Annotated in this window: 52 protein-coding genes and 1 pseudogene (1 of these 53 running past the window's edge); 33 read left to right on the plus strand and 20 right to left on the minus strand. The window is 39.9% G+C overall.

Features of this window, described 5'->3' with window-relative positions; translation table 11 throughout:
- Positions 1-139 precede the first annotated feature (139 nt).
- Together yihI and HMPREF9096_RS02160 are read left to right on the plus strand one after the other, a co-directional pair.
- Positions 140-700 carry a Der GTPase-activating protein YihI gene (gene yihI / locus HMPREF9096_RS02165; RefSeq protein ID WP_032803549.1) on the plus strand — a complete coding sequence of 187 codons (561 nt, stop codon included), beginning with the start codon at positions 140-142 and terminating at the stop codon, positions 698-700.
- A gap of 3 nt (positions 701-703) precedes the next feature.
- Positions 704-1,144 carry a DUF2489 domain-containing protein gene (locus tag HMPREF9096_RS02160; RefSeq protein WP_009500676.1) on the plus strand — a complete coding sequence of 147 codons (441 nt, stop codon included), beginning with the start codon at positions 704-706 and terminating at the stop codon, positions 1,142-1,144.
- A 65-nt stretch (positions 1,145-1,209) separates the two neighbouring features.
- Here the strand turns inward: HMPREF9096_RS02160 and HMPREF9096_RS02155 are convergent, their stop codons facing one another.
- The 3 genes from HMPREF9096_RS02155 to HMPREF9096_RS09190 form a co-directional block, all read right to left on the minus strand.
- Positions 1,210-1,836 carry a response regulator gene (locus HMPREF9096_RS02155; RefSeq protein WP_005635583.1) on the minus strand — a complete coding sequence of 209 codons (627 nt, stop codon included), beginning with the start codon at positions 1,834-1,836 and terminating at the stop codon, positions 1,210-1,212.
- 192 nt (positions 1,837-2,028) lie between these two features.
- The gene (gene lysA, locus HMPREF9096_RS02150; RefSeq protein ID WP_009500677.1) at positions 2,029-3,276 is read right to left on the minus strand and encodes a diaminopimelate decarboxylase; all 1,248 of its coding nucleotides are present in this window, start codon (positions 3,274-3,276) and stop codon (positions 2,029-2,031) included.
- A gap of 42 nt (positions 3,277-3,318) precedes the next feature.
- The gene (locus HMPREF9096_RS09190; protein WP_005626022.1) at positions 3,319-3,435 is read right to left on the minus strand and encodes a lipoprotein; all 117 of its coding nucleotides are present in this window, start codon (positions 3,433-3,435) and stop codon (positions 3,319-3,321) included.
- Positions 3,436-3,532: 97 nt separating this feature from the next.
- On the opposite strand from HMPREF9096_RS09190, the gene cyaY reads away from it, so the two are divergent.
- From cyaY to HMPREF9096_RS09420, 6 genes and pseudogenes are all read left to right on the plus strand, one after another.
- The gene (gene cyaY, locus HMPREF9096_RS02145) at positions 3,533-3,838 is read left to right on the plus strand and encodes an iron donor protein CyaY (RefSeq protein ID WP_009500678.1); all 306 of its coding nucleotides are present in this window, start codon (positions 3,533-3,535) and stop codon (positions 3,836-3,838) included.
- Between the two features lies 1 nt (position 3,839).
- The gene (recQ, locus tag HMPREF9096_RS02140; protein WP_009500679.1) at positions 3,840-5,699 is read left to right on the plus strand and encodes a DNA helicase RecQ; all 1,860 of its coding nucleotides are present in this window, start codon (positions 3,840-3,842) and stop codon (positions 5,697-5,699) included.
- Positions 5,700-5,783: 84 nt separating this feature from the next.
- A complete protein-coding gene (gene proS / locus HMPREF9096_RS02135; RefSeq protein ID WP_009500680.1) occupies positions 5,784-7,499 on the plus strand; it encodes a proline--tRNA ligase in 1,716 nt (571 codons plus the stop codon).
- A gap of 57 nt (positions 7,500-7,556) precedes the next feature.
- Positions 7,557-8,189: a hypothetical protein gene (locus HMPREF9096_RS02130; RefSeq protein WP_009500681.1), complete on the plus strand. Its 633-nt coding sequence runs from the start codon at positions 7,557-7,559 to the stop codon at positions 8,187-8,189.
- Positions 8,190-8,191: 2 nt separating this feature from the next.
- Complete coding sequence (locus tag HMPREF9096_RS02125; protein ID WP_253269214.1) at positions 8,192-8,872, plus strand: hypothetical protein; 681 nt, start codon at positions 8,192-8,194, stop codon at positions 8,870-8,872.
- 158 nt (positions 8,873-9,030) lie between these two features.
- Positions 9,031-9,202, plus strand: a pseudogene (locus tag HMPREF9096_RS09420) (IS5/IS1182 family transposase); the annotation flags it as partial.
- Positions 9,203-9,261: 59 nt separating this feature from the next.
- Here the strand turns inward: HMPREF9096_RS09420 and lptD are convergent.
- The gene (gene lptD / locus HMPREF9096_RS02120) at positions 9,262-11,607 is read right to left on the minus strand and encodes an LPS assembly protein LptD (RefSeq protein ID WP_009500683.1); all 2,346 of its coding nucleotides are present in this window, start codon (positions 11,605-11,607) and stop codon (positions 9,262-9,264) included.
- A gap of 206 nt (positions 11,608-11,813) precedes the next feature.
- The gene (locus HMPREF9096_RS02115; protein WP_009500684.1) at positions 11,814-17,204 is read right to left on the minus strand and encodes a YadA-like family protein; all 5,391 of its coding nucleotides are present in this window, start codon (positions 17,202-17,204) and stop codon (positions 11,814-11,816) included.
- Positions 17,205-17,493: 289 nt separating this feature from the next.
- Between HMPREF9096_RS02115 and HMPREF9096_RS02110 the strand changes: the two genes are divergently transcribed.
- Complete coding sequence (locus HMPREF9096_RS02110; protein ID WP_009500685.1) at positions 17,494-17,811, plus strand: DUF4298 domain-containing protein; 318 nt, start codon at positions 17,494-17,496, stop codon at positions 17,809-17,811.
- A gap of 93 nt (positions 17,812-17,904) precedes the next feature.
- Here the strand turns inward: HMPREF9096_RS02110 and tpiA are convergent, their stop codons facing one another.
- On the minus strand, positions 17,905-18,696 hold the full coding sequence (gene tpiA / locus HMPREF9096_RS02105; protein WP_032803550.1) for a triose-phosphate isomerase: 792 nt from the start codon (positions 18,694-18,696) through the stop codon (positions 17,905-17,907).
- A gap of 165 nt (positions 18,697-18,861) precedes the next feature.
- Between tpiA and HMPREF9096_RS02100 the strand changes: the two genes are divergently transcribed.
- Both HMPREF9096_RS02100 and xerC read left to right on the plus strand, forming a co-directional pair.
- Positions 18,862-19,296, plus strand: a complete 435-nt coding sequence (locus tag HMPREF9096_RS02100; protein WP_005629228.1) for a GNAT family N-acetyltransferase — start codon at positions 18,862-18,864, stop codon at positions 19,294-19,296.
- Positions 19,296-20,183: a tyrosine recombinase XerC gene (gene xerC, locus HMPREF9096_RS02095; RefSeq protein ID WP_005644230.1), complete on the plus strand. Its 888-nt coding sequence runs from the start codon at positions 19,296-19,298 to the stop codon at positions 20,181-20,183. The genes HMPREF9096_RS02100 and xerC overlap by 1 nt, the downstream gene beginning before the upstream one ends.
- A 36-nt stretch (positions 20,184-20,219) precedes the next feature.
- Here xerC and mutS read toward each other — a convergent pair whose 3' ends face one another.
- The 6 genes from mutS to truD form a co-directional block, all read right to left on the minus strand.
- Positions 20,220-22,805 (minus strand): DNA mismatch repair protein MutS, encoded by a 2,586-nt coding sequence (mutS, locus tag HMPREF9096_RS02090; protein WP_009500687.1) that lies wholly within the window; start codon positions 22,803-22,805, stop codon positions 20,220-20,222.
- A gap of 134 nt (positions 22,806-22,939) precedes the next feature.
- Positions 22,940-24,271 (minus strand): murein hydrolase activator NlpD, encoded by a 1,332-nt coding sequence (gene nlpD, locus HMPREF9096_RS02085; protein ID WP_032803551.1) that lies wholly within the window; start codon positions 24,269-24,271, stop codon positions 22,940-22,942.
- A 23-nt stretch (positions 24,272-24,294) separates the two neighbouring features.
- Entirely contained in the window at positions 24,295-24,480 is a 186-nt protein-coding gene (locus tag HMPREF9096_RS02080; RefSeq protein ID WP_009500690.1) for a hypothetical protein, read from the minus strand.
- An 8-nt stretch (positions 24,481-24,488) separates the two neighbouring features.
- Positions 24,489-25,067, minus strand: a complete 579-nt coding sequence (locus HMPREF9096_RS02075; RefSeq protein ID WP_009500691.1) for a YqaA family protein — start codon at positions 25,065-25,067, stop codon at positions 24,489-24,491.
- A 29-nt stretch (positions 25,068-25,096) separates the two neighbouring features.
- Positions 25,097-25,837, minus strand: a complete 741-nt coding sequence (gene surE, locus HMPREF9096_RS02070; RefSeq protein ID WP_009500692.1) for a 5'/3'-nucleotidase SurE — start codon at positions 25,835-25,837, stop codon at positions 25,097-25,099.
- 9 nt (positions 25,838-25,846) lie between these two features.
- Positions 25,847-26,866, minus strand: a complete 1,020-nt coding sequence (truD, locus tag HMPREF9096_RS02065) for a tRNA pseudouridine(13) synthase TruD (protein ID WP_009500693.1) — start codon at positions 26,864-26,866, stop codon at positions 25,847-25,849.
- A gap of 108 nt (positions 26,867-26,974) precedes the next feature.
- On the opposite strand from truD, the gene rraB reads away from it, so the two are divergent.
- From rraB to ppx, 6 genes are all read left to right on the plus strand, one after another.
- The gene (gene rraB / locus HMPREF9096_RS02060) at positions 26,975-27,397 is read left to right on the plus strand and encodes a ribonuclease E inhibitor RraB (protein ID WP_009500694.1); all 423 of its coding nucleotides are present in this window, start codon (positions 26,975-26,977) and stop codon (positions 27,395-27,397) included.
- A gap of 54 nt (positions 27,398-27,451) precedes the next feature.
- Positions 27,452-28,174 carry an SIMPL domain-containing protein gene (locus tag HMPREF9096_RS02055; protein ID WP_009500695.1) on the plus strand — a complete coding sequence of 241 codons (723 nt, stop codon included), beginning with the start codon at positions 27,452-27,454 and terminating at the stop codon, positions 28,172-28,174.
- 55 nt (positions 28,175-28,229) lie between these two features.
- Positions 28,230-28,856, plus strand: coding sequence for a peptidylprolyl isomerase (gene slyD, locus HMPREF9096_RS02050; protein WP_009500696.1), 627 nt, complete (start codon positions 28,230-28,232; stop codon positions 28,854-28,856).
- A gap of 146 nt (positions 28,857-29,002) precedes the next feature.
- Positions 29,003-30,739, plus strand: a complete 1,737-nt coding sequence (locus HMPREF9096_RS02045; RefSeq protein ID WP_009500698.1) for an autotransporter assembly complex family protein — start codon at positions 29,003-29,005, stop codon at positions 30,737-30,739.
- A gap of 9 nt (positions 30,740-30,748) precedes the next feature.
- A complete protein-coding gene (locus HMPREF9096_RS02040; RefSeq protein ID WP_009500699.1) occupies positions 30,749-34,654 on the plus strand; it encodes a translocation/assembly module TamB domain-containing protein in 3,906 nt (1,301 codons plus the stop codon).
- Between the two features lie 7 nt (positions 34,655-34,661).
- Positions 34,662-36,191, plus strand: a complete 1,530-nt coding sequence (gene ppx / locus HMPREF9096_RS02035; protein WP_009500700.1) for an exopolyphosphatase — start codon at positions 34,662-34,664, stop codon at positions 36,189-36,191.
- A 63-nt stretch (positions 36,192-36,254) separates the two neighbouring features.
- On the opposite strand, the gene HMPREF9096_RS02030 is transcribed toward ppx, so the two are convergent.
- On the minus strand, positions 36,255-36,938 hold the full coding sequence (locus tag HMPREF9096_RS02030) for an rRNA large subunit pseudouridine synthase E (protein ID WP_009500701.1): 684 nt from the start codon (positions 36,936-36,938) through the stop codon (positions 36,255-36,257).
- A gap of 176 nt (positions 36,939-37,114) precedes the next feature.
- Positions 37,115-37,939, minus strand: a complete 825-nt coding sequence (gene hel / locus HMPREF9096_RS02025) for a lipoprotein e(P4) (protein WP_009500702.1) — start codon at positions 37,937-37,939, stop codon at positions 37,115-37,117.
- Positions 37,940-38,165: 226 nt separating this feature from the next.
- On the opposite strand from hel, the gene ftsB reads away from it, so the two are divergent.
- From ftsB to ispF, 3 genes are read left to right on the plus strand one after another with little or no spacing between them, the layout of a single operon-like run.
- Entirely contained in the window at positions 38,166-38,444 is a 279-nt protein-coding gene (gene ftsB, locus HMPREF9096_RS0108815) for a cell division protein FtsB (protein ID WP_005627159.1), read from the plus strand.
- On the plus strand, positions 38,444-39,121 hold the full coding sequence (gene ispD / locus HMPREF9096_RS02020; protein WP_009500704.1) for a 2-C-methyl-D-erythritol 4-phosphate cytidylyltransferase: 678 nt from the start codon (positions 38,444-38,446) through the stop codon (positions 39,119-39,121). Before ftsB ends, ispD begins: the two co-directional genes overlap by 1 nt.
- Complete coding sequence (ispF, locus tag HMPREF9096_RS02015; protein ID WP_009500705.1) at positions 39,118-39,594, plus strand: 2-C-methyl-D-erythritol 2,4-cyclodiphosphate synthase; 477 nt, start codon at positions 39,118-39,120, stop codon at positions 39,592-39,594. Before ispD ends, ispF begins: the two co-directional genes overlap by 4 nt.
- Before the next feature lie 525 nt (positions 39,595-40,119).
- Here ispF and dtd read toward each other — a convergent pair.
- The 3 genes from dtd to HMPREF9096_RS02000 form a co-directional block, all read right to left on the minus strand.
- Positions 40,120-40,554, minus strand: a complete 435-nt coding sequence (gene dtd / locus HMPREF9096_RS02010; protein WP_009500706.1) for a D-aminoacyl-tRNA deacylase — start codon at positions 40,552-40,554, stop codon at positions 40,120-40,122.
- Entirely contained in the window at positions 40,551-40,991 is a 441-nt protein-coding gene (mioC, locus tag HMPREF9096_RS02005; protein ID WP_009500707.1) for an FMN-binding protein MioC, read from the minus strand. The genes dtd and mioC overlap by 4 nt, the downstream gene beginning before the upstream one ends.
- Before the next feature lie 110 nt (positions 40,992-41,101).
- Positions 41,102-41,320 (minus strand): cell division protein ZapB, encoded by a 219-nt coding sequence (locus HMPREF9096_RS02000; RefSeq protein ID WP_005629924.1) that lies wholly within the window; start codon positions 41,318-41,320, stop codon positions 41,102-41,104.
- Between the two features lie 160 nt (positions 41,321-41,480).
- Between HMPREF9096_RS02000 and glpX the strand changes: the two genes are divergently transcribed.
- Entirely contained in the window at positions 41,481-42,494 is a 1,014-nt protein-coding gene (gene glpX / locus HMPREF9096_RS01995; protein WP_032803552.1) for a class II fructose-bisphosphatase, read from the plus strand.
- A gap of 107 nt (positions 42,495-42,601) precedes the next feature.
- On the opposite strand, the gene ilvC is transcribed toward glpX, so the two are convergent.
- The gene (gene ilvC / locus HMPREF9096_RS01990) at positions 42,602-44,080 is read right to left on the minus strand and encodes a ketol-acid reductoisomerase (RefSeq protein WP_032803553.1); all 1,479 of its coding nucleotides are present in this window, start codon (positions 44,078-44,080) and stop codon (positions 42,602-42,604) included.
- 397 nt (positions 44,081-44,477) lie between these two features.
- On the opposite strand from ilvC, the gene ilvY reads away from it, so the two are divergent.
- From ilvY to glpE, 3 genes are read left to right on the plus strand one after another with little or no spacing between them, the layout of a single operon-like run.
- Positions 44,478-45,356: an HTH-type transcriptional activator IlvY gene (ilvY, locus tag HMPREF9096_RS01985; protein WP_009500710.1), complete on the plus strand. Its 879-nt coding sequence runs from the start codon at positions 44,478-44,480 to the stop codon at positions 45,354-45,356.
- 31 nt (positions 45,357-45,387) lie between these two features.
- Positions 45,388-46,266 (plus strand): EamA family transporter RarD, encoded by an 879-nt coding sequence (rarD, locus tag HMPREF9096_RS01980; protein ID WP_009500711.1) that lies wholly within the window; start codon positions 45,388-45,390, stop codon positions 46,264-46,266.
- Complete coding sequence (gene glpE, locus HMPREF9096_RS01975; protein WP_005638475.1) at positions 46,267-46,584, plus strand: thiosulfate sulfurtransferase GlpE; 318 nt, start codon at positions 46,267-46,269, stop codon at positions 46,582-46,584.
- A 71-nt stretch (positions 46,585-46,655) separates the two neighbouring features.
- Here the strand turns inward: glpE and HMPREF9096_RS01970 are convergent, their stop codons facing one another.
- Complete coding sequence (locus HMPREF9096_RS01970; RefSeq protein WP_009500712.1) at positions 46,656-49,562, minus strand: YadA-like family protein; 2,907 nt, start codon at positions 49,560-49,562, stop codon at positions 46,656-46,658.
- Between the two features lie 151 nt (positions 49,563-49,713).
- Here HMPREF9096_RS01970 and HMPREF9096_RS01965 point away from each other — a divergent pair, with 151 nt between their 5' ends.
- From HMPREF9096_RS01965 to HMPREF9096_RS01945, 5 genes are read left to right on the plus strand one after another with little or no spacing between them, the layout of a single operon-like run.
- Positions 49,714-51,630: an ABC transporter ATP-binding protein gene (locus tag HMPREF9096_RS01965; protein ID WP_009500713.1), complete on the plus strand. Its 1,917-nt coding sequence runs from the start codon at positions 49,714-49,716 to the stop codon at positions 51,628-51,630.
- Positions 51,631-51,639: 9 nt separating this feature from the next.
- Positions 51,640-52,176 (plus strand): topoisomerase DNA-binding C4 zinc finger domain-containing protein, encoded by a 537-nt coding sequence (locus HMPREF9096_RS01960; protein WP_009500714.1) that lies wholly within the window; start codon positions 51,640-51,642, stop codon positions 52,174-52,176.
- Between the two features lie 15 nt (positions 52,177-52,191).
- Entirely contained in the window at positions 52,192-52,743 is a 552-nt protein-coding gene (locus HMPREF9096_RS01955) for a Sua5/YciO/YrdC/YwlC family protein (protein ID WP_009500715.1), read from the plus strand.
- Between the two features lie 3 nt (positions 52,744-52,746).
- Positions 52,747-53,565: a shikimate dehydrogenase gene (gene aroE / locus HMPREF9096_RS01950; RefSeq protein ID WP_009500716.1), complete on the plus strand. Its 819-nt coding sequence runs from the start codon at positions 52,747-52,749 to the stop codon at positions 53,563-53,565.
- Complete coding sequence (locus HMPREF9096_RS01945) at positions 53,562-54,119, plus strand: DNA-3-methyladenine glycosylase I (RefSeq protein WP_009500717.1); 558 nt, start codon at positions 53,562-53,564, stop codon at positions 54,117-54,119. Before aroE ends, HMPREF9096_RS01945 begins: the two co-directional genes overlap by 4 nt.
- Here HMPREF9096_RS01945 and HMPREF9096_RS01940 read toward each other — a convergent pair.
- Positions 54,116-54,880 carry a glycosyltransferase family 2 protein gene (locus HMPREF9096_RS01940; RefSeq protein ID WP_009500718.1) on the minus strand — a complete coding sequence of 255 codons (765 nt, stop codon included), beginning with the start codon at positions 54,878-54,880 and terminating at the stop codon, positions 54,116-54,118. The genes HMPREF9096_RS01945 and HMPREF9096_RS01940 overlap by 4 nt on opposite strands.
- A gap of 62 nt (positions 54,881-54,942) precedes the next feature.
- On the opposite strand from HMPREF9096_RS01940, the gene waaA reads away from it, so the two are divergent.
- The 4 genes in view from waaA to rep are tightly spaced (at most 5 nt apart) and all read left to right on the plus strand, a layout consistent with a single transcriptional unit that may run on beyond the window.
- A complete protein-coding gene (gene waaA, locus HMPREF9096_RS01935; RefSeq protein ID WP_032803554.1) occupies positions 54,943-56,226 on the plus strand; it encodes a lipid IV(A) 3-deoxy-D-manno-octulosonic acid transferase in 1,284 nt (427 codons plus the stop codon).
- On the plus strand, positions 56,223-56,693 hold the full coding sequence (gene coaD, locus HMPREF9096_RS01930) for a pantetheine-phosphate adenylyltransferase (RefSeq protein ID WP_009500720.1): 471 nt from the start codon (positions 56,223-56,225) through the stop codon (positions 56,691-56,693). Before waaA ends, coaD begins: the two co-directional genes overlap by 4 nt.
- On the plus strand, positions 56,690-56,902 hold the full coding sequence (locus HMPREF9096_RS01925) for a YceK/YidQ family lipoprotein (protein ID WP_009500721.1): 213 nt from the start codon (positions 56,690-56,692) through the stop codon (positions 56,900-56,902). The genes coaD and HMPREF9096_RS01925 overlap by 4 nt, the downstream gene beginning before the upstream one ends.
- A 5-nt stretch (positions 56,903-56,907) precedes the next feature.
- On the plus strand, positions 56,908-57,671 hold the 5' end (the start) of the coding sequence (gene rep, locus HMPREF9096_RS01920) for a DNA helicase Rep (protein WP_009500722.1). 1,249 nt of this gene lie beyond the right edge of the window; only the first 764 of its 2,013 coding nucleotides appear in the window; the start codon lies at positions 56,908-56,910; its stop codon lies off the right edge, out of view.

The following is a 57,671-nucleotide window of genomic DNA, read 5'->3' on the forward strand; positions in this document are numbered from 1 at the left end:
ACCCCGTGTCGAAAGATATGGGGTTTTTGTTTTTAGAAGTTAATACTTTAACAAAATAAGTTTAGATAAAGTTTATGTTTGTTAGTGAGAAAAATACGCACTAGTGATACAATCCGCAAAATTTTTAGAAGGAGACCTTATGGCTCGTAAGAAAAAAACACGTCGAATTACCGATATTATGCCAATTCGAAAAGCAGATAAAAAAATAGATATAACAAAAGCACGTCCAGGTAAAAAGCTTACACGCTATGAATTGGATGCTAAAGCTCGTGAAGATAAGAAAAAACGTAAGCATAAAGGTTTAGCTTCAGGATCTCGTCATAGTGTGGTTGAAGAAAAAGTGAATAAACTTCAAAATGAAATTAGAGATCCAAAAATCGGTAGTAAGAAAAAGGTTCCGTTGGTTGTTGAATTTATTAATAAACCTGAAAAAGGTCAATTGATTCCTGTAATAAAACAGGTGAAAAAACAAGATCCAATGAAAGAGCTTGAAAATCTGGAAAATAATGAAATTCTTAATGAATTATTGGATGCGTTAGATGCAGGTAAAGCTATTAGTAAAGCAGATCAACAATTTGTAGATGAATGCTTAGATAGAATTTCTGAATTAATGGAAGAACTTGGCATTGAAGACGAAGATGAAAGTGAAGATGATTTATACCGCACTTTCGAGCGTATCGATATTAACCAATTTAGATAAGTTATGATTTGGCTATTTATTGTAGTTGCATTTTTCTTGGTGATTGGATTGTTTTTATATGCAATATATTTATTAAAACAGTTAAAAATCCAAAAGGAATTTATTACTAAAGCCAAGCATGCGCGCACTATACGATTAAAAGAAAGCATTGATGTTATTGCTCGAGCAATGCAATCTGGGGAATGTAATACTTCAGAAGGAGTAATCCGTCTTACAATGCTATTAAGGCCTTTTGGTAAGAATTTATCTACTTATCCTGCGATGGCTAACTTATATGAAGTTGTGCGTGATATGCCTACACATGATGCTCGTAAATCGCTTGATAAAAGAGAAAGAATGCGTCTCGATTTAGATCGAAAAAGTGCAGAAGTACAATTTGAACAAGATATTAAAAAAGAATTGTATATATTATTAGAAGATATTAAATCTATTGAATTAATGTAAATAGTGTGACTGTAAAGAAAAATGCGCTAAGTTTATCCTAGCGCATTTTTTTATGATTATTTTTGTTAACGATTTTGTTCAAAAAATAATACCGTTGCGGCAACGCGAGAATGTACATTTAATTTGCGCAATAAATTACGGATATGTACTTTCACGGTTTCTTCTGAAATAAACAGTTGTGCTGCGATTTGTTTATTTGATAGACCTGTCGCAATTTGACGAAGTACGCCCATTTCACGATCCGTTAGGCTGTCTAATGGATTTTCTTCATGAGTGCGTTCTAACAGTAAATTTTTAATAGAATCACTCAGAATGACTTCACCTTGTGCAATGCGCTTTATTTGATCTAGCAAAGTATCTGGTTCCGTATCTTTTAGCAAGTAACCATCTGCACCTGCATCAATCAGAGTATAAATATCATTTTTTGCATCAGACACTGTTAAAATTAAGATTCGTGCGTCGACGCCTTCTGCTCGTAATCCTTTGAGTGTATCTAACCCAGAAAGTCCTTTCATGTTGAGATCTAAAATGATCACATCAGGTGATGTTTGTAATGCCACAGAAATCCCTTCTGTGCCGCTGCCTACGTCAGCCACCACTTCAAAGTTATCGTCTAATTCTACAAGTTGTTTAATGCCACGACGCATTAATGGATGGTCGTCAATCAATAAAACTTTTAGTTTTTCTTGCATAATTTCCCCTTTAGTGGCAAAAGTCCACTTTAAAAAACATGATATTCTATAAAGAATTCAATTCTATGCCAATCTAGAATAGAAAAAAATTTGATTTATCTCACAAAGTTACTATTTGAGGTTGATTGATGGATAGAAAAAGAGCGGTAGAAAAATAGATCATTTTTTACCGCTCTTTTAAGATAAGAAAGATTAAATGGTCGACTCTAATGCCCAAAGTTCTTGTAAGGTTTCTCGACGACGAATTAAATAGGATTTATCTCCATCTACTAGAACTTCTGCAGTACGAGGTCTTGAGTTATAGTTTGATGACATGCTTGCTCCATAGGCGCCTGCTGAGCATTGAGCTATATAATCACCTTCAGCAATAGAAAGTTCTCGTTGTTTGCCTAAGAAATCAGACGTTTCGCAAACTGGCCCCACAACATCATAAATGACTTTTTCTCTTGCTAAAGTGCGGTCAATTTCTACGATATTCATATAAGCCTCATATAATGCAGGGCGGATCATATCGTTCATTCCTGTGTCGGTAATAGCGAAATTACGACTTTCATTATTTTTTAGGTATTGCACTTTGGCTACTAAAATTCCCGCGTTTGCAGAAATTGCTCTGCCTGGTTCAAGAATAATTTCAAGTTCAGGATAATTTTGTAGTTTTTCTAACAATGCATTCGCGTAATCACTTGGATGCGGTGGTGTTTCATCCGTATAAGTCACGCCTAAACCACCGCCCAGATCGAGATGTTTTAATTTTATTCCATCTTCTTTTAATTGTTCCATTAGGACAATTAAGCGATCTGTTGCATCTAAAAATGGTTGTAATTCAGTGAGCTGTGAGCCTATGTGGCAATCCATCCCTGTTATTTTTATGTTTGGTAGCGTTGAGGCTAATTTATATACCTCTCGAGCTTCATTTACGCTTACACCAAATTTATTCTCTTTTAATCCTGTTGAGATATAAGGGTGCGTATGCGCATCAACATCTGGATTCACTCGTAAAGAAATTGGTGCAATTTTTCTCATCTCGCCTGCAATCTGGTTAATGTGTTTGAGTTCAGAAACTGATTCCACATTAAAGCAACGGATTCCAACTTCTAGTGCACGAATAATTTCTTCTCGGGATTTAGCAACGCCCGAAAAGACTACTTTTGATGCATCGCCACCCGCTGCAAGTACACGCTCAAGTTCGCCTTGCGAGACAATATCGAAACCTGAACCTAGTTTTGCCATGATATTTAATACGCCGATATTCGAGCAAGATTTCACAGCAAAGCAAATTAAGTGAGGATGCTTACCGAAGGCTGAGTCAAAAGCATGCCAATGGCGTTCAAGTGTTGCGCGAGAATATACATAAAGAGGTGTACCGAATTGTTCAGCAAGTTGTTGAACCGGAATATCTTCAGCATAAAGCTTATTATTTTTATATTGGAAGAAATTCATGTTGTGTTCCTGTTTTTTGGGGGATTGTAATTGGATAATCGCTTATTTGGTTTGTTGTGCTTGTTCTTTTTCTGGGAAATATAAAGGGCCTTTTACGCCGCATCCTGTTGCTAGAATGCAAATTGCACTAAGCACTAAAATTGATAGTAGTTTTTTCATTTTTCTCTCTCTTACTTATCGGTAAATCCGCCTTTCACAAGCTTAAGAAAGGCTTTATAATTTGCCGCATTCTATCAGATTTAAACAGGAACATTTTATGAATATTGCAGAATTTCACCAAAATATTGAACAAGTTTGGCAAAAAATTGAAGAAAAATTGGAAGAGCAAGGTGCGGATGTAGATTGTGAAACGCAAGGTTCAGTATTTACAATCACCTTTGATAATCGCACACAAATAGTGATTAACAAGCAAGAACCATTACTTGAGCTTTGGATTGCGAGTAAATTAGGTGGTTTTCATTTTGCTTTTAAAAATGGTGACTGGGTTTCTAACGATGGAAAACGTTTTTGGGATTGTTTAGTAGAAGCTTGTGCTACACATGGCGAGAACGTGCAGTTCTAAGATGCTTGATTCTCCTTTATCACCAAAAATAATAGAAAAACCGACCGCACTTTCTGTTTTGAAATCGGTTTTTGGTTATCAATCTTTCCGTAAAGGGCAAGAAGAAGTCATCAATGCCGCGTTAAACGGACAAGATGCTTTGGTGGTAATGGCAACAGGGAATGGTAAATCGCTTTGTTACCAAATTCCCGCGCTTTGTTTTGCTGGTTTAACTTTAGTAATTTCTCCGCTGATTTCCTTGATGAAAGATCAAGTGGATCAACTTCAAGCTAATGGAATTGAGGCGGATTTTCTTAATTCTAGTCAGACTTTAGAACAGCAGCAACAAGTACAAAATAAGCTTATTTCTGGGCAACTTAAACTGCTTTATGTGTCGCCAGAAAAAGTGATGACGAATAGTTTCTTTCAACTTATTTCTTATAGTAAAGTCAGCTTTATTGCGATTGATGAAGCTCACTGCATTTCTCAATGGGGGCATGATTTTCGCCCTGAATATACCCAGCTTGGTGGTTTAAAAGCTAGTTTCCCTCATGCGCCGATTATGGCGCTCACCGCGACAGCCGATTATGCGACTCGCCAAGATATTTTGACTCACCTCAATCTAGAAAATCCACATAGATATATTGGTAGTTTTGATCGACCAAACATTCGTTATACTTTGGAGGAAAAATATAAACCAATGGAGCAACTGACACGTTTTGTGTTGGCTCAAAAGGGCAAGAGTGGGATTATTTATTGCAACAGCAGAAATAAGGTTGAGAGAATTGCGGAAAGTTTACGCAATAAAGGCGTCTCTGCTGCTGCTTACCACGCTGGAATGGAAACGGCACTTCGTGAGCGCGTGCAACAGGATTTTCAGCGTGATAATGTTCAAGTGGTAGTCGCAACCATTGCTTTTGGAATGGGGATTAATAAATCCAATGTACGGTTTGTTGCCCATTTTGATTTACCTCGTAGCATTGAATCTTACTATCAGGAAACAGGGCGAGCGGGACGTGATGATTTGCCTGCTGAGGCTGTTCTGTTTTATGAGCCAGCGGATTACGCTTGGTTACAAAAAATTCTCTTAGAAAAGCCAGAAACGCCACAGCGTCAGATTGAGCAACATAAATTAGAAGCTATTGGGGAATTTGCTGAAAGCCAGACTTGTCGCCGTTTAGTTCTTCTCAATTATTTTGGTGAGCATCGGCAAACACCATGCAATAACTGTGATATTTGCCTCGATCCTCCTAAAAAATATGATGGTTTAGTCGATGCGCAAAAAGTAATGTCTACTATTTATCGAGTGGGGCAATGTTTCGGTGCACATTATGTGATTGCGGTATTGCGTGGAATGCATAATCAGAAAATTATTGAACGCCAACATGATAAACTTTCAGTGTATGGTATCGGAAAAGATAAAAGTAAAGAGCATTGGCAGTCTGTTATTCGTCAGCTTATTCATTTGGGGTTTGTGCAACAAGTCATTAGTGAATTAAATCCAACGTTACAACTTACTGAAAGTGCGAAAGCGATTCTGAAAGGTGAAGAACCATTAGAACTGGCAATGCCTCGTATTTCTTCAATCAGTAAAATTGTCCATAATCCACAACGTCAAGGTGTTGCAAATTATGATAAAGATTTATTTGCACGCCTGCGTTTCCTACGCAAACAAATTGCCGATAAAGAAAATATTCCGCCATACATTGTCTTTAATGATGCGACTTTGCAAGAAATGGCACAATATATGCCAACAAGCAATATTGAAATGTTGCAAATTAATGGCGTGGGCTCTATCAAATTAGAACGGTTTGGCCAGCCTTTTATGGCATTGATTCAAGAACATAAAGCAATTTTGGCGAAAGCGCAAAATAATGAGTAAGTATCGAAAGTGCGGTTAAAAATCACCGCACTTTTTGTTATACTTGCGCCAATTTTTTCAGTTCTTAGAATCTAAGGTTAAACAATGCGTACAAGCCAATATTTATTCTCCACCCTTAAAGAAACGCCAAATGATGCTCAGGTAGTGAGCCACCAATTAATGTTGCGTGCAGGTATGATTCGCCCAATGGCATCAGGTTTATATAACTGGTTGCCAACGGGTATTCGCGTATTGAAAAAAGTAGAAAAGATTATTCGCGAAGAAATGAACAAAGGCGGCGCAATTGAGGTATTAATGCCTGTTGTGCAACCTGCAGAATTATGGGAAGAGTCTGGCCGTTGGGAGCAATATGGTCCTGAACTTCTTCGTTTTGAAGACCGCGGAAACCGTAACTTTGTACTTGGGCCAACTCACGAAGAAGTGATCACCGATTTAGTACGTCGTGAAGTCTCTTCTTACAAGCAACTTCCGCTTAATTTATACCAAATTCAAACTAAATTCCGTGATGAAGTGCGCCCTCGTTTTGGTGTAATGCGTTCGCGCGAATTTATTATGAAAGATGCGTACTCATTTCACACTACACAAGAAAGTTTACAAGAAACCTATGATGTGATGTATCAAGTGTACAGTAACATTTTTAACCGTTTAGGCCTAGATTTCCGTGCGGTGCAAGCGGATACGGGTTCTATCGGTGGTTCGGCTTCCCATGAGTTCCAAGTGTTAGCTTCAAGTGGTGAAGATGATGTTGTATTCTCAACAGAATCGGATTTTGCCGCGAATATTGAGCTTGCTGAAGCGGTAGCTATTGGTGAGCGTCAAGCGCCAACCGCAGAGATGACATTGGTTGATACACCAAATGCGAAAACTATTAATGAACTTGTAGAACAATTTAATCAACCAATCGCTAAAACTGTGAAAACGTTGATTGTGAAAGGTGCAGACGAAAATCAACCGCTGGTTGCTTTAATTATTCGTGGTGATCATGAATTAAATGAAATTAAAGCACAAAAACACCCATTAGTAGCAGATCCTCTTGAGTTTGCAGATGAAGCTGATATCAAAGCGAAAATTGGTGCGGGTGTTGGTTCATTAGGTCCTGTGAATTTAAATATTCCAGCAATTATTGACCGCACTGTAGCGTTAATGTCTGATTTTAGTTGTGGCGCGAATATCGATGGAAAACATTACTTCAATGTAAACTGGGAGCGCGATGTTGCAATGCCAGAAGTGTTCGACTTGCGTAACGTGGTGGAAGGCGACCCAAGCCCAGATGGTAAAGGCACTCTTCAAATCAAACGTGGGATTGAAGTGGGACATATTTTCCAACTTGGTAAAAAATACTCTGAAGCAATGAAAGCAACAGTTCAAGGTGAAGATGGTAAACCTCTTGTGATGACAATGGGTTGTTATGGTATCGGCGTAACTCGCGTTGTGGCTTCAGCGATTGAACAGCATCATGATGATCGCGGTATTATTTGGCCTTCAGATGAAATTGCACCATTTACTGTAGCGATTGTGCCAATGAACATGCACAAATCTGAAGTCGTGCAAAAATACGCTGAAGAACTTTACCGAACTTTACAATCACAAGGCGTAGATGTGATTTTTGATGATCGTAAAGAACGCCCAGGTGTGATGTTTGCAGACATGGAACTCATTGGTGTACCGCATATGGTTGTAATCGGTGAGAAAAACCTAGAGAACGGTGAAATTGAATATAAGAACCGCCGTACTGGCGAAAAACAGATGATTGCGAAAGAGCAGTTGTTAGCGTTTTTGAAAGAAAATGTGAAGGCGTAATATATTTAACGGCTAGGCTTTGCCTAGTCGTTTTTTTATCCAAAAAAAGGGGGAGATATGAAAAATAGATGGAAAACACTGATGCTTGCAATGCTGCTTACAGGATGTGCAACAAAAGAAATCATCAATCCTCAAGAATATGACGCAACAAAACATGCCCGTATCCGAATCTTTAATATAGGAAAGGATGGAGAAATCAATGTAAAAATCATGGATTGTGAAAAAGATAAGAAAGGAATACATCTTCGCCCTACCGGATGGTTTGGCGGTGGGCAACATCGAATAGGTATGACTCAAACCGAGGACTCAGATATTGCCCAGAAGGAAAATTATACGTTTAGAGAATACGTCATTCCTACGGATAAAATAATCAATCTCACCCCATCGCATCAAATCAGTAAAGCTGTTTGCCGCGTTGCGGGAAAACCTTGCCAGACCGAAACAACACAATTATGTCAGTACGGTCCAATTGCGGGCTATGATACTATTCGAAAATTTCTGATAAAAACCATTACTTTGGGTGCTACCGATGGAGGAGAACGCCGAGATGATCGTGCATCATTTATCCCTAAAGCCGGGCATCAATATGAAATTAAGCCAATGGGGTGCTCAGTTGTTTTGAAAGATATTACTGAGGAAAACATCACAAACGTTTCACTTTCCCCATACTACAAATGTCCCACAAAATAACAATGAAAAAATTTTATCTTATTTTAATTTGCTTGCTCACGAGTTGCGTTATCTATATTAACAAGCCCATAAAAACCACAGAAAAAATTTATGCCTTTATGATTGAAAAAAATAAAATTTATCTGATAGGTGAGCAGTCGGACTATCTTTTACAAAATCAAGATGTTGAAGCAATGCAACATTTCTTGACTAGCCCTTATGCAAAACAAACACTCTTTTTTACAATGAAATTAGATAGCCTTGATAATGAGGTCACTGGCGAATACACCGTTTATTTAGACGAAGGCAAATATAGTAAAGAGGAAAAAGAGCAGTTGCAAAAGCAATTTTGGTTTAATCCTATTAGCTATATTCATTCGGATTTCTTATCAGCAGTAAAACTTAGAAATCCGAACTGGAAAGCTAATCAGCCAGCATTAAAACGGCAATACAGAGCATTTGGAAAGCGAATTCGCTTTAATAATAGAAATGAAATAATCAGTAAATTTTCAATGCCTGAACCAATCGAAATTTCTTTAGTGCGAAGAACATCACATAAAGAAGTTATAGCCGATGATATCGCCTTAGAACTGACAACTATAACGTTATTTACGCCTGTTTATGTAGCTTATACAACATTAACTACTGCATTTGTTGTACCCATTGCAGTAACACAAGGTATTATTTATATTTTAAATAAATAATCTAAGAAGTAACCTACAAAAAAACCGATCAATCGACCGGTTTTCTTTTTAATTTTGCAATTATGCAAACACTACTTCAACGTCAATTAGGAAGGTAATGCGGCAATGTCAGCAATGTTCGACTTACTCAACCAAGATGTGGCGAAAATACGGGAAGAAAAAAGCCGTTAAAGAAGAGTGAGAAAGTGGCATATGTCAAAGACACCAAGGTTAGTAATACTGACCACCGACAGTGGTTATATGCTCCGAGATAACAAACCGAAAGGGTTCTTTTATCTTGACCATCGTACGGTCGATGGTCAGCACGGGATTATTTTAGATACCTTGGTCTGAGAGCGGCCAAAAATAGCCGCTCTTTTTGTAGATTTAAAGTTTATATTGAACAATGTTTAATCCAAACTAAATGCTCGAATATAAGGTAGTTTTCCTTTTTCTAGCATTTCTTGAATACCGCTTTGATGGTCATTGGTGCCTAAGCCTCTTAATTCTAAGGTTACGCCAATGCTATTATCGTAAACGACTTCATTATGCTTTTGATTTTGGTGGCTTGTGACATAGCGTCTAGCACCGACACCAACCGCCCAACAACAGCTGTTATACTGGACGCCAATATATTGTTCTACTGGTTTTTGTAAGGCGAGATCTTGATAATAGCGTCCTACAACAGCCCAATTATTGGCAATTTCCCAGCCTACAACCAATCCCACTTGTTGGATATCTTGTTGATATGCGTTAGCCGATTTACCCAAGTTTTGGTCAATATATTCTTGGTTCGCATATCGATAATTTAACTGAATTAAATTATTTTTTTCAGGATTATATTCTAGTGATGTATTTGCTAATGATGTTGAATTGGTATGAGTATCAAATTGATAGCTACCACGCCAATGCCATTTATCACTCATTTTCCAATTAGATTCTAATGCCCAAGCTGATGATGAAGTCGGTGTTTTATTTGCTGGGTTTTCATCAATACGAGAATTACTTAAGTAATAAATTTGACCTGCAGATAAATTAAAGCGTTCTTCACCACCAATATCATAAAAACGCGTTGTGCCACCCAAGGTAACTTGATTCGCCGATGAAATTCGGTCTAAACCACTATAACGGCGATCACGGAATAGCGAATAGTAATCTTGTTGTACTAATGCTGAATCGTAACCAAATCCTAAATATTCATTATTAAGTTTTGAACCAATATTGCTTTGATTTCGGTAAGGACGATATAAATACTGCACGTGTGGTTCGAAAGTTTGTGTATAGTCTTTTAAGAACGTTGTATCGCGTGCTAATACGCTTTGTAAATCAACTTTAAATTGTGGAATAACTCGATTTACCGTTTTTTGCACGTCTTCTGCATTTTTTCCTGAACCTTTTTTCTGATCGTAGCGAGTCGCATAAAGTTTAGTTTCAATATTCAAACTACCGTATTTATTTGACATTAAAGAATTTAAGCTAGGCTCTGAATGGAAACGCCATGCAGTTGGCATTAATTCGCTGTCATTATCAAAACGAACAGCTTGTGAATGTAATTTGAAATTCAACCATCCATTAGCCAAATCATGTTTGTAATAATTGAAATCTAATTGTGGCATTGCACGATAAGGGCCGATGTTCACCTCATCGAAAATCTGGAACTGTCGTGCAGAAAGAGAAAAATTATAATTTGGTTGATAATAAGCTACGCGAGCATATTGGTTTGCGTAGCCATCAGTACTGCGACCATAAACGGACTCAAAATCACTGAAATAACGTTTATCACTTACTCGGGTATAATCAATATTTAAGCGCCAATTTTGCAAAAAGCTAGAATTGTGATTCCAATAGAACAAATGACGTTTTCGATTATCACTAGAATATTCAGAGTAACGATCCTTTCCTAAATATTCACCTGCGACTTTACCTTCGCCAATAGGGGTTAAATAGCGAAATTCCCCATTTGCTTGCCAACCACGGCGAGACATATATTTCGGGGTAAAAGTAAGATCGTAATTAGGAGCGATATTCCAATAAATTGGTTGTGCATACCAAAGACCATCTCGGCTAGATGTCCCTGCACTTGGAATCAATAAGCCAGAACGACGACGATCTCCAATGGGTAATTGTAAGTAAGGGGTATAAAAGACGGGAACACCATGCACTTTGAAACGAGCATGCCACATTTCAGCATATTCTTCTTTCACGTATTGACGAATTTCTGACGCATCTACAGCCCAAGCATTGTCACCTTGTAAACATGAAGTAAAGGTGGCGTTTTTCATTACGCGATAGTTATTACTTAATGTTATATCATCAGCCTTACCGCGACCCTGACGACCGACAAATTCATATTCTGAATTTGTTAAATTACCATCGTGACTATCTAAATTAAACGCCGCATCTTTACCCAACATATTGATCTGATTATCTTTATAATCAAATCCATTGCGGACATAAGCCATGCGTAGAGGCGTTGGCTGGTTTCCAGATTGTTTGACCTGCACAGATTGTGCTAACAAATGACGATTGCCTTGTTTCAAATCTACATTACCTTGATAGGTCGCATCATTTGGCTGATTAATTTCTGCATTATCCGCTTCAATATATACAGGCAGAGAATTCACATCACCAGTCACGATTTCACCGCTAAATTTTGGCACGCCCATTAGACATTGTTCATGCAAATCCGCCAAACTTTGTTGGCTATAAAATGCGGTCAAAATAGCAAGTGAAATTAAAGTGTGTTTTTTATTCATCGTCTTGTTTTAATTTGTCAGAAAATTGGTCAGATTATACTGGAAAAAGGGCTAGGCTAGTAATATTTTTCAATAAACTGTTGATGGGCAGATTTTATTATTTGCGGAGATTCAATGACTCAAATAATAAAAAAGTGCGGTGAATGTTCACCGCACTTTTTGGATTTATTAATGATGGGAAAATCCCATCATAAACGATTACGCTATTACCATTGGTAACCTACGCCAACTCCGGCACCGACATCACCACTGGTGTTTGCATTACCTTGAAGTTTTAAGATCACCTTGCCATTGTCGCTTGCACGAGAGTAACCTACAGCTAAAGCATTTTGTCCTTTGAAGGTACCAGCCGCTGCGGCAACCATTGATTTACCTGGTGTATAAACCTGTGGTAACGCAGCTGCTGCATTTGCACCAGCGATACCAGCACGGGCTTCTTTGCCATATTTATTAACTTTTCTGTCTAGGCGGTTAAATTCACCTGCATGGTTGTTAATAACTTGACTAAGATTATCAACTTTGCCTTCAACGCGATTAATATTCTGTGCATTTTTATTCACTTGAACATTAGTTGCATGTAATTGGCTGCCATTTACCGCATCTGTTGAGGTGTTAGACACAACACCAGCTGCAACATTTTGAATTTGCGCTTCGTTACCTTCGCTGCCTACGGAAACGACACGGGTGGCGTCGCTTGGTTGGCCGGCAACAGTTGCCGAAGGAGCCAGACTGTAAGCACCTGTATGTGCTTTACCTGCTTGCGCACCTGCTCCGATTGCGACAGAACCTTTGGCTGCTTCCGGTTTAACTGCGGCACCGTTGCCGATGGCAACTGCATCTTCAACGGCAGCGTTGCTGTTTCCGCCGATTGCCACGCTGTTTGGTCCGGTTGCTTTCGCAGCTTCGCCAGTAGCGTTTGCTTTGAAGTAGTCGTTGCCTACGGTTACGGTCATCTTGCCGTTTTTCACATCGCCTTTTACGGTAATGCCTGTATTTGGCTCTGCTTTAAAGTCAACTACATCCGCATTTTTCACAGGTGCGGCTTTGTTGTTGTCGGAGGTTGAAACAACCCAACCCAGGTTTTGTGCATCTTTGACGCTCAGCAAGTTGTCGCCGTCTGAATGGGCAAGGTCTGCCAAGCCGTCTTTTGCAGCTTCGAGCGGTTTGTCCGCTGCTGCCGGTACAACAGGGGTTTGCTCTGTAGCTGTAGCGGTCGGTTTACCGTTTTCCAGATCGCTTGGTTTGTAGTATTTACCATTTACATTGACGATTTGCTCACCCTTGTCATTATAGGCAATGGTATTTGCACCCTTAGGTAAACTTAATGCGCTGGTATCAACATCCACAGAAACCGTTGTGGTATCCACACCGTTAGCATCACGTTTAGTTACTGCTTTAATCACGGTACCTTTACCATTTACAAAGTTAACCACATCGTTAGGCGTTACTTTTTCAGATTTCGCCGGATCTTTTTCTTCTTTGTTTGCAGCGTTTTCTACGGTTGTTTTACCGTTTTGTTGGATAAAGAAGCCAGATTTGTTCACAGTTTGATCAAGTTGGTCTTTATTTACCGCTTGATCAGGATTTTCTGCCCAACCGACGTTATTTAATTGAACGCCGTCTTTACCTGCGGTAATCACATCTTTGTCTTTGCCAGTTTTTTCAGCTTTTTCCAATTCCGCAACTTGCTTCGCAGCTTCTTCTAATACTTTTGGTAAAAGTTCTTCCACTGTTGCAGTTGGATTCTCTCCTCGTACTTTTTCAATTGCCGCTGCCATTGCTTTATCTTCAATTGCTGTGCGGTATGGATTTTTGCCCATATTTGAGTTGGCATCAGATAAAGTAGCGCCTGTTTTCACTGGTTTTTGAACTTCAGGGGCTTTGTTATTGGTCAATTTCACTGTGCCATCATTATTAACATCAGCCTCTTTATACCAGTTACCATCATTCGCTTGTTTTAGCGTATCGCCCGCGGCATTTTTCACGTTTACGTAATCAATAGGCAAATCGGTGTCGAATTTCACCACGGTTGTGGTTTGTTTGTCACCTTTAGCATCGATTTTATCAACAGTCGCAGTTTTTACTGTGATGCCTTTGCCATCTGCAAAACGAACTTCATCATTCGGATTAACTTTTTCATCCTTATCTTCGAATTTGTTGTTTGCAAGGGCATCTTTCGCTTTACCTACAGTCCAACCAGATTCTTGGATTGCTTTATAAACGGTATTGCCATCAACAAAGTTGCTGCCGTTATCCACGCCGGCTACTTCTTTCGGATTCGCTGCATCGCTGTTGTCCATAACTTTGCCGTCTTGTACAGCGTAGTTGGACGATGCTGCATCTGCTTTCGGCTTATTGGTTTTCGGATCGATACTGTCTTTGTCGTAAAGCTTGCCGTCGACATTGACGTAAGTCTTATCGCCGATTTTATATTCGCCGGTTTTGACCACATCGCTCTTTTCCAGCTCGATGTTGATGTTGCGGATGCCTGTAGTCTTATCGGTTTCGCCCGTTACTTTAATACCGTTTTTACCATTAAAACGAACTTCGTTTGCATTGGTTACTTTATCGGCATACCCCTTACCATCTTTACTATCAGCAGAAACTACCCAACCCAAGTTTTTCGCATCAGCGACAGTTAATGCATTAGACGCAACAGAATTTTTTAAATCAGCTAAGCCAGTTTTTGCTTCTTTCACCGGATCTTTCGCTGCAGCAACATTTGTTGATGGTGTCGGAGTCGCTGTTGCTTTCAATTTACCATTTTCAAATTGGTCTGGCGCATAATATGAATCACCTACTTTAACTAATGGATTACCCGCTGCCTCATAAGCAATAGTATTCGCACCCTGCGCCACGTTGGTCAGGGTTACGTTATCGCCGGCTTTGCCCGCTTCGGTGTTAGTAGGGTTGTTCATTGAAGCGATAACATTGGTTACGGCAGGATTAGAAGGTGTGCCATCTGCATTAAAAGTCGTACCTTCCGGGTAATAGTTGCCGTCAGGGTATTTCACGACTTTATTGCCTGCTGCATCGGTATAAACCACAGGGAAGGCATCACGCAAGCCGGAAGCGACTGCATAAAGTTGCGAACCGTTAATCGCATCGGTCGAGGTAGAAGAAATCTCGCCCGCTGCAACGTGTTTGATTTGGCGTTCGCCGTAAACGGTAGCGCCGTCTTTATCTGTAGTTGCTGCGCCGATAGAAACAAAACGGCCTTGCAATTCATTATCTGCTTTTTCAGCTTCAGAGCCGTCTGTTTTGGTTGCGCCCAAGTTGCCTTTGAAGCCGCTGTAAACCATTCCATTAACATTGGCAGAGTTGACTTTTTTCACCGTCGGCGCACCATCACTGTTGTTGCCTAATACAACGGCGTTTTCACGGTTTTCTTTGCGAGTTCCTATGCCATAGACTCTGACATTATTACCCAACACCATGACATTTTTTGCCCATACCCCGTTGTTTGAACCAACAACGAAAGAATTCTCTCCGGTTTGGCCTTCTTTAGGCGTGGCTGAAGCTTTATCTGCACCCGTAATCTCGTAATCCCATTCGCCAATTCTATTTTTAGTACCAAATGCACCTGCGTTTTTAGCTCTTACTATATTATCGTAACCGACTGCAGTAGAGTTTTCTAAAGCAACAAGGCTGTTTGAACCTACGACGGTTGCATTGGCTGCATCGGTCGTGAAGAATCGTTTAGCTCCGTCACGAGTAGTGTAGCCTGATTCACCAGCACGAGTATTAGTACCGATTGCCACTGCATTAGGTGAGACACCGTTTACTTTAGCCTTGTGGCCTACTGCGGTAGAGCTGTTAGATGCAGTTTCGGAAGATGCGCCGATTGCGATGGCATTGGTTGCATTTTTGCCGGCATAGCTTGTTTCAAAAGCTGTTTTAGCTGCATCGTGTGCGGCTTTACCGTCAGTTAGTGCTTTGGCTGCCGTTGCGGACGCAGTGTTTGCTTTTTCTAACTCGGTAATCTTGTTGCTCAGGTTTTTCGCCAAGGCAACAAGGTGGGCCAATCTTTCGTTTTGTCCGCCAACCGCTGTATTTTTGATATTGGCAATTTTTTCAATATCGGCTTTTTTGGCAATGATTTTTGCAATATTGGCATCTGAACCGTTTGGTTCTTTTGTAAATACACTGGTCAGCGTTCCCAGTTCGTCAAAGCTGAGACCTGCTGTTTGCAAGGCGGTTTTGAACTCATCTGCATGTTTATATAAAACGCCACTCTGCGTATAGTTATCATGGAATATTCTTAGATTGGTCGAAAGATCTGCAACGATAGTTTTGAGCGCACCGGCATTGGCTTTTGCATTTTCAGCCGTTTTGTCCAAATTGGCGTATGTCTCGTATGCCTTACGGTAATCCGCATAAGCTGTTTTGATGCTGTCAACAGATGCTTGCGCGACACCGGATGTTGCTCCGGTACCGAATGCGATATTGTTGTCGCCCGTGGCAATAGAGTTTGTGCCTACGGCAGATGAATTCTTGCCGATGGCCATTGTATTTTTCTTGTAGATATTTGCAGCAGATGCGTTGCCGCCCAAATCCTCAGAACCCAATGCCAATGCTTGCGCACCATAGCTGACGGCATTTTTACCAATCGCAGTAGAGCGGAAATTGCCGGCAAATGCATTGTATCCAACGGAAAGGCCGTCATCCGTTACAGTACGTGAATTGGCACCAACTGTAACCGCACGGTTTGCACTGTTCCAGCCGGACATTGCGCCATCACCGATGGTTACGGCATTATCCCCGCGGCTGAAAGCCCGATTACCTACCGTAACTGCTTGGCGGCCGACAGAGCTGGCGTGAAAACCCATTGCCATGCTGTTGACATTGCTTGCATTGGAGCCGGAGCCTACGGCCACTGTGCCGACGTGATTGGCATGAGCAATTGAGCCGATGGCGACACCGCCTTTGTTGCCGCCGCCGGATGCCATGGAATTGGTACCAACCGCTATCGCTTCAGGGGAGACGGTGCTAGCATTTGTGCCGATGGCAATGCTTTTTTCCCAGTCTGCTCTGGCTCTGTTACCGATGGCAACGATATTTTCACCCGTTTGATAAGTTGCGGCAGCCTGATTGCGCATAGAGCTTGCGTCCTGACCAATCACAATGGCATGGCTTGCCGTTGCAAGTGTACGCGTACCGATTGCAATCGAATTGTGGAAAGTGCTTGTGTCGGCGTTGCCGTTAACTTTTGGCTCGATACGCGCCTGCGCACCGATGGCAATACCATTTGAATTGTATGGTACTCCGGGTTGTCGCAACACTTCGGCGCTCGGACCGATGGCTACCGAGTTAGCGGTTTCTGCTTTTGCCTTTCTTCCGACGGCAATCGCATTGCTACCAAGCGCTTGCGGTTTTTCATCAGCCGGAACGGCAGCTGCAGCCGCATTATCTATGGCGACCAAGTCGTCCGCAGCCTTATGTGTGGCGGCTTGAGCCGTACCGCACGCCATGAGCAAGGCGGCAGAAATTGCCGTTAATTTGATGGATTTTGATTTGCCTTTGGCTGATGCCAATTCACCTACTGCAGTCCAAGTTTGGGTGGCATGATTCCAAATTACTTTGAAAATGTTGTTCATTCAGTTTTTCTCCTAAAATTGAATAGATAAATGTCAGTCCATTGCTCGACTTGTGAAAAATAATAGATAAACGACTAACTAAATATTATCTATACCTTGCTTAAATTGTCGCCGGGATTTTACAGGCTATCGAATTAAATAGAAAGTATCTTTACCAAACTTTACAAAGGTTTACATTAAATTTTTAATCTATTTAACCCCATTTTCCTGAAATATAGATAAAATACCTCAATGATGAAAGTGGGATACAATCTGCTCCGATCAGATCACTATTTAATAAGGAAAAAATATGCTATCAAAAGAACGTTTATCCCAGCTTGCGGAAATGGAAAGTATTTTAGATGAAGCAAATGGCTTTCTTACCGAGGCAGAGCAATTCTTGGAAAAATGGCAGGCGTTTTTGCCCAAAATGAAACGCTTAGAACATTATTACTTCGAAGGCGATTGGCGAGAGGATTTCGAGGCTTATGAAAATGGCGAAGTACCAAAAGACCAACCTTGTGGTGTACTTTCCGAAGACTTAGTTTTTAACGCCAGTGTTGCTCAACGGGGCTTGGCGATTGAGTATTTGAAAGTGGTGACGAAAATTCTCGATCAAACGAAATAATGGCAAGTCATTGGCAATACAGTTTGCTTGAATTCATAAACAAAGTGCGGTGAAAATTCACCGCACTTTTTTGTTATTCTAATTAACTAAAAATTAATTTTTCGCTGCTGCCGCTGCTTTTACAATTACTGCAAATGCAGGGGCTTTTAATGATGCACCACCTACTAATGCACCGTCGATATCTGGCTGAGTAAATAATTCAGCTGCATTTGCATCATTTACAGAACCGCCGTATTGAATAATCACTTGGTCTGCCACGGCTTGTGATTTTGCTGCGATATGGAGACGGATAAATGCATGAACTGCTTGTGCTTGTGCTGGAGTCGCAGATTTACCCGTACCGATCGCCCAGATTGGTTCGTATGCGATCACTGCACCGTTGAATGCTTCTACACCTAATGCGTTGATCACCGCATCAATTTGACGTGCACACACTTCTTCTGTTTTGCCTGCTTCGTTTTCAGCTTCAGTTTCACCGATACATAATACTGGCACTAAGCCTGCTTCTTTTAATGCACCAAATTTTTTCGCTACGAATTCGTCGCTTTCTTTGTGGTAAGTACGACGCTCAGAGTGACCGATAATGATGTATTTTGCACCAAAATCTTTTAACATTTCGCTAGAAATATCGCCAGTAAATGCACCTTTCACATTGATATCTACGTTTTGTGCACCTAATTGAATTACACTTTTACCGCCACAGCTACAACCACAACCAGAAAGTGCTGCTTCAGCCGTACCTAAATACATAACAGGGGGGGCAATTGCTACATCACAACCTGTTACATCATGTAATTCTGCTTTTAATCCCTCGATTAATTCTTTGGTGAACGCTTTGGAACCGTTTAATTTCCAGTTACCCATCACTAAAGGACGACGTGCCATTTTTGTTTCTCCATAGTTGATAAAATTAACTTGCTTACTATACCAAAATTTCGCCACGATTCTTTGCAGAAGATCATAAAATTAAAAAAATTCTCATAGAAAGATGATTATCTTGTGCTAAAAAGCTACAATTACCTGTATGGAACCAATAAAAAATAACCAATTATGAAACTTTTCAAAGCTGAACAATGGAATATTGATGTTCTTCTTCCTCTTTTTGAAGCCTATCGCCAAGCCTATGGACAAGCAGAGAATCCAGAACGCACCTTGGCTTTTTTAACTAATCGTATGCGTTTTAATGAAAGTCTGTTTTTTATTGCGGTGGACGAAAATGAAAAGGCTATTGGCTTTGTGCAGCTTTTCCCTCGCCTTTCTTCTTTACAATTACAACGCTATTGGCAAATCACCGATATTTTTGTGTTGGAACATGCGCAACAAACGGAGATTTATGCGGCGTTGATTTCTAAAGCAAAAGACTTTGTGCATTTCACGCAATCCAATCGTTTAGTGGCAGAATTAGCGCAAAATCAATATTCAATGTTAGAATCGGAAGGGTTTAAATTAAACCCGAAAGAACGTTTATTTGAATTGAGTTTGTAATGCTAACCGCGTTAAATCGTTATTGGGATTATTTGCGGATTGAACGCCAAATGAGCCCTCACACGCTCACTAATTATCAACATCAACTTGATGCCATCATCAAAATCTTAGCGCAACAAGATATTCACGCTTGGGCACAAGTAACACCCAGCGTGGTGCGCTTTATTTTGGCGGAAAGCAAAAAACAAGGCTTAAAAGAAAAAAGCTTGGCTTTGCGTTTATCCGCATTGCGGCGATTTCTTAGTTTTTTGGTGCAACAAGGCGAATTGAAAGTGAATCCCGCCACAGGCATTTCCGCACCGAAACAAGGCAAGCATTTACCGAAAAATATGGATGGCGAGCAAGTTCAACAATTGCTTGCCAACGATAGCAAAGAGCCAATTGATATTCGTGATCGTGCTATTTTGGAATTAATGTATAGTTCAGGTTTACGTTTATCTGAATTACAAGGCTTAGATTTAAACAGCATTAATACCCGAGTGCGGGAAGTGCGTGTTATCGGGAAAGGCAACAAAGAGCGTGTAGTGCCGTTTGGACGTTATGCGTCGCATGCCATTCAAGAATGGTTAAAAGTGCGGGCATTATTTAACCCAAAAGATGAGGCGTTATTTGTTAGCCAGCTTGGAAATCGTATTTCTCATCGAGCCATTCAAAAACGCTTGGAAACTTGGGGCATTCGCCAAGGCTTAAATAGCCATCTTAATCCGCACAAACTACGCCATTCTTTTGCAACGCATATGTTAGAAGCCAGTTCTGATTTACGCGCCGTGCAAGAATTGCTTGGGCATAGCAACCTTTCCACCACACAAATTTATACTCACTTAAATTTTCAACATCTGGCAGAAGTGTACGATCAGGCTCATCCAAGAGCGAAACGTAAAAAGTAGAAATACGGTGAAATTTCACCGCACTTTTGTAAGATGTTACCCCACCATTTTCTTTAACTGATACAAATACGCCAAGGCTTGTTTAGGGCTTAGATCATCAGGATCCAGTTTTTCAATAGCCTCTCTCAGTGCATCCGTTTCTTGTTCAAACAATAATTCACCTTGAGTGTGATTGGCTTCACGCAATGCCTGAATTTGCTGATCGGCTGAATGGCCTGAGGTTTTTTCTAATTGTGTCAATTTCTGTTTTGCCAGTTTAATAACGGATTGTGGCACACCAGCCAAAGCCGCAACTGCCAAACCATAACTTTTACTTGCGGCGCCATCTTGTACGGCGTGCATAAAGGCGATAGTGTTGTTATGCTCAAGGGCATCTAAATGAATGTTGGCGATGCCTTCTAGCTGTTCTGGTAATGCGGTTAATTCAAAATAATGGGTGGCAAATAATGTAAGCGAGCGGATTTTTTTGGCTAACCATTCTGCACAAGCCCAAGCTAAGGATAAGCCATCATAAGTGGATGTGCCGCGACCGATTTCATCAATAAGAACAAGGCTTTGCGCAGTAGCTTGATGAAGAATATTTGCCATTTCAGTCATTTCCACCATAAAGGTTGAACGCCCCGAAGCTAAATCATCAGATGCACCAATTCGAGTAAAAATACGGTCAATCGGCCCAATTCGCGCGCTGTCTGCCGGCACAAAGCTGCCGATATACGCCAGCAATGTAATTAATGCAGTTTGGCGCATATAAGTACTTTTACCACCCATATTTGGCCCAGTGATAATTAACAAATGACGATGGTGATTTAATTCCACTGGGTTGGCGATGAAAGGATCTTTCAATACTTGTTCCACGACAGGATGGCGGCCATTTTCAATTTTCACACTCACTTCATCACAGAATGTTGGCATAATGTAATTGAGGGTATCTGCGCGCTCGGCAAGATTGACCAATACATCCAATTCAGAAAGTGCAAGGCTCGCCAGTTGTAATGAACCTAAGTGCGGTAATAATAAATCAAACAATTCATCGTAAAGCTGCTTTTCTAACGCTAACGCTGCGCCTTTCGATTTCAGCACTTTGTCTTCATATTCTTTGAGTTCAGGAATAATGTAACGCTCTGCATTTTTCAGAGTTTGACGGCGAACATAATGGATTGGGGCTTTATGCGCTTGGCCTTGGCTAATTTGAATGTAATAACCATGCACTGCATTAAAACCGATTTTTAGTGTATCAATGCCTGTGCTTTCACGCTCACGTTTTTCTAGGTTTTCCAAATATTGCGTTGCACCATCAGATAACATACGCCATTCGTCTAACTCGGCATGGTAACCTTCAGCAATCACGCCACCATCCCGAATTAAAAGCGGAGGCGTTTCAATCAATGCACGTTGCAATAAATCGCATTGCTCGCCGAAATCGGCAATTTGGCTGAAAAGTGCGGTTAAAAATAGCGGTGTTTTTTGTTGAACAATCGTGCGTAATGCTGGAATTTGTTCTAATGCCGTGCGCAAGCGAGTGAGATCGCGAGGACGCGCTGAACGTAGCGCCACACGCGCTAAAATACGCTCCATATCGCCAACTAATTGCAAATAAGGTTGGAGTTCATCGACCAAATCAAAATTCAGAATTTCCGCAATCGCTTGTTGGCGTTGTTTTAATTTTTCCACATTACGAATAGGCTGGTGAATCCAACGTTTCAACAAGCGGCTGCCCATTGGCGTGACACATTTATCCAATACAGACGCTAGCGTATTTTCTGTACCACCCGCAAGATTTTGCGTTAATTCAAGATTTCTGCGCGTAGCGGCATCTAACTGAATACAGTCTTGATTTTGAATTAAGCTAATGCTTTGAATATGTGGCAATGCAGTACGTTGGGTTTCTTTTGCATATTGTAATAAACAACCTGCCGCACTTAAGCCTAGAGGGGATTTTTCCACACCAAAAGCGCGTAAATCTTTTGTGCCAAATTGGCGATTCAGTAACGTAATGGCGGTGCTAAGTTCAAATTCCCAAATAGGGCGACGGCGTAATCCCTTGCAATGTTCAATCGCAGCCATTTCATTAAATTCTTCACAATACAGCAATTCAACTGGTGCAATACGTTGCAATTCCGCACGCAATGTTTCTTTATCTGCAGGTTCACAAAGCTGAAAACGGCCAGAGGTCATATCTAAAGTAGCTAATCCAAATTTTTCTTTCTCTTGATATACCGCAGCAATAAGATTGTCTTGGCGTTCAGGCAAAAGCGCTTCATCACTTACCGTACCAGGCGTAACAATTCGCACAATTTGGCGCTCCACAGGCCCTTTGCTTGTGGCAGGATCACCAATTTGTTCACAAATCGCCACTGGCTCACCCAACTGAACCAATTTTGCTAAATAACCTTCCACCGCATGATAAGGCACCCCTGCCATTGGAATTGGTTGCCCTGCAGATTGACCTCGTTTCGTCAAAGAAATATCCAACAATGCCGCCGCTTTTTTCGCATCGTCATAAAACAACTCGTAAAAATCCCCCATGCGATAAAACAACAAAATATCTGGATTCTCTGCTTTGAGTTTTAGATATTGTTGCATCATTGGCGTATGTTGTTGGAAATTTTCTTCGGAAATCATCTAATTACCTGCTTTGAAACTGAATAAAGATAGGTTTTGTGGCGGTTATTTTAGGTGCCGAAAGGGGAAAAAGCTAGATAAAAAAGAGCGGTGAAAATTTGTTGAGATTTTTCACCGCTCTTTTCAGAGGAAGATTAACGTCTTGGGAGGTAACGTACTGGATCCACTGATTTTCCTTTATAGCGAATTTCAAAGTGGAGTTTCACGGTATTTGTACCAGAGCTACCCATTTTTGCGATTTCTTGACCAGCTTTGACTTCTTGTTGATCTGTTACAAGAATTTTGTCGTTATGCGCATAAGCACTTAAGAAATCATCATTATGTTTGATGATGATTAAATTACCGTAACCACGTAAAGCATTGCCAGCATACACGACGCGACCTGATGCAGCAGCTTTAACAGCTTGTCCACGAGAACCGCTAATATCAATCCCTTTGTTTCCGCCATCGGTATTGGAAAAACTTTGGATAATGTTACCTGAAGTCGGCCATTGCCATGCAACATTTGATGCGATTGGCGCAACAACATTGGCATTAATCGGTGTGCTATTGGTGTTATCTACTGGCGTAGTTGGTACTGATGGCGTTGTCGCAGGAGCAACTGGTGTTGTCGCAACCGGTACCATTGCTGGTGCGCTATTCGCTACACCTGCACCAGATTTAATTGGTCCAATGATTGTGCCATCCGATCCCATTTGCGTACCATTTGCACCGGGCGTATAGGTGACTGCAGGTTCTGCAGGTTCTGCAGGTTCTGCAGGTGCTGTCGGTGCAACCGCAGTAGTTGTTGTCGTTGCTGCTGCAGGTTGTTTTACTGGAACCGTTGTTGTCACTGTTTTTGTACCACAATTAGAGATTTTTAAAGTTTGACCTAAGCTCAAACTATAAGGCTCTGTCATGTTGTTCAATGCAGCTAATTCTTTTACATCAATCCCCGCCAAGTAAGCGATTAAGAACATGGTATCGCCTTTGTTCACTTTATAGGTATTGCCTTTGTAAGAGCCTTTTTCAATTTGGCTATAATCTGGTGCATTGGTATTTGGGTTGCGTGGAACATTAATATGTTGCGAGCCTACGCAATCAGAAACTGTTTTAGTGATGGTTTTTGTTTGCACAGCTGGCGCTGGAGCTGGTGTTGGCGCTGCTGGTTTTTGAGCCGGCTGAAATGCTGGCTGAGCAGGTTTGAATGCCGGTTGAGCAGGCGCTGCTGGCATGGCAGGCTGTTGATAGGTTGGTTGGAAATTTGGCTGTGGAGTTTGCACGCCTGTTGGTACGCCGCCCATCGCTGGTACCGTGTTTTTTTGAATTTCAGGTTGCCAAGAACCGCCCGCACTTTCACCATTGACTGGTTGCATGATGCCAGGGGAAAGATTGTCATCAGCATTACTAATTGGAGCGGGAGAATTAGAAGTACAAGCCGATAATACAACAAGACTCAAAGGGAGTAAGAGAAATGATTTTTTCATAGTAATTCCTTATTGTTCCTTTATTATTTAGTTTGCGCTGGCATTGTATTTTTTTGAATTTCTGGCATAAAGCTACCGCCAGCAACAGCGCCTGTGCCTTCTACTGGTTGCATGATGCCGTTTGGCAACGCATCTGGATCTTTTACTTGTTCTGAGGCACATCCAGCTAATACTAATCCAGTTATTAAAATAAGACCTAATTTATTCATTTTTTATCCTAGTTTTTCAATATAAAGTAAGCAATGACAGCCAGCACAACGACTGACCAACCAATAATTTCAATAGATTTTCGCAATTTTGCTGCGAATTTTTCACCGCCCCACGCGGCTAATTTTGCCACCAGCAAGAAACGCGCTAAACGTGAAACAAATGCGGTGATGGCAAAAGGGAAAAATGCCATTTGCATTACCCCAGAGCAGAGAGTAAACACCTTGTAAGGAATTGGGCTAAAACCTGCCACAAAGACAACTAATACGCCCCATTGCTCAAACCAATTTATGGCTTTTGCCCAATGCGCACCATATCCCCATTGTTGTACAATGTTTTCCACCCAGTCGGTTGCATAATAACCAATTGCATAACCAATAACCCCACCGATGACAGAAGCAATTGCTGTATAAAATGCAAATTTCACCGCACTTTTTGGCTTTGACATAGACATTGGGATCAACATCACATCAGGTGGAATAGGAAAAAATATAGCCTCGATAAAACTAACAAAAGAAAGCCAGAAAGTCGCAAAACGGTGCGTTGACCATTGCATGGTTTTATCGTACATCGTGCCGAAAATTTTCATATTTCTTCTCTATTTGGTAAAACGCGCCATTATTCCTGCTCTAACCAATCTTGTAAAGCCGAAAGTGAATGATGTGCAGTAAGATCTGCTTGAATTGGCGTGATAGACACATAACCATTTTTCACCGCATGGAAATCTGTTCCCTCTCTTTCATCCTCAGGTAATGCTGAAGGACCAATCCAATAAATGGTTTCATCACGAGGATCCTTTTGTTTAATGACTTCTGCAGACGACGCACGATAACCCAAGCGACACACCTTGTAACCCTTTAATTCTTCAAAAGGTAAATCTGGCACATTGATATTAATAATTTCACGAGGATTTAATAATTGATGATGTAATTTTGGAATGAGATCACACACCACTCGTGCTGCTGTTTCATAATGTTGACGACCATCTAACGAAACCGCAATAGCAGGCAAGCCTAAATGGCGACCTTCAAGGGCTGCGGCTAATGTGCCTGAATAAATCGTATCATCGCCCATATTACAACCCGCATTAATACCTGATACCACTAAATCTACTTGGCCAGATAAAAATCCATTTAATGCTAAATGCACACAATCTGCTGGTGTACCATTCACACAATAATCGCCAGTGTCTAAATGGCGTGGGCGTAGTGGCTCCACTAATGTGAGCGAGCTTGATGCCGCACTTCGATTACGATCAGGTGCAACAACAATGACTTCTGCAATTTTTCTTAATTCTGTTGCTAAAACTTGAATGCCTTCCGCATGAAAACCGTCATCATTACTGACTAAAATTCGCATTGTACTTCCTTATGCTTCTGTATAATTTACTAACTCACGAACTAATGCTGTGGCATAACTGCCCGCAGGCAAATAAAATTTCAAACGCAAGCCCTCAGGCTCAAATGCCCAAGAAAACGCGTTTGCTTTCATTAATAATGGACGACGCGCTGCCTTCATTCTCTCTTGTTTCATTAAAGGATCGAAGACAGAATGTTGATTTACGATTTCATTTTCAATATCGCTTGCGGCCAACACATCTTCGCCAATTAAAGGGGCGGTGAGTAAAATATCTTGATTTTCTAACCGCACTTTTAAGGCATTTAAGTCTTCTTTTTCATCCGCTTTGAACCAACTGTGCGAACCGGCTAATTGCACAATATCATTTGGTAAAACTTGATTTGTTGCGCCCTTTGCAATACGCGCAGCCACAACCAGATTAAAAATCTCACTGCGCACGGCGGAAAGATAAAAACTGCGTTTTTTGCGATCTTTTACCGTTATTTCCCCTTGAGCCCAACGCAATGCTTGCGTGAGGTTATGACCATCTCGCCCAAAACGTTGTTCCGTAAAATAATTGGGGAAACCAAAATTTGCCACAAAATCTAACCGCGCTTTAAGCTCATCAGATTCTACTGCACCGCGTAATAAAATATCGAAATAATTTCCCTCAAGGCTACCAGTACGAATTTTTCGGTTATGTCGAGTAACCTTTAAAATCTCTACGCCATCTAATTCAAATAGACTGAAATCGGGCGTTTCCATTCCAGGCATTTGTAAACAAAACCATTGTTCTGTCACCGCTCGACGATCTTTCAAACCCGCATATCCCATATTGCGTTCAGAAACACCGGCAAATTTAGCTAATTTTTCGCCAACAAATAAGGTGTTGCAATCTGTTTTTCGTACATACAACGCAACAAACTCACCTTCACTTGACATTTCATAGCCTAAATGTTCTTTTACAATAAAATCCGCACATTCAGCCTTTAAAAGTGCGGTAGTTTTTGGCGGAGTTTTTAATGCCAAATAAGGGAGTTGTTCGAGCATAGTTAAGGGCTCTTTTTTATAGAAAATAATTGCGCGAAATTTTATGCGACTTTTGGTGATTTATCCACTAAAATAACCGCACTTTTGTTCTTGTTGAAGGATTTTATTATGTCAAAATTGGCTGAGTTACAAGCAGAAACCCGTGAAATTATCGCTGATTTACTTAACGATGGTAGTGACCCGGATGCGCTTTACATTATTGAGCATCATATTGCTCATCACGATTTTGATTTGTTAGAAAAAATCGCTGTAGATGCGTTTAAAGCCGGTTATGAAGTGTCCGAAGCGGAAGAATTTGAAGATGATGATGGTAAACCAATTTTCTGCTTTGACATTATCAGTGAAGTAGAATTAAAAGCGGAAATTATTGATGCACAACAAAAAGAAATCCTTCCGTTGTTAGAAAAACATAAAGGCATTTATGATGGTTGGGGCACCTATTTTGAAGATCCGAATGCCGATGACGATGAATACGGCGATGATGGGGAATTTTTTGATGATGAAGATGAAGAAGAACCTCGTGTGCATTAATTATTCTTTTGGACCGCACTTGATAAGTGCGGTTATTTTTTTAGGAGTTTCAATATGAAATTAAAATCGCTTTCCTTAGCATTATTAGCGCTGCCTTTTGCTGTGCCTGCCTTGGCGGATAATCCACAAAGTACGGTGCAAAATAATATTGTTTCTTTTAATGCTGAAGTTGAAAAAGAAGTTTCACGAGATTTGTTACAAGTTACGCTTTTTTATCAAGCGGAAGGTACTTCTCTTTCAACATTAAATAAAACGATCAATGAGAAATTAAGCAAAGCACTTTCTATCGCGAAAAACGAAAGTGCGGTAGAAATTAAAGATCATTTTCGTCATACCAGTGTGCGTTATAACAATCAAGGCAAGCAATCTGGTTGGATTGATCGTGTAGAACTTGTATTAGAAAGCAAAGATTTCCAAGCTATCTCCAAAGTGATTAGCGAGCTTGATGGTGTTATGGCAGTGGAAAGTACGAATGCACTTATTTCATCAGAAAAATTAATGAGTTTAGAAAATGAATTAACTCAAGCCGCATTGGATAAATTTAAAAACAAAGCCACATTAATTCAAAATTCGTTGAATATGAAAGACTATCAAATTTTAGATTTAGATGTCTCTTCCGTGAATGAACAAACCATGAGCCCACGACCTTATATGATGGCGATGGCAAAATCTGCCGATATGAGTGCGGTGGATTCTTCTGGCGATGGTTATCTGGAAAATGGTAAAGAGAAAATAAAAGCACGCATTAGTGCGCGAATTGCATTGCGCGCGGAATAATTTTCGCTACAATGGTACGACTTTTTTTAACCGATTTTTTTATAAGGAAAACATAATGAAAGTAGCAAAAAATGTAGTGGTGAGCATTGCTTACCAAGTTCGCACACAAGATGGCGTATTGGTAGATGAAGCTCCAGCGAATCAACCACTAGAATATTTACAGGGCCATAATAATTTAGTGATCGGTCTTGAAAAAGCGCTTGAAGGTAAAGAAGTAGGCGACAAATTTGAAGTACGTGTACAACCTGAAGAAGGTTACGGTGCGTACAGCGAAAATATGGTTCAACGTGTACCAAAAGATGTATTCCAAGGTGTTGATGAACTTGAAGTCGGTATGCGTTTCTTAGCGGATACTGACATTGGTCCAGTTCCAGTGGTGATTACTGAAATCGATGGTGATGAAGTTGTCGTTGATGGAAATCACATGTTAGCCGGTCAAGAATTACACTTCACGGTTGAAGTTGTCGCAACCCGTGAAGCAACGTTAGAAGAAATCGCACACGGCCACGTTCACGGTGCGCATAGCCACCACCACGATGATGACGAAGAAGGTCACGGTTGTGGCTGTGGCGGTCATCACCACCATCACGACCATGATCACGAGCATAGTGGATGCTGCGGCGGTGGTCACGGGCACGAGCACGAACATGGTCACGGCAGCTGTGGTTGCGGCGGTCATTAATTAAAAACAGTCGAAAACATTACCGCACTTTAGCAATGAAGTGCGGTATTTTTTATTAAAAACCCGACAAAATACGCTGTAAATATTGGATCCTAACGAACTTCGCGGTAGACTATACCGCAACTCAAAAATTTTAGCCCCTCAAAATGAAAAAAATATCGCTAAAACTCACCGCACTTTTTTTAGCATTAAGTTGCTTTCCCGCATTTGCTGAACAAACCGTTGATATTGAAGTTCAAGGTATCCGTGGTTTCCGTGCTGTTCGTAATACGGATCTCAATGTTCATCTGATTAATAAAGAAGAAATGGATGGTTCCGAACGCTATCAACATTTAGTCACTCAAGCTGTGGATCGTGGTTTGCGTGTGTTTGGTTATTATGAATCTTCCGTGCGTTTTGAACGAAAACAGCGTCAAGGCAAACGCGATTTATTGATTGCGCACGTTACACCAGGCGAGCCAACAAAAATTGCGGGCACTGATGTGCAAATTGAAGGGGAAGCCGCACAAGATGAAAATTTTGATGCGTTACGTAAAAAATTACCTAAAGAAGGGGTGTTAGTTGAACACCAAACTTATGATGATTACAAAACAGCGATCTCACGTTTAGCATTAAATCGTGGATATTTTGATGGGGAATTTAAAATTTCACGTTTAGAAATTAGCCCAGAAACCCATCAAGCATGGTGGCGAATGTTATTTGATAGCGGCGTGCGTTATCATTATGGCAATATTACTTTTAGCCATTCACAAATCCGCGACGATTATCTCAATAATATTCTTAACATAAAATCTGGCGATCCATATTTAATGAATAATTTGTCGGATTTAACCAGCGATTTTTCATCTTCAAATTGGTTTAGCTCAGTATTAGTTCAACCTAATGTTAATCATAAAAACAAAACTGTGGATGTGGAGATTATTCTTTATCCACGTAAAAAAAATGCGATGGAACTCGGTGTGGGCTTTGCCACTGATGGTGGCGTGCACACTCAAATTGGTTGGACAAAACCGTGGATTAATAGCCGTGGACATAGTTTCCGCACCAATCTTTATCTCTCTGCGCCAAAACAAACTTTAGAGGCAACTTATCGAATGCCATTGCTTAAAAATCCATTAAATTATTACTATGATTACTCTGTCGGTTGGGAAGGTGAAAAAGAGAATGATACCAATACGAGAGCGCTTACATTGTCCGCATTACGTTATTGGAACAATGCGCATGGCTGGCAATATTTTGGTGGACTTCGTGCGCGATATGATAGTTTTACACAAGCCGATATAACCGATAAAACATTCCTCCTTTATCCAACGGTCGGATTTACTCGTACCCGATTACGTGGCGGTTCTTTTGCAACTTGGGGCGACGTACAAAAAATCACTTTTGATGTGGGTAACAAAGTTTGGTTATCGGAAGCGTCTTTCGTAAAAGTGCAAGCCTCTAGCGCATGGATTCGTACTTATGCAGAAAATCACCGTATCGTTGCTCGTGCTGAAGTTGGGTATTTACATACAAAGGATATTGAAAAAATTCCGCCCGCACTTCGTTTCTTTGCTGGTGGCGATCGCAGTGTGCGCGGTTACGGCTATAAAAAAATTGCGCCTAAAAATAAAAACGGAAAATTGGTTGGTGGCTCGCGATTACTTGCGGGTTCTTTAGAATATCAATATCAAGTTTATCCGAATTGGTGGGCGGCTACCTTCGCAGATAGCGGATTAGCAGCTAATGATTACACGACTAAAGAATTGCGTTATGGCGCAGGCGTTGGTGTCCGTTGGGCATCACCAGTGGGCGCAATTAAATTTGATATAGCCACCCCGATTCGTGATAAAGATAACAGCAAAAATATTCAATTTTACATCGGACTTGGTACAGAAATTTAAGGTGAATTTATGACAGAACAAATACAACCATCAGAAACTTCACCAAAATCACCTGAGCAACCTAATAAAAAACATTGGGTACGCAAGGCTGTTTGTATCGGAAGTGCGGTCATTTTGGTGCCTATTTTAGGTGTTGCTGGGGCGCTTTCTTTCGATGAGGGGCAAAGAGGTTTAATTCAACTTGCCGATAAAATGCTTGATAGTTTTTCCGTTGAGCAAATTGAAGGCGGACTACAAAATGGCTTGGTGTTAAATAATGTTCGTTATCAAACCGCTGGGATTGATACTCATATTGCACAAGCACGTTTACAGCTTGATTTCGGTTGTTTGCTTTCACGTGAGGTTTGTTTACGTGATTTCACCTTAAATAAACCGACGATTGCAATTAATACAGCATTACTGCCTCCATCAACGCCTGATGATTCAAAGTCTGGCCCGATGAAACGCATTTCCTTGCCAATTGGTATCAATGCCGAAAATTTGGTTGTGCAAGATTTATCTGTAAATATTGATCAGACTAGTATTACGCTTGGAAATTCTAAAAGTGCGGTACATTTAAATAATGAAAAAGGCTTAACTATTGCGCCGACTGAAATTAACGATATTTCAGTGATTGCAAAAAAATCGCCCGAAGCTAAACCTGAACCGCAAGCCACTAATCAGAATAAGACGAATAAACCTGTAGATTGGGATGCGATTGAGCAATCTTTAACGCCTGCTTTTTTAGGCAATGTATCAGAAATAATTCTTCCTTTTGATTTACATATCCCTGCGATTAAAGGCAAAAACTGGAATTATCAAGCGGTGAATGAAAAAGGTGAAACACTTCAATCTATTGAAATCCCAAGCCTGATTGCACAAGCGGATACTGTCGATAACCAACTGCAATTACAAAAATTAGCGGTAGAAAGCTCGTTGGGTAATTTTTCTTCACAAGGTAAATTACAACTCGATGGTGATATGCCGCTAGATTTAACTTTAAAATCTCATTTGGAGCCGTTGAAATCCGATGGAAAAGAAATTTTGCCAGCGAGTGATGTTGATCTTACGCTTTCGGGATCATTGAAAAAATCCACCGCACTTTCTTTAAAAACAAAAGGCGTATTAGATGCTGAACTGAATGGCGAAGTGCAATTAGCGCAAGACAAAATGCCCTTAAACCTCACATTAAATGTGGCAAAAGGACAATACGCTTTTGTAAACACAATGGCGCCACTCAAAATTAATGATGTAACACTTAAGCTCACGGGGGATTTACTGAATTATCACGCTGAACTTAAGGGTGGCGTAGATGGAATGGATTATATTCCAGCATCTAAAGTGGACCTTAATGCCGACGGCAAACTTTATGAAGTAACCGTCAATAAATTGGGGATAGCTTCGTTAGATGGTAAAAGTGAATTTGTGGGGACTGCAAACTGGAAAGAGGGCGCAAACTGGGATGTACAAGCCGATTTAGAAAAAATGAATATCGGTTTTTATGTACCTGTCATGCCTGCAACATTATCTGGCAAATTGCATTCACGTGGTTTTGCAGGCTCTCAAGGCTGGCAAGTGGAAGTGCCAGTAGCCGATTTAAATGGAACACTGTCTTCAAACCCCATCAGTTTAAAAGGCTCCGCAACACTTAATCAAAATGTACTTCTAACAGTACCTGATTTGCAGGTTAGATATGGTGAAAATCATCTTAACGCAAGAGGTGTATTAGATGACCATTCTGATTTTGTATTAGATGTTGATGCACCCAATTTGCGTGGTTTATGGTCTGATTTAAGCGGTAATGTGAAAGGGCATGCGGCTATTTCTGGTCAGTTTACCAGTCCAAATCTTGATCTTGACTTAACCTCGTCTAATTTACACTTGCAAGGTTTCCAATTATCTAAAGCGAGCGCGAAAGGGAATATCAAAAGCGATCCTTTAGCTAAAGGACAATTCAATATTAAGGCAGAGCAACTTCATTATGGTGAAAGTGTTAAACTCCGTTTACTTGATCTCGCTTTATCTGGCGATGAACAAAATCATCTGTTAACGCTTAAATCCCAAGGTGAGCCTGTTGCCGCAAATTTACAAATTAACGGCCATTTTGACCGCACTTTGGAACAGTGGAAAGGCACACTTTCCCAAGCAAAATTCGATACACCTATTGGTGATGTAAAATCCAACCAAGCTATTGCGGTGTCTTACGATAACAAACAAACACAAGCCAATATTGCTGCACATTGCTGGCAAAATACAGATGTAGAATTATGTTTTCCACAAGCATTCAATGTGGGCAAGCAAGGGAATATTCCTTTCCAATTTAAACGTGTTAATTTGGATTTAGTGAATAAACTTATCGAACAAGATAGCCTCAAAGGCAATTTACAAGCGCAAGGTAATGTTGCTTGGTTTACGGATAAACCATTCCAATTTACCGCCAAAGTAGATGGCAATCACTTAGCTTTCTCTCAAAAATTGGATTACCGTACGTTTAAATTGGATATTCCAAAATTAACCCTTAACGCTGACATTCAAAATAATAATTTGGTTTTAAAAACAGACATCAATGTGCATAACCAAGGCAGAGTTGTTGGCGATATTCATTTAAATGACCTGGCTAAAAATCGTCAACTTGGCGGAACCCTTGCAATAGAAAGATTAAGCCTGTCTATCGCAAATCATCTACTTACTAGCGGTGAATCAGTGAATGGTGAGGTAGTCTCGAAGTTGAGTTTCGGCGGGAATTTAGAGAAACCATTATTAAATGGCAACTTCAATATTCGCAATATTCGTACCAAATTAAAATCTATGCCAGTCAATATTACTGATGGCGATATTGCCGTACGTTTCCACGGTAATAATTCCACCTTACAGGGAAAAATTGAAACTAGCGATAGTCGTTTGAATTTAACCGGCCGAGCAAACTGGGCGAATATTGAACATTGGACAACAGAATTAAACGCTCAGGCAAATAATTTCAACGTGGATATTCCATCTATGGCGAAACTACGTTTCAGTCCAAATATCACGGTAAAAGCCAATCCGAAAGAATTGAATTTAAGCGGAACAGTGGATATTCCTTGGGCGCGTATTAGAATTGATAGCTTACCAGATACTGCTGAGCCAGTAAGCGAAGATGAAGTTATTTTAAATGGCCCTCATAAGAGCAAAGAAGAACTGATTAAACGTGAATTTGCGGCAAAAACAAAATCAGGAATGGATATTCGTTCTGATTTACGCATCAATATTGGTAAAGACGTCAGCCTTGATGCCTATGGTTTGAAAACCAATCTTGATGGTTTACTTTCTGTCAAACAAGACAAAGGTAATTTAGGTTTATTCGGTCAAATCAATTTAACCAAAGGTCGCTATGCTTCTTTCGGACAGGATTTACTGATTCGGAAAGGGCTTATTAGCTTTTCTGGGCAAGCGACACAACCTACGTTGAATATTGAGGCTATTCGTAATCCTGACGCAATGGAAGATAGTAAAATTATTGCTGGTGTGAGAGTAATAGGTTCAGCTGATAGACCTGATGTCACCATCTTTAGCGAACCAAGTAAACCACAAGATCAAGCACTTTCCTATTTGTTAACGGGTCGCTCATTAGAAAATAGTGGTGAGGCAGGTTCTAGTGGCTCTGTGGGGGCGGCATTGCTTGGCCTAGGACTTTCAAAGAGCGGTAAATTAGTGGGAAGTATTGGCGAGGCTTTTGGTATCCAAGATTTAAACCTTGGCACATCGGGTGTGGGGGATAAATCCAAAGTGACCGTCAGCGGAAACCTCACTAACCGCTTACAAATAAAATATGGTGTAGGCTTATTTGATGGCTTAGCAGAAGTAACCTTACGTTACCGCTTAATGCCACAACTTTATTTTCAATCCGTTTCTAGTACAAACCAAGTGTTTGACTTACTTTATCAATTTGAATTTTAGGAATTTTATGAATCACCCTATTTTAGAACCCCAGCACCGCAGCGATGTACGTGAAATCGCGGCGATTGATCTCGGGTCAAACAGCTTCCACATGATTGTTGCGCGTATTGTGAACGGCTCAATCCAAGTACTTTCTCGCTTAAAACAAAAAGTGAAACTCGCGGAAGGCTTAGATGAAAATGCGGTGCTTAATCAAGAGGCTATCACGCGTGGTGTAAATTGCTTAGCCTTATTTGCCGAACGTTTACAAGGATTTCCTGTTGAAAATGTCAATGTGGTTGGTACTTATACGTTACGAAGAGCGGTGAATAATGATGAATTTTTACGTCAAGCGGCCAAAGTTTTCCCCTATCCCATTAATATTATTAGTGGGCAAACTGAAGCTAAAACCATCTACGCTGGCGTATGCCACACTCAACCAGAAAAAGGTCGTAAGCTCGTTGTGGATATTGGTGGTGGCTCGACAGAAATGATCATCGGCGATGATTTCACGCCACTTGTGGCTGAAAGCCGTCACATGGGGTGCGTGAGTTTTGCGACTCAATTTTTTACCGATGGTGTCATTTCTCCAGAAAACTTTCAACGCGCGCGTCAAAGTGCGGTCAATAAAATCGAAGATTTAGGCTTTGAATATCGCAAATTAGGTTGGCAATCTGTGCTCGGATCATCGGGCACGATTAAAACTGTTGCACAAGTCATTACGACTAATCTTGATCCAAATGGAACCATTACAGCCGAGCGATTAAACGCTCTAATTGAGCAAACCCTACAATCTAAGCATTTTACAGAACTCAATATTAACGGTTTAAACCAAGACCGCGTAGATGTTTTTGTTCCCGGTTTAGCGATTTTAAGTGCGGTGTTTGAAGTTTTTCATATTCAACAAATGCGCTATTCTGACGGCGCATTGCGCGAAGGCGTCATTTATAGCCTAGAGAAAAACTTCCAAGTTGCAGATATTCGAGCACGCACAGCTTGGGGATTAAGCGAACAATTCAATATTGACCAAGCTCAAGCTCACCGCGTTGCAGATAGTGCTAATTTACTCAGTGCACAATATCAAGATTGGCAATCGACAGAATTTATTGAAGAAATGCGCGAAATCCTGCTTTGGGCAGCGCGCTTGCATGAAGTAGGCATTGTGATTAATCACAAAGGTTTACAAAAACATTCGGCGTATATCTTACAAAATATGGAACTACCTGGGTTTGATCGCGAACAGCAACGTTTGCTTACAGCGTTAGTGCGTTGGCATATCGGCACGCTTAAACCTGCTGAATTTTTTAAATTTGCACGTTATAGCGAGCAAGATGTGATGGTTTTAATGCGATTGCTTCGTCTTGCGGTTATTCTCAATAAATCCCGTCAAGCAACAGAAACTGCAAAAAATTTCACCCTTGAAACGCACCGCACTTTGAATGATTGGACATTGAATTTTGAAAGCGGATACTTAGATCGTAACCCATTAATTTGGAATGAATTGCGAGCAGAAAGTAATCTTCTGAAAGAGTTTGAAAGCAGTTTAGTTTTTTATTAAGTATCTTTCTGCTCAATCTTTATGGGAGAAAAATTTAGGGTAAGCTAAATACTTGTCCTATTTTTATAATTTGACGGTATGAAATAACGCTTTTATTTCATCCAATGATAATAATCTAAATGATCCATTCGCTAATCCATTAATAGATAATGAGCCCTGACTTACTCTCACTAATCGTAAAGTGGGGAAACCAATATGCGCAGTCATTCTCCGCACTTGACGGTTGCGCCCTTCACTAATCTTAATTTCTAACCAGCTTGTGGGAATATTTTTTCTCTCTCTGATAGGTGGATTACGTTCCCATAAATTTGGCTCTGAAATTAACCGCACTTGAGCGGGTTTTGTCATGCCATCTTTGAGTTCTACACCTTTTCTGAGTTGTGCTAAATCGGTTTCTTCAGGGATGCCTTCCACTTGCACCCAATAGGTTTTTTCTGTTTTAAATTTGGGATCGGCCAAACGATGTTGTAATTCGCCATTATTAGTTAAAATCAGTAATCCTTCACTGTCTCTATCTAATCGACCTGCCGCATAAACATTTGGAATTGAGATAAAATCTTTTAAGGTTGCGCGTCCTTGTTCGTCGGTAAATTGCGTGAGTACATCAAAAGGTTTATTGAATAACACAACTGTGGTTTCATCCAACGACAGCGTTTTAGGTTTTGATTTTGGTTTAAAAGTGCGGTGAAAATTAATCGCACTTTTTCCTTTAGACGGCAATTTTCCTGCTGAAAAATTTTTCTTCATTGAATTTGATTTCTACTTTGAAAGATTTGCAACATCATAGCAAAACTTCAAGCTGTAGTAATGATGATTACTTGAGTTAATCTAAAAAACTAAAAGGGCTAAGCCAGTAAAAACTGAGCTTAGCCCCCAAACTAAAATTTTAGAATCGATATTAAATCGATCTTTTTAATGGAAAATTATTTACCATCCCAAGCTTGTACTGCATCTAAACGAGCTTTGATTTTGCCTTGTGTATCTTTTTTGAAATACCCATCAGCTAAACCGCCTTCCCAGCCACCGTAGTTTGCGTTAGGTAACATGATGAAAGTTTTACCAAATTTACCTTGGTTTTGATCAACGAATGCACGACGATCTGCGTTTAATTTGCCATATACAGTATCACCGAAGTCATCTAAGTTATCGCCTACATAAAGTACGATTTCATAGCCTTGTTTTTCAATTTCTGCAAAACGAGCTGCTTTAGCTGATTTGTCTTTTTTCAAATAAAATGCAGATTCTTCCACGCCATTGAAACCTAAGCGTTTCATATCATCGATAGTGCCTGCTTTTTCAGTGCTATCTTTGCGGTTTGTTACGTAGAACATTTTACCTTTGTGGCTGTTTACGTAATTATTAAATTCTACCGCACCCGGAACTGCACGAGATTGACGCGCGTCTACCCAACGAGTCCAATCTTTACCATCGAATGGTTTGTTATTTTGAACTTGCCAGCCAGCATAAGGGCTGTTATCTAACATGGTTTCATCTAAATCAACCACAACCGCTTTTTTCTTACCTTTTGCCACTTTTGCGTGATCAAATGCAACTTTTGCCGCATTGTAGGCTTGATAAGCTAATGCTTTATATTCGCCAGAATCTTGCATCCAGTTTAAGCCAAGCACCGCTTGTTGTTGCAATTGCATTTTTGCGTGGTCTTCTGATTTCATTTGGTGTGAACCACAGCCAGCTAAAACAAAAGCAGAAAGAGCCGCAAGTGCGGTCATTTTTAACGTTGTTTTCATGTTATATTCCTTTTAAATTTAGGGTTAGTAAAAACGAGGAGAGTATAGCAAGCCTTTTTATTTTTTGGGGCGTTTTCTTGGTAATTCTATTAAATTTGTGATGTTCGTCACATTTTTAACGCGAGATTTAGATGTAAAACTTACTGCACTTTCTTTTTTTATCCTATCGCCTTTCCCCCCTTTTCACGGTAAACTAACCGCAATTTTATTCATCACCAACATTTTTATGCGACTTCTTATTCTCATTCTTTTTGCCGTATTAGCTTTGTTTCAATATGACTTATGGTTTGGCCGTAATGGTTTCTTCGATTACCGCGACACTGCCGCAAAGATTGTAGAAAACCAAGCGGAAAATGAAAAACTGTCTCAGCGCAACCAGCGTATTAATGCGGAGATTCAAGGACTAACTAAAGGCTTTGAGGCTATTGAAGAACGTGCGCGAATGCAACATGGCATGGTGAAAGAAAACGAAGTGTTTTATCACATTGTGAAAGAGAATAAATAATGACTCGTTCAATTATTGCGGTATTGCCAGCAGCTGGCGTGGGCTCACGAATGCAAGCGGATAAACCGAAACAATATTTAACGCTACTCGGCAAAACACTGCTCGAACACACACTTGATGTTATGCTTTCTCATCCTGCTGTCTCTAAAATTATTTTGGCGGTGAGCAAAGATGATCCTTATATTGCTAAGCTATCACTCCCTAGTAAAATTCAGTTAGTAGAAGGTGGCGCAACACGTGCCGAATCGGTATTAAATGGTTTAAACGCAATTGAGGAAAAAAATGCGTGGGTGCTTGTTCATGATGCTGCTCGTCCTTGTTTGCAACACGCCGACATTGATAAATTGCTAGCCATTGAAGATGAACATGGTGCTATTTTGGCAATTCCAGCGACGGATACGATTAAACGGGCGGATAATCAACAATGTATTGTGAAAACAGAAGATCGTCGTCAACTTTGGCAAGCGATGACACCACAGTTTTTCCCAGTAGATATATTAAGAAATGCGCTTTCCACAGGGATTCAACAAGGTGCGAATATAACGGATGAAGCATCAGCAATGGAACTCGCAGGATTTCGACCGCACTTGGTAGCTGGGCGTAGCGATAATTTAAAAGTGACTCGTCCAGAAGATTTAGCATTAGCAGAATTTTATTTAACAAGGAATAAATTATGATCAGAATTGGACACGGTTTTGATGTTCATGCGTTTGGCGAAAATCGCCCATTAATTATCGGCGGAGTAGAAGTGCCTTATCATACAGGGTTTATTGCGCACTCTGATGGCGATGTGGCATTACATGCCTTAACCGATGCAATCTTGGGCGCCGCCGCTCTAGGTGATATTGGAAAGCTTTTCCCTGATACCGATATGCAATATAAAAATGCTGATAGCCGTGGGCTATTGCGTGAAGCATTTCGTCAAGTGCAAGAAAAGGGATATAAAATAGGTAATGTCGATGTCACTATCATTGCACAAGCACCTAAAATGCGTCCACATATTGATGCTATGCGTGCCAAAATAGCTGAAGACCTACAATGTGATATTGAGCAAGTCAATGTGAAAGCAACGACTACCGAAAAATTAGGCTTTACAGGAAGACAAGAAGGGATCGCTTGTGAAGCTGTTGCCCTTTTAATCCGACAATAATTATTTATTCTTAAAAGTGCGGTGAAATTTTTCAAAGAATTTCACCGCATTTTTATTTTTGTGATCTAGATCACAGTTTTAACCTAGGAAAAGGCATACCATATTCTTGTACAGTGAGTTTGTAGCTGATAACACAGACTATAAATGAAAAGATTTAGGCGCAAGAATGGATGTTTGTGCCATTTGGCATTGCGCTGTGCACTTTGCCTATTGGGTTTGGCGGGCTGTTGTCTGACATTCCCGATTGTCCCTAATCAGTGATAATGGCAGTGGGTGATAATTCACCTTTGTTATTAAAGTGGCCATTGGTGAGAGGAAACGTCCATTTATGGACGAGGGAGCAATGGAGGGCTTCAGTTCGCCTTTTTGCTCACCAACCTTGTTGTTAGGTGCTATGTTGTTAGTTGACGTTGACTAATGGAATATGTACGTTTAACGCAGATATTCCATTAGTTAAGCTATTTAGCGTGCTTAATTTTCTAAAATCCAAAAATCTTGTCTTATTACTAACTCAACCGTTCTTATTTATACGTTTAACCAAAACGTAACTGGGCCATCGTTTGTTAAACTCACTTGCATATCCGCTGCAAATTGCCCTGTTGAAACAGGTAATTTCTCACCGCACTTTTGGATAAAGTATTCATATAATTCATTAGCCAATGCTGGGGGGGCACCTTTTGAAAAGCTTGGACGCAAACCTTTTTGTGTATCCGCCGCTAATGTAAATTGAGAAACAATAAGTAATTCACCTTGTGCTTGTTGAACATTTAAGTTCATTTTGTCATTTTCATCACTGAAAATTCGATAATTAAGCACTTTTTCAGCAAGTTTATCCGCTTTTTCTTGATTATCTTCTTTTTCTACACCAAGCAAAACCAGCAAACCTTTGCCAATTTTCCCGATTGTTTCACCGTTTACATCAACTTTCGCTTGGGTGACACGCTGGATTAAGGCAATCATTTTAATCCCTCAATAAAGCTCGGTAACCATGCTTCAGCATAGCCTTCTTGATCATCCACGTTTAACACGTCAATTTTTAAAGTCTCGCAAATTTTGACCGCATTTTTTTCTTGGAGAGTTTGCTCTACTTTGTCCGCTGCATAGCAAAAAGTATCATAATCAGAATTACCCAATCCAACAACCGCAAAGCGAACATTTGAAAAATCGCTTTGATTTTTAGCTAATTCATCAAATAGAGGTTTTAAATTATCTGGAAACTCGCCCGCACCATGAGTTGAAGTCACAACAAGCCAAATTTTTTCATTTTCGATGTCGGATAAACTTGGTCCGTGAAAAAGAGCGGTGGAAAAACCTTGAGTTTCTAAAACATCGTTTAAATGTTCGGCAACATATTCTGCGCCACCTAAAGTGCTGCCAGAGAGAATGCAAATGTGCATTTGATTATCCTGTATTTATTTTTCTTCCCTCATTCGAGGGAAAAGTAAAAAGAATATTTTTGAAATGATTAAAATAAAAAGGCTTAGATTTTCTAAGCCTTTTATTACGATTAAACGTTATCGAATTTGCCAAGCAATGAACGAATATGTTCTTGCCAGTTGCGGTGTTCGTTTTTCAGTTGTTCGTTTTCAGTTTGTAAACTTTCGATATTTCTGTGAGATTCTGCGTTTTTCTCTTTTAATTCTTCAACTTCTAATTGAAGTAATTGGATAGTTTCTACCGCTTGTTTAATTTTTTCTTCAAGCTGGTTCAAAATTTCTAAAGACATAATGATTTCCTTTTAAATATGGGTAAGTTTGAGAGTATTTTACCCAGTAAATTTGCCTTTTTAAAGCGTTGTAGAAAAAATTATTATGCAAACGATTACGCAGTGATAAAATAAAGGCATTTTGCCATGATCTAGAAAAGTAAGCAGAAGGAGAATAATGATGAATCGTGCATTGGCTATTGAATTTTCACGTGTGACTGAGGCAGCTGCGTTAGCGGCTCATATGTGGCTTGGTCGAGGGGATAAAAATGCAGCTGACGATGCAGCAGTGAAAGCCATGCGTTATATGCTGAACTTAATTCATATGGATGCTGAAATTGTTATTGGTGAAGGGGAAATTGATGAAGCGCCAATGCTTTATATTGGTGAAAAAGTCGGTTCTGGCATGGGAGAATTGGTTTCTATCGCAGTTGATCCTATTGATGGCACGCGTATGACCGCAATGGGTCAGTCTAATGCTATTTCTGTCCTGGCTGCCGGCGGCAGAAACACCTTTTTAAAAGCACCAGATATGTATATGGAAAAATTGGTGGTTGGCCCCGATGTTAAAGGCATGATTGATTTAACTTTACCTCTAGAACAAAATCTTCGCCGTGTCGCATCTAAGCTAGGAAAATCCCTTTCTGATCTCACCGTAATGGTATTGGCAAAACCACGTCATGATGCGGTAATAAAACAAATGCATAACTTGGGCGTGAGAGTGATGGCAATTCCTGATGGTGATGTGGCAGGTTCCGTATTGTGTTGTTTACCTGATGCCGAAGTCGATCTTCTTTACGGAATCGGGGGTGCACCAGAAGGTGTGGCAGCTGCAGCAGCAATTCGTGCATTAGGTGGCGATATGCAAGCTCGTTTACTTCCTCGTAATGAAGTAAAAGGTGATTCTGAAGAAAATAAAAAAATTGCTGCCGATGAAATTCAGCGTTGTGAAGCATTAGGCGTAAAAATCCATGAAGTGTTAAAACTTGAAGATCTTGTGCGTGATGACAATCTAGTGTTTACCGCAACAGGTATCACCAATGGCGATTTGCTTAAAGGTATCTCTAGAAAGGGCAATTTAGCCAGCACTGAAACAATTTTAATTCGTGGAAAATCTCGCACAATTCGTAAAATCCAATCCATCCATTATCTAGATCGTAAAGATTCTGAAATTTATAAGATTTTGAATATTTAGTTGGGACAAACAAAAGTGCGGTGAATTTTCACCGCACTTTAGGTTTAAAAATAAAAAAACCGACTTTACATTCACAAAGTCGGTTTTTAATTTGGTCTAATTCAGTATTAACCTGCAACAGCGATACGTTTCATATCTGTCATATAACCACGTAATTCTTGACCGATTAATTCAACAGGGTGGTTACGAATTGCATCGTTTACATCGCGCAAGGTGATGTTATCAATTTCCGCTGCTGGAGTAGGCTCGCCCAAGTCACCTTTTTGAAGGTTAGGGATAATTTCTTTTGCAAGAATTGGGGTCGCTACGTTAGAGAATAAGTAGTTACCATATTCTGCAGTATCAGAGATTACTACGTTCATTTCATATAAGCGTTTACGTGCGATTGTGTTCGCAATTAATGGTAATTCGTGAAGTGATTCGTAGTAAGCTGATTCTTCATAAATACCGCTTGCAACCATTGCTTCAAAAGCTAATTCCACGCCAGCTTTCACCATTGCGATCATTAATACGCCATTATCAAAGTATTCTTGTTCGCTAATTTTGCCATCATATTTTGGTGCATTTTCAAAGGCTGTTTTACCTGTTGCTTCACGCCATGCGAATAAGTCTTTGTCTCCATTTGCCCAGTCAGCCATCATTGTTGCAGAGAAGTGACCGCTGATGATGTCATCCATGTGTTTGTAATATAAGAAACCAAGGCTTTCTTTGATTTGTTCAGCTAGTTCAAATGCACGTAATTTTGCGCTGTTTGATAGGCGATCCATCATTAATGTGATACCGCCTTGTTTTAACGCTTCGGTAATGGTTTCCCAACCGTATTGGATTAATTTACCTGCGTATGCTGGATCTTTACCGTCTGCCACTAATTTGTCATAACATACGATAGAACCTGCTTGTAACATACCGCAAAGGATAGTTTGCTCACCCATTAAGTCAGATTTTACTTCTGCCACGAATGAAGATTCTAAAACACCCGCTTTATGACCGCCTGTTGCAGCAGCCCATGCTTTTGCGATCGCCATGCCTTCGCCTTTCGGGTCATTTTCAGGGTGAACCGCGATTAACGTTGGTACGCCGAAACCACGTTTGTATTCTTCACGTACTTCAGTGCCCGGACATTTTGGTGCAACCATCACCACTGTAATGTCTTTACGAATTTGTTCTCCAACTTCAACAATGTTGAATCCGTGTGAATAACCAAATGCAGAGTCTTTTTTCATTAAAGGCATCACATCAGCAACTACTTTAGAATGTTGTTTATCTGGCGTTAAGTTTACGACTAAATCTGCAGTTGGAATTAATTCTTCATAAGTACCAACTTTAAAACCATTTTCAGTTGCGCGTTGGAATGATGCACGTTTTTCTGCAATTGCTTCAGGGCGTAAGGCATAACTAATATCTAAGCCAGAATCACGCATATTCAAACCTTGGTTTAAACCTTGCGCACCACAGCCCACGATAACAATTTTTTTGCCTTTTAAGAAGTTTGCTTCATCTGCAAATTCTTCGCGATCCATAAAACGACAACGACCTAATTGGTCTAATTTTTGACGTAAATTTAATGTGTTGAAATAGTTAGCCATTTTGTTGTCCTTAATTGTGTAAGGTGAATAATTGTATGATATTGTGTTTGCATATTTTTTTGTTGTGGTTTGATTATAGGATTTTTTGTTGTTGCGTAAAGTGATATTATGGGAATGTAATGTTGCGATTTGCGCAATTATTTTGAATTTTGTTTTTTTGTGAATTAGCATTGTATTTCGCTCGATAAGCGACCTACTTTTTCTTTGCTTGTGTAAAGTAAAAGTAGGCAAAAAGAAAGCACACTCTGCTTTGCCTTATTTCCTGAAAAATTGAAACAAAGCAAAGATCAGCGATTTAACTGGGGTGTATTTTTCCTTGCTTACTTTCTTTTGTACAAGCAAAAGAAAGTAAGTTGCCGTCAGGCGAAACCCTGACTCAAATAAAATAGATATCATTATGGACTTCAACGATCTCAACTTATTCATCAAATTATCAGAAACCCAAAACTTCGCCAAAACTGCCACCCAAAACCATATGTCCCCTTCCACCCTTTCCCGTCAAATTCAACGGTTGGAAGATGAGTTAGGGAAAACGCTTTTTATCCGTGATAATCGCCAAGTCAAGCTTACTGAATATGGCGAGAGATTTTTGCAATTTGCTAAAACAGAATGGCAAAGCTGGCAACAATTTAAACAACAGCTCAAGGATGAATCCGATGAACTTTGCGGTGAAATTAAACTTTTTTGCTCTGTAACCGCATCTTATAGTCATCTTCCGCACGTACTTAAAGAATTTCGCCAGCGTTATCCTAAAGTGGAAATTCAGCTGACGACGGGTGATCCTGCGCTTGCATTAGAGTTGATTCAAACACAACAAGTTGACCTCGCTATTGCGGGTAAGCCGAATAATCTGCCATCGAGTGTGGTATTTCATAAAATTGATGATATTAGCTTGTCTTTAATTGCACCGCGTGTGGCTTGTTTGGCAACACAATTACTGCAAGAAAAACCAATTAATTGGCAGCAAATGCCTTTTATTTTCCCTGTTGAAGGGCATGCTCGGCAACGGATTGAGCAATGGCTACGGGAGAAACATATTAAACATCCGAAAATTTATGCCACCGTTGCGGGGCATGAAGGGATTGTTCCGATGGTTGGATTGGGATTCGGATTAGCGATGTTGCCTGATGCGGTTATTGACAATAGCCCAATGAATAACCAAATTTCCCGACTTAATCTCGATAAGCCTATTGAGTCTTTTGAATTGGTTATTTGTACCCAAAAAAGGAATCTCGAACAATCCTTAATCCGTGCATTTTGGGCGATGTTAGAATAGAATGATTGGCTGTTTAGAATAAGGATTTCTTATGTTTAAAGGTGTTCTCGTTTCATTACTTGCCTCATTTTTATTTGGCTATATGTATTATTTTTCTACGCTGCTGAAACCTTTGAGTGGCACGGATATTTTTGGTTATCGGATGATTTTTACGTTTCCCTTTGTTGTCCTTTCCGTGTTTATGTTTAAGCAGAAAAATGCATTGATTCATCGCTTAAAACTCATCAAAAAACAACCGCACTTGGCATTACCCTATTTGTTTTGTGGCTTATTAATGGGTTTTCAAATGTGGCTTTTTCTTTGGGCGCCGAATAATGGCAGTTCGTTGAGTGTGTCTTTTGGTTATTTACTTTTGCCTATTGTGATGGTGGCGGCAGGTCGCTTAATTTTTAAAGAACGCATTTCAACGTTCAAATTTATTGCAGTCGTGATTGCCGCATTGGGGGTGATTTCTAATATCGTGCTAAAAGGTGGGCTTTCTTGGGAAGCTATTGTGATTTGTGTTGGCTATACCACCTATTTTTCTGTTCGAAAAGCATTAAAAAATAGTGATCTCGCTTCTTTTTGTTTAGAGATGTTGAGCCTAATCCCAATTAGCATTTATTTTGCCTTGCAAACAGATTTCACTGTGGTTGAGCAAAGTAATCCTAATATTTGGGGGCTGCTTGTATTGCTTGGATTAATTAGCGGCACGGCATTGATTGCTTATGTGATTGCTAGCAATATGCTACCAATGAATTTGCTTGGCCTACTTGGCTATGTGGAAACCATTATGATGATTTTCGTATCGTTTTTTATCGGTGAACAAATTGACGCCGAAAGTTATCCGCTTTTTATTTGTTTAGTGCTCGCTATGATTCTTGTTGTGATTGATGGTGTGTACAAACAGCACGCAAAAGGAAGTTTATAAATGTCATTTAAAGAAATTACGCCACAACAAGCGTGGGAAATGGTTCAGCAAGGGGCGGTGTTAGCCGATATTCGCGATGATGCCCGCTTTACCCACTCGCATCCTAAAGGTGCTTTTCATTTAACAAACCAAAGTTTTTTGCAATTTGAAGAGTTAGTCGATTTTGACTCCCCCATTATTGTGAGTTGCTATCATGGCGTGAGCAGTAAAAATGTAGCGACCTTTCTAGTGGAACAAGGCTATGAAAATGTGTTTAGTATTATTGGTGGATTTGATGGATGGTGTCGAGCAGAATTACCAATTGATACGGCTTATTAAGGTGTTTTGTCGAAAATTAATTTGATGAAAAAAGTGCGGTGAAATTTCACCGCACTTTTGTGTTTCTTAGCTTACCATTCGTAGCCTACGCCAACGGAGCTCACTACATCGCCTTGAGTATTGGCGCTACCACTTAAACGGAATAATACTTTTCCGTTATCGCTGGAACGACTATACCCTACGGCAATAGCATTTTGCCCTTTGAAATTTCCTACGCCAGCGGAAACCATTGCTTTGCCATTACCTCGAACTTGCGGCAAGCCAGCTATTGCTGCCGTTCCTGCAATACCAGCTTTCAGCATTTTGTTATCTTTATTAACTTTTTGTGTAAGAGCATCAATGCGTTGATTAGTAGCAGCTGATTCTTGTTTAACTCTATAAAGCTGCGAACCATTTACTGCATTTTTTGATGTTTCTGTTACTTTACCATCAGCCACATTACTCACTATTTTATTACCAGCATTAATTCCGTCTTTAGAAAAAGACACATCGCCAGTTTTCACTTTATTTAGTGAAATGTCGTCATTTAGTTTTACTGTGAAACTACCAGTACCACCAGTTACTGAAATATTCTTATTATCACCTGAAATATTGACGTTCCCGATTGATGGTGCAGTGCCAGAGCCACCAGTTGTACCACCCGTTGTGCCACCTGTTGTGTTACCAGTAGGATTTGGGGTGTTAGCTTGCAATTTCTTCAAGATTTCTATGACGGAATAAAGCTGAGAACCGTTAATGGCATCAGTCGATATATTTGATATTCTCCCTGCTGCAACATTGGTGATTTGGCGTTCTTTACCTTCATTGCCTACGCTAACGGTTGATGTAGGAGTTATACCAGCAAACGCATAAGTTGTGCCCTGAATAGTGATGTTTTTTACAGGTATCGGTTCGCTAGGTATAGATTTATCACCTAATACAACTGCGCCATCAAACCCTTTATTCACGGTAACATTATTACCCAACACCATTACATTATTAGAAAGCACAGTGTTGTTTGAACCTATTGCCACGGAATTATTCCCTGTTACTGTATTTTTTGTACCAATAGCAATGGCGTTTTCTCCACTCGCAAAGGCATTTGTACCAGAGGCGATAGCGTTTTCACCTTTTAATTTAGCAATATCTAGCTCTTTTAGCTTTTCTTCTAGTGCTTTTAGAGCTTCTTCTTTTTTCACTTTATCTTTTTCAAGCTCGGCTTTTTCAACTTGTTTATCTGCAAGTTCTTTTTCTTTTTTATTTTTTAATTTAGTAGCGTTTTTTTCATCCTCTGTTAACGCTAAGTTGTCGATTTGTTTAGTAATATTGTCAATTTCCTTTTGTTTATTATTTACATCATTTTTTGCTTTATTTAGGGCTTGTTTAAGTTCTTCTGCCTTGGAATTTATTCCTTGAATGATTTCATTTTTTTCATCATAGAGTTTTAGTTTTTTTGATAGTTCTCTTAATTTTTCAGTAGCTTTATCAGCGTATTTATTCCATAACTCAATGACTTCTGGTTTGAAATCGAATTCAATACTGCCATAATAATTTTTAATATCATCCTTTTCTCTTACTATTTCTGTGTAATGTTTGATTACTTCTATTTCTTTATTTGAATCTTGAGGTGAGGCTGATAACTCATTATAGGAAGTGACAAATGCTTTTAGTTTTTCTGCAAAGCCTGCAACTTTATCAATTTGAGCAATAAATTTTTCTTTATTGAATAACCATTTTTCTTCAGGAGCATTGCGATCTATTTTTTGATAAAAATCAAAGAAGTTAGATAATATATTGTTTAATTTATCTACATCTATTTTATTAAAATTAGAGTTATTATTTAAAGAGAATATTTTTGAAACATAATGATAAAATGAATACTGATTAGAAGTGTCTTCAGTATTTACATATTCTCCCTCTTTGATTGGTGGTAAATAAAATATTTGTCCAACACTATTTGAGTTACGAGTATAATACCCCCTATTATAGTAATTCTTTGTTATGTTAGATAAAATATTACTATCTTTATGTATTTCTAGTGCTGTAAAATAAGGATCATTATGATCTCCATGTTCCTCACCAACTTCAGCATGGATAGATGGCATAAAGTCATCTGTTTTTATAGAGGGAATCGATTGTATTTTTGGTGCAAAGAATTCTGAATCGTTTGTTAGCTTCTTTATAAAAAAATATGCATAGTCATCAAAAAGTGATTGTTCTATGTATTTGTTAGCATCTTTTTTTAATTCCTCAATAATTCTATTTTTATTATTTTCATAAGCAGTGAAGCCATTTTTATACCCATAAATAATTTCCTCATACTTATTTATATCCCATTTTATTAAATCTGGATAATCTGTTTCAATTTTGCTTTTTAATTCTTTTGCAACTTCGCTATAATCTAATGTCCCATCATTATTTTTCTTTATTTTATTCCAATTAAGTTTGGCAAGCTGGTCTTTAAAATTTATCCAAATCGTTTTATCTCCCGTACCAGAAGTACTTGTTGCATTACGTTTGGCTTCTTCTAATGCTTTATTTAATTCAGCTAATTCATTATTTTTATTCGATAACTCAGTATTTAACGAGTTGATTTGATTTGTTTTGTTGCCAGTTCGATTAATTAAATCTGTTAGCGCATTAATTTTATTATTAAGATCATTTTGTGTTTTTTCATTTACTTCAATGCTTGTTTTTACTTTAGAAAGTGCATTTTCTGCCGCTGTTTTATCCGCAATAGCTTGTTTGTTGTCTTCTACTGTTTTCTCAAATTCTTCACGACTTTTATTATCGCCAGTTGCAACAGAATTATTACCTTGCGCTAAACCATTTGTAGCCGTTACAGTATTATTGTAGCCAGTTGCGACACCATTTGTGCCAGTGACAAGATTGCCTTCGCCAGTAGTAGAAGGGGAAGAATGTGCAATAGGTGAATAAAGTGGCAGTGTAAATAATAAAGAAACGGCTAAATGTTTAGATGTAAATAGAAATTTTTTCAAAATATCCTCCGTTATTGTTTAATAAAAGGTGGGGGATTATATAGGTTTTGATTAAAAAATCAACAAAAATGTCTTTTAACTAAATTTTGTTCTGTTTTATATATTCTGTAGAATACGGTTTATTTGCGTTAAATTAAGATGTATTTAAACAATGATTGTATTTAGTAATCTGTCCTTAAAACGAGGACAAACAGAACTTCTCGAAAATGCTTCTGCTACGATTAATCCCAAGCAAAAAGTCGGCTTGGTGGGTAAGAATGGTTGCGGTAAGTCGTCTCTTTTTGCCCTATTAAAAAAAGAATTAACGCCAGAGGGTGGCGAGGTCACTTATCCATCCAACTGGCGGGTATCTTGGGTGAATCAAGAAACGCCTGCATTGGATATTTCTGCGATTGATTATGTGATTCAAGGGGATCGTGAATATTGCCGCTTACAACAAGAGCTTAATCTGGCAAATGAACGCAATGACGGTAACGCCATTGCGCGTATTCATGGGCAATTAGAAACCTTGGATGCGTGGACAATTCAATCTCGTGCTGCGTCTTTATTGCATGGTTTAGGATTTAGCCAAGAAGAAACAAGCCAGCCAGTGAAGGCTTTTTCGGGCGGTTGGCGGATGCGTTTGAATTTGGCACAAGCTCTGCTTTGTCCGTCAGATTTATTATTACTGGATGAGCCAACCAACCATTTGGATTTGGATGCAGTTATTTGGTTAGAACGATGGTTAGTTCAATATCAAGGCACTTTGGTATTAATTTCTCACGACCGTGATTTTCTCGACCCGATTGTGACAAAAATCCTCCATATCGAAAATCAGAAGCTCAACGAATACACGGGCGATTATTCTTCCTTTGAAGTGCAACGAGCAACCAAATTGGCACAACAAACGGCGATGTATCGTCAGCAACAACAAAAGATTTCTCATTTACAAAAATATATTGATCGCTTTAAAGCCAAAGCTACCAAAGCCAAACAGGCTCAAAGCCGTATGAAAGCATTAGAAAGAATGGAGCTGATTGCGCCTGCTTATGTGGATAATCCTTTTACTTTTGAATTTCGTCCGCCGCAATCCTTGCCGAATCCATTAGTGATGATTGAGCAGGCGAGTGCGGGCTATGGTAGTGGAGAAAGTGCGGTAGAAATTTTAGGTAAAATTAAGTTGAATTTAGTGCCGGGGTCGCGGATTGGTTTGCTAGGGAAAAATGGTGCGGGAAAATCAACCTTGATTAAACTTTTAGCAGGAGAACTGACCGCACTTTCAGGTACAGTGCAGTTGGCAAAAGGTGTTCAGCTTGGTTATTTTGCTCAACATCAGCTTGATACCTTACGTGCGGACGAATCCGCTCTCTGGCATATGCAGAAACTTGCTCCCGAGCAAACGGAGCAACAAGTTCGAGATTATTTGGGCAGTTTTGCGTTCCATGGCGATAAAGTAAATCAAGCAGTGAAATCCTTTTCTGGTGGTGAAAAAGCTCGGTTAGTGTTGGCTTTGATTGTTTGGCAACGCCCGAATTTGTTATTACTTGATGAACCGACTAACCATTTGGATTTGGATATGCGTCAGGCATTAACCGAAGCGCTGGTGGATTACGAAGGTTCTTTGGTGGTAGTGTCTCACGATCGTCATTTACTGCGCAATACCGTGGAAGAGTTTTACTTGGTTCACGATAAAAAAGTGGAAGAATTCAAAGGCGATTTAGAAGACTATCAAAAATGGCTGAGTGAACAAAACAGCACGCCTGAAAATAAAGTCTCAGAAAAAGTTGGCGATAATGAAAATTCGGTTCAAAATCGTAAGGAACAAAAACGCCGTGAAGCAGAGTTACGCCAACAAACTGCGCCATTGCGTAAAAAAATCACGCAATTAGAAGAAAAAATGAATAAATTTTCTTCTGAGCTTGTGAACATAGAAAATCAACTGGCAGATGCCGAATTATATAGTGCTGAAAATAAAGAAAAATTGACCGCACTTTTGGCACAGCAAGTGGATGTGAAGAAAGCATTAGATGATGTAGAAATGGAATGGATGACCGCACAGGAAGAATTGGAAGAAATGCTTCAAGCATAAGGATAGATTATGAATCAAAGCTTTTTTCATCATAGCAAACAACAGGAATATTGCCCTCAATGTGGTGCGCCTTTGCAAATTAAACAAGGCAAAAAAGGGCTGTTTTTAGGTTGCTCTGCTTATCCTGAATGTGATTATTTGCGGCCTTTGCAACGATCGGAGCATAAAGTATTAAAAACACTTGATGAAATTTGTCCGAAGTGCAGTAATTTATTGCAGTTGAAACAAGGCAATTTTGGGATGTTTATTGGTTGTAGCCATTATCCTGAATGTGATTTTGTGGTGCGGGAAGAATCTGAATCTGAGGAAAAAATTACTTGTCCTGAATGTAAAACTGGACATTTGATTTCTCGTCGAGGTCGCCAAGGAAAAATTTTTTACGGCTGCGATAATTTCCCTAAATGTAAATTTTCTTTGCCTGCCAAGCCTTATATCGTACCTTGCCCAACCTGCCATTTTCCACTTTCTTTGTTAAAAGGCGAAGATGGGGAAAAACAAATTTTCCAGTGTGCAAATAAAACTTGCCGTCATATTTTTGAGCAATAAAAGTAAAAGAGTGAAATGAATAGAGAACAAATCGCCGAGGCCCTTCGACAAAATCAAGTGGTCGCTTATCCCACTGAAGCTGTGTTTGGCTTGGGCTGTAATCCGCAAAGTGAAAGTGCGGTAAAAAAATTACTTGATTTGAAGCAACGCCCAGTGGAAAAAGGATTGATTTTAGTGGCGTCTTGCTTGGATTTTTTCCGTCCTTTTGTTGATTTTGAGCAGATTAACGATGAACAGCTTTCTCGCCTGCAAGGTAAATATGAACGTCCAACTACTTGGATTGTGCCCGCAAAATCGACCACCCCGCATTTTCTCACAGGCAAATTTGATAGCATCGCGGTACGTTTGTGCGATCACCCTTCCGTAAAAGCCTTATGTGAACTGACGGGGTTTGCATTAACTTCGACCAGCGCCAATCTGACTAGTGAGCCACCTTGTCGCACCGCCGATGAAGTGCGGTCACAATTCGGTGCAGATTTTCCTGTATTGGATGAAATGGTTGGCTGGGCGCTCAATCCATCCGAAATTCGAGACTTGCGCACAAATCAACTTTTTAGACAGGGATAATTTATGGATCTTTATGCTGTGTGGGGGAATCCGATTGCGCAAAGTAAATCGCCATTGATTCAAAAAAAGTTAGCCGCGCAAACGCATCAAGCCATAGAATACATCGCCAAATTAGGCGATCTTGATGCTTTTGAACAACAGCTTTTGACATTTTTCGATGAGGGCGCGAAAGGTTGCAATATTACTTCGCCTTTTAAAGAACGAGCTTATCAGCTGGCAGACGAATATAGCCAACGAGCAAAACTGGCGGAAGCCTGCAATACGCTAAAAAAACTCGATGATGGAAAACTTTATGCGGATAACACCGATGGGATTGGTTTGGTAACGGATTTACAACGTTTGAATTGGCTTCATCCAAATCAACGCATATTAATTCTAGGAGCAGGCGGAGCAACAAAAGGTGTATTATTACCACTTTTACAAGCTCAACAAAATATTCTCCTTGCCAACCGCACTTTTTCGAAAGCCAAAGAATTAGCCGAAAGATTTCAGCCTTACGGCAATATTCAAGCGGCCTCAATGGATTCTATTCCGCTACAAACTTATGATTTGGTGATTAATGCAACTTCCGCTGGATTAAGTGGTGGAACTGCCCCAGTTAATGGTGAAATTTTAAAATTGGGCTTGGCTTTTTACGATATGCAATATGCGAAAGGCGCAGACACGCCATTTATTGCATTATGCAAAAGTTTGGGTTTAACCAATGTTAGCGATGGCTTTGGAATGCTGATCGCGCAAGCAGCACATTCTTTCCATTTATGGCGAGGCGTAATGCCAGATTTTGTCGCAGTTTATGAGCAGCTTAAAAAGGAGATGTTATGATGACTCGATGCCCTTGGGTTGGCGAACAGCCTATTTATATTGATTATCATGACAAGGAATGGGGAAAGCCTGAATTCGATAGCCAAAAGCTATTTGAAAAAATTTGTTTGGAAGGGCAACAAGCGGGGCTTTCATGGATTACGGTTTTGAAAAAACGTGAATCTTACCGTGCAGCCTTTCATCAATTTGATCCGAAAAAAATTGCAAAAATGACCGCACTTGATATTGATGCTTGCATGAAAAATGCAGAATTAATTCGCCATCGAGCCAAGTTAGAGGCCATTGTCAAAAATGCGAAAGCTTATTTGGAGATGGAAAAGTGCGGTGAAAATTTCAGTGATTTTATTTGGTCATTTGTGAATCATAAACCGATCGTCAATGATGTGCCTGATTTGCGATCTGTGCCAGCTAAAACAGAAGCATCTAAAGCTCTTTCTAAAGCCTTAAAAAAACGTGGTTTCGTCTTTGTTGGCGAAACCACGTGCTATGCGTTTATGCAGTCTATGGGATTGGTGGACGATCATTTAAATGATTGTCTTTGCAAAACTCGCTAGTGTTTATGCTGATCGCGCTCCCATAAATCGGCGTATTTTACAAAGGTAGAATGCGCTGATAACACCGCTAATAAAAATCCTTGTTTGCTATCTAAAAAACCCGCTTTTAACAAATACATCTTCACAAAACAACCGATCGCGTGGATGATTCCTTGCCAAAGTGTCGCTTTTTTTCCTTTAGCTTGGCGTTGATCTGCCCAGGCTTTTGCATAACCCGCTGATTTCACTAGATAATGATGAATGCTTTTATAAGTGAAATGCTCTAAATCACCTGTCAATTTTTCTACTTTTGTCCCAGCTGGAAATTCCACTTTTTCATGTACAAGTGAGCCGTTATATTGCGCATAGTTTGTACGATAGAGACGAACCACATAATCGGGATACCAGCCTGAATGGCGAATTTCACGTCCAAATACTTCACTCACTCGTGGAATTTCATAAACGGTATTTTCTCGATCATTTTCAACCGCACTTAAGATAGCCTGTTGTAGTTTGGGTGTAACGCGTTCGTCTGCATCTAACCAGAGTACATAATCACTGGTTACATATTGTTGGGCTAATTGGCGTTGTTTACCAAAGCCCGGCCACTGGCTATTTTCATAGAATTTAGCCCCATAACTGAGCGCAATTTCTTTAGTGTTATCTGTGCTGCCAGAATCTAGAATGATAATTTCATCCACCCAATCTTTTATGGAGTCTAAGCAATTGGCGAGGTCCTGTGCTTCATTTTTTACAATCATCGCAACGCTAATTGTAGGCATATTTTCAATCCTTTTTTTGCTATACTAGCCGAAATTTTTTCAAGTATAACCGAATTTCATTTATGTGGCGTTTTTTTTATACGAGCTTGCTTTTAATTTGCCAGCCGTTGATATTGTGTTTTATTGGCTTGCTCAGTGTTAAATCTCCACGTTATCGTCAGCGTTTGACTGAACGTTATGGTTTTTATGGCAATGCGCCTTGTCCACCACCACAAGGGATCTTTATCCACGCGGCCTCCGTAGGGGAAGTGATTGCTGCGATACCGCTGGTTCGCCAATTGCAACAAGATTATCCGCATTTATCCATTACTTTTACGACTTTTACCCCCACAGGTTCAGAGCGCGTAAAAGCCACTTTTGGAGATAGTGTTTTTCATTATTATTTACCCTTTGATTTACCTTTTTCGATCCATCGTTTTATTAATTTTGTACAACCTAAATTATGTATCGTGATGGAAACAGAACTTTGGCCTAATCTTATTCATCAATTATTTTTGCGCAATATCCCATTTGTCATCGCTAATGCACGTTTATCTGCGCGTTCTACGCATCGTTACGGAAAAATAAAAGCACGCTTACAAACAATGTGGTCGCAAATTAGCTTGATTGCAGCGCAAGATCATATTAGCGGAAAACGCTATGCCAGTTTGGGGTATCCAAAGGAAAAATTGAATATCACGGGCAATATTAAATATGATCTCAACACGAATGATGAACTATTACGTAAAATCGATTCATTGCGCACGCTTTGGAAACAAGATCGCCCAATATGGATTGCCGCCAGTACGCATAACGGAGAAGATGAAATCATTTTAAAATCTCACCACGCTTTGTTAGCAAAATACCCAAATTTATTGTTATTGCTCGTTCCGCGCCATCCAGAGCGTTTTAATGTGGTGGCTGATTTACTCAAAAAGGAAAAATTCCAATTTATTCGCCGTTCTACAAATGAGTTACCAAATGAAAACACCCAAGTGATTTTAGGCGACAGTATGGGCGAACTTATGTTGATGTATGGCGTTTCTGATATTGCTTTTGTGGGTGGAAGCCTTGTGAAACATGGTGGACATAATCCGCTTGAACCTCTTGCGTTTAAAATGCCAGTGATTACCGGCAAGCATACTTTCAATTTCCCTGAGATATTCCGAATGCTGGTGGAAGTACAAGGTGTGTTGGAAGTTAATTCAACCGCAGATGCCTTAGAACGTGCGGTAGAAGCCTTATTAAATTCAAAAGAGGCGAGCGAACGTTTAGGTAATGCTGGCTATGAGGTGCTGATGGAAAACCGAGGGGCATTACAGCGTTTGTTAGATTTATTAAAACCTTATTTGGAGCGCAATGTATGACGAGCGTGATTTATCCTGGCACTTTTGACCCGATTACGAACGGTCATTTAGACATTATTGAAAGAAGTGCGGTGATTTTTCCTTGTGTTTTAGTGGCGGTGGCGAATAGCCCAAGTAAAAAGCCACTCTTTTCTTTGGATGAGAGAGTGAAGCTTGTTCGTCAATCTGTTTCGCATTTATCCAATGTGGAGGTGTTTGGCTTTTCTGATTTGTTGGCCAATGTGATTAAGCAGCACAATATTTCCGCCATTATTCGCGGCGTACGCACAACAACAGATTTTGAATATGAACTTCAATTGGCTGCCCTTAATCGTTTACTCACAAAAGGCGTAGATAGTCTGTTTTTCCCTCCAGCAGAAAAATGGGCGTTTGTTTCTTCCACCATTGTGCGTGAAATTTATTTGCATGGCGGAGATGTTGCTGAGCTAGTTCCTGTGCCAGTGTTTAATGCGTTAAAAGCACGATGATAAAAATCTTTATTTTTTTTACCTCACTTATCGTTTTGTCTGGTTGTGGTTCTGTGGTCAAACTTATCGATCCAACAGAAAAATATACCGCCTATGCAGGGGCGGCTTATGATCTTGAAATGGCCCAACAATGGGGTTTGCCAATCTTAGATTTGCTCCTCTCATTTTTATTAGACACCGTATTACTGCCCTATGCGTGGGCCCAATAATTCTTATGAAACTCAATCCTCAACAACAACAAGCCGTTGAATATGTGACAGGCCCTTGTCTTGTGCTTGCTGGCGCAGGCTCTGGCAAAACTCGTGTCATTATTAATAAAATTGCTCATTTAATTGAAAAGTGCGGTTATTCTCCGAAACAAATTGCGGCTGTTACTTTTACTAACAAAGCGGCTCGTGAGATGAAAGAGCGTGTGGCCCATTCCATTGGCAAAGAACAATCCAAAGGCTTGCTCGTTTCCACTTTTCATACGCTTGGTTTTGACATTATTAAGCGTGAATATAAAGCGTTGGGCTTTAAATCAAATATGACTTTGTTTGATGAGCATGATCAATTTGCATTGTTAAAAGAGCTAACCGCTGATGTGTTAAAAGAAGATAAGGATTTATTGCGTGAGTTAATTTCAGTGATTTCTAATTGGAAGAACGATTTGATTTCGCCAAAACAGGCGTTTGCGTTAGCGCGTGATGCTAAATATCAAACTTTCGCAAAATGTTATGAGCGTTATGCCACACAAATTCGAGCTTACAATGCCCTTGATTTTGATGATTTGATTATGCTGCCGACGTTGTTGTTCAAGCAAAATGAAGAAGTGCGAGCAAAATGGCAGGCAAAAATTCGTTATTTGTTGGTGGATGAATATCAAGACACCAACACCAGCCAGTATGAACTGATTAAACTTTTAGTGGGTGAGCGTGCCTGTTTTACCGTGGTGGGCGATGATGACCAATCTATTTATTCGTGGCGTGGTGCACGACC

The sequence above is a fragment of the Haemophilus sp. oral taxon 851 str. F0397 genome, from assembly GCF_000242295.1.
Classification (GTDB): domain Bacteria; phylum Pseudomonadota; class Gammaproteobacteria; order Enterobacterales; family Pasteurellaceae; genus Haemophilus.

Coding starts and splice junctions, on each gene's coding strand:
- yihI (WP_032803549.1), top strand. CDS start 140: ATGGCTCGTAAGAAAAAAACACGTCGAATTACCGATATTATGCCAATT.
- HMPREF9096_RS02160 (WP_009500676.1), top strand. CDS start 704: ATGATTTGGCTATTTATTGTAGTTGCATTTTTCTTGGTGATTGGATTG.
- HMPREF9096_RS02155 (WP_005635583.1), bottom strand. CDS start 1,836: ATGCAAGAAAAACTAAAAGTTTTATTGATTGACGACCATCCATTAATG.
- lysA (WP_009500677.1), bottom strand. CDS start 3,276: ATGAATTTCTTCCAATATAAAAATAATAAGCTTTATGCTGAAGATATT.
- HMPREF9096_RS09190 (WP_005626022.1), bottom strand. CDS start 3,435: ATGAAAAAACTACTATCAATTTTAGTGCTTAGTGCAATTTGCATTCTA.
- cyaY (WP_009500678.1), top strand. CDS start 3,533: ATGAATATTGCAGAATTTCACCAAAATATTGAACAAGTTTGGCAAAAA.
- recQ (WP_009500679.1), top strand. CDS start 3,840: ATGCTTGATTCTCCTTTATCACCAAAAATAATAGAAAAACCGACCGCA.
- proS (WP_009500680.1), top strand. CDS start 5,784: ATGCGTACAAGCCAATATTTATTCTCCACCCTTAAAGAAACGCCAAAT.
- HMPREF9096_RS02130 (WP_009500681.1), top strand. CDS start 7,557: ATGAAAAATAGATGGAAAACACTGATGCTTGCAATGCTGCTTACAGGA.
- HMPREF9096_RS02125 (WP_253269214.1), top strand. CDS start 8,192: ATGAAAAAATTTTATCTTATTTTAATTTGCTTGCTCACGAGTTGCGTT.
- lptD (WP_009500683.1), bottom strand. CDS start 11,607: ATGAATAAAAAACACACTTTAATTTCACTTGCTATTTTGACCGCATTT.
- HMPREF9096_RS02115 (WP_009500684.1), bottom strand. CDS start 17,204: ATGAACAACATTTTCAAAGTAATTTGGAATCATGCCACCCAAACTTGG.
- HMPREF9096_RS02110 (WP_009500685.1), top strand. CDS start 17,494: ATGCTATCAAAAGAACGTTTATCCCAGCTTGCGGAAATGGAAAGTATT.
- tpiA (WP_032803550.1), bottom strand. CDS start 18,696: ATGGCACGTCGTCCTTTAGTGATGGGTAACTGGAAATTAAACGGTTCC.
- HMPREF9096_RS02100 (WP_005629228.1), top strand. CDS start 18,862: ATGAAACTTTTCAAAGCTGAACAATGGAATATTGATGTTCTTCTTCCT.
- xerC (WP_005644230.1), top strand. CDS start 19,296: ATGCTAACCGCGTTAAATCGTTATTGGGATTATTTGCGGATTGAACGC.
- mutS (WP_009500687.1), bottom strand. CDS start 22,805: ATGATTTCCGAAGAAAATTTCCAACAACATACGCCAATGATGCAACAA.
- nlpD (WP_032803551.1), bottom strand. CDS start 24,271: ATGAAAAAATCATTTCTCTTACTCCCTTTGAGTCTTGTTGTATTATCG.
- HMPREF9096_RS02080 (WP_009500690.1), bottom strand. CDS start 24,480: ATGAATAAATTAGGTCTTATTTTAATAACTGGATTAGTATTAGCTGGA.
- HMPREF9096_RS02075 (WP_009500691.1), bottom strand. CDS start 25,067: ATGAAAATTTTCGGCACGATGTACGATAAAACCATGCAATGGTCAACG.
- surE (WP_009500692.1), bottom strand. CDS start 25,837: ATGCGAATTTTAGTCAGTAATGATGACGGTTTTCATGCGGAAGGCATT.
- truD (WP_009500693.1), bottom strand. CDS start 26,866: ATGCTCGAACAACTCCCTTATTTGGCATTAAAAACTCCGCCAAAAACT.
- rraB (WP_009500694.1), top strand. CDS start 26,975: ATGTCAAAATTGGCTGAGTTACAAGCAGAAACCCGTGAAATTATCGCT.
- HMPREF9096_RS02055 (WP_009500695.1), top strand. CDS start 27,452: ATGAAATTAAAATCGCTTTCCTTAGCATTATTAGCGCTGCCTTTTGCT.
- slyD (WP_009500696.1), top strand. CDS start 28,230: ATGAAAGTAGCAAAAAATGTAGTGGTGAGCATTGCTTACCAAGTTCGC.
- HMPREF9096_RS02045 (WP_009500698.1), top strand. CDS start 29,003: ATGAAAAAAATATCGCTAAAACTCACCGCACTTTTTTTAGCATTAAGT.
- HMPREF9096_RS02040 (WP_009500699.1), top strand. CDS start 30,749: ATGACAGAACAAATACAACCATCAGAAACTTCACCAAAATCACCTGAG.
- ppx (WP_009500700.1), top strand. CDS start 34,662: ATGAATCACCCTATTTTAGAACCCCAGCACCGCAGCGATGTACGTGAA.
- HMPREF9096_RS02030 (WP_009500701.1), bottom strand. CDS start 36,938: ATGAAGAAAAATTTTTCAGCAGGAAAATTGCCGTCTAAAGGAAAAAGT.
- hel (WP_009500702.1), bottom strand. CDS start 37,939: ATGAAAACAACGTTAAAAATGACCGCACTTGCGGCTCTTTCTGCTTTT.
- ftsB (WP_005627159.1), top strand. CDS start 38,166: ATGCGACTTCTTATTCTCATTCTTTTTGCCGTATTAGCTTTGTTTCAA.
- ispD (WP_009500704.1), top strand. CDS start 38,444: ATGACTCGTTCAATTATTGCGGTATTGCCAGCAGCTGGCGTGGGCTCA.
- ispF (WP_009500705.1), top strand. CDS start 39,118: ATGATCAGAATTGGACACGGTTTTGATGTTCATGCGTTTGGCGAAAAT.
- dtd (WP_009500706.1), bottom strand. CDS start 40,554: ATGATTGCCTTAATCCAGCGTGTCACCCAAGCGAAAGTTGATGTAAAC.
- mioC (WP_009500707.1), bottom strand. CDS start 40,991: ATGCACATTTGCATTCTCTCTGGCAGCACTTTAGGTGGCGCAGAATAT.
- HMPREF9096_RS02000 (WP_005629924.1), bottom strand. CDS start 41,320: ATGTCTTTAGAAATTTTGAACCAGCTTGAAGAAAAAATTAAACAAGCG.
- glpX (WP_032803552.1), top strand. CDS start 41,481: ATGAATCGTGCATTGGCTATTGAATTTTCACGTGTGACTGAGGCAGCT.
- ilvC (WP_032803553.1), bottom strand. CDS start 44,080: ATGGCTAACTATTTCAACACATTAAATTTACGTCAAAAATTAGACCAA.
- ilvY (WP_009500710.1), top strand. CDS start 44,478: ATGGACTTCAACGATCTCAACTTATTCATCAAATTATCAGAAACCCAA.
- rarD (WP_009500711.1), top strand. CDS start 45,388: ATGTTTAAAGGTGTTCTCGTTTCATTACTTGCCTCATTTTTATTTGGC.
- glpE (WP_005638475.1), top strand. CDS start 46,267: ATGTCATTTAAAGAAATTACGCCACAACAAGCGTGGGAAATGGTTCAG.
- HMPREF9096_RS01965 (WP_009500713.1), top strand. CDS start 49,714: ATGATTGTATTTAGTAATCTGTCCTTAAAACGAGGACAAACAGAACTT.
- HMPREF9096_RS01960 (WP_009500714.1), top strand. CDS start 51,640: ATGAATCAAAGCTTTTTTCATCATAGCAAACAACAGGAATATTGCCCT.
- HMPREF9096_RS01955 (WP_009500715.1), top strand. CDS start 52,192: ATGAATAGAGAACAAATCGCCGAGGCCCTTCGACAAAATCAAGTGGTC.
- aroE (WP_009500716.1), top strand. CDS start 52,747: ATGGATCTTTATGCTGTGTGGGGGAATCCGATTGCGCAAAGTAAATCG.
- HMPREF9096_RS01945 (WP_009500717.1), top strand. CDS start 53,562: ATGATGACTCGATGCCCTTGGGTTGGCGAACAGCCTATTTATATTGAT.
- HMPREF9096_RS01940 (WP_009500718.1), bottom strand. CDS start 54,880: ATGCCTACAATTAGCGTTGCGATGATTGTAAAAAATGAAGCACAGGAC.
- waaA (WP_032803554.1), top strand. CDS start 54,943: ATGTGGCGTTTTTTTTATACGAGCTTGCTTTTAATTTGCCAGCCGTTG.
- coaD (WP_009500720.1), top strand. CDS start 56,223: ATGACGAGCGTGATTTATCCTGGCACTTTTGACCCGATTACGAACGGT.
- HMPREF9096_RS01925 (WP_009500721.1), top strand. CDS start 56,690: ATGATAAAAATCTTTATTTTTTTTACCTCACTTATCGTTTTGTCTGGT.